Source organism: Streptomyces sp. NPDC104202 (genome assembly GCF_055584185.1).
The window spans coordinates 1-55,630 of record NZ_JBVJMN010000058.1; the positions used below are offsets into that span (position 1 = coordinate 1).

General features: G+C 73.7%; 52 protein-coding genes and 1 rRNA gene. 14 read left to right on the forward strand and 39 right to left on the reverse strand.

Translation table 11 applies throughout. From position 1 onward, the window contains the following. Positions 1-120: 120 nt before the first annotated feature. Positions 121-336 (reverse strand): I78 family peptidase inhibitor, encoded by a 216-nt coding sequence (locus ACZ60W_RS29330; protein WP_469758404.1) that lies wholly within the window; start codon positions 334-336, stop codon positions 121-123. A gap of 307 nt (positions 337-643) precedes the next feature. On the opposite strand from ACZ60W_RS29330, the gene ctaD reads away from it, so the two are divergent. Beyond that, positions 644-2,365 (forward strand): aa3-type cytochrome oxidase subunit I, encoded by a 1,722-nt coding sequence (gene ctaD / locus ACZ60W_RS29335; protein ID WP_469758405.1) that lies wholly within the window; start codon positions 644-646, stop codon positions 2,363-2,365. On the opposite strand, the gene ACZ60W_RS29340 is transcribed toward ctaD, so the two are convergent. The 4 genes from ACZ60W_RS29340 to ACZ60W_RS29355 all read right to left on the reverse strand — a co-directional run bounded on the left by ACZ60W_RS29340 (position 2,295) and on the right by ACZ60W_RS29355 (position 6,492). Further along, positions 2,295-3,281, reverse strand: a complete 987-nt coding sequence (locus ACZ60W_RS29340) for a helix-turn-helix transcriptional regulator (protein ID WP_469758406.1) — start codon at positions 3,279-3,281, stop codon at positions 2,295-2,297. The genes ctaD and ACZ60W_RS29340 overlap by 71 nt on opposite strands. Before the next feature lie 67 nt (positions 3,282-3,348). Then, positions 3,349-4,623 carry a glycosyltransferase gene (locus ACZ60W_RS29345; protein WP_469758407.1) on the reverse strand — a complete coding sequence of 425 codons (1,275 nt, stop codon included), beginning with the start codon at positions 4,621-4,623 and terminating at the stop codon, positions 3,349-3,351. Between the two features lie 71 nt (positions 4,624-4,694). Beyond that, entirely contained in the window at positions 4,695-5,987 is a 1,293-nt protein-coding gene (locus ACZ60W_RS29350) for an ABC transporter substrate-binding protein (RefSeq protein WP_469758408.1), read from the reverse strand. After that, positions 5,965-6,492 (reverse strand): MTB12 C-terminal domain-containing protein, encoded by a 528-nt coding sequence (locus tag ACZ60W_RS29355; protein WP_469758409.1) that lies wholly within the window; start codon positions 6,490-6,492, stop codon positions 5,965-5,967. The genes ACZ60W_RS29350 and ACZ60W_RS29355 overlap by 23 nt, the downstream gene beginning before the upstream one ends. 129 nt (positions 6,493-6,621) lie before the next feature. Here ACZ60W_RS29355 and ACZ60W_RS29360 point away from each other — a divergent pair, with 129 nt between their 5' ends. From ACZ60W_RS29360 to ACZ60W_RS29370, 3 genes are read left to right on the forward strand one after another with little or no spacing between them, the layout of a single operon-like run. Then, on the forward strand, positions 6,622-7,035 hold the full coding sequence (locus ACZ60W_RS29360) for a hypothetical protein (RefSeq protein WP_469758410.1): 414 nt from the start codon (positions 6,622-6,624) through the stop codon (positions 7,033-7,035). Beyond that, entirely contained in the window at positions 7,023-9,557 is a 2,535-nt protein-coding gene (locus ACZ60W_RS29365) for an ABC transporter permease subunit (RefSeq protein ID WP_469758411.1), read from the forward strand. Before ACZ60W_RS29360 ends, ACZ60W_RS29365 begins: the two co-directional genes overlap by 13 nt. Next, the gene (locus ACZ60W_RS29370) at positions 9,554-10,201 is read left to right on the forward strand and encodes an ABC transporter ATP-binding protein (RefSeq protein WP_469758412.1); all 648 of its coding nucleotides are present in this window, start codon (positions 9,554-9,556) and stop codon (positions 10,199-10,201) included. The genes ACZ60W_RS29365 and ACZ60W_RS29370 overlap by 4 nt, the downstream gene beginning before the upstream one ends. 26 nt (positions 10,202-10,227) lie before the next feature. On the opposite strand, the gene ACZ60W_RS29375 is transcribed toward ACZ60W_RS29370, so the two are convergent. Continuing rightward, positions 10,228-10,917, reverse strand: coding sequence for a LysM peptidoglycan-binding domain-containing protein (locus ACZ60W_RS29375; protein WP_469758413.1), 690 nt, complete (start codon positions 10,915-10,917; stop codon positions 10,228-10,230). A gap of 239 nt (positions 10,918-11,156) precedes the next feature. Here ACZ60W_RS29375 and ACZ60W_RS29380 point away from each other — a divergent pair, with 239 nt between their 5' ends. Next, complete coding sequence (locus ACZ60W_RS29380; protein WP_469758414.1) at positions 11,157-11,939, forward strand: hypothetical protein; 783 nt, start codon at positions 11,157-11,159, stop codon at positions 11,937-11,939. Positions 11,940-12,145: 206 nt separating this feature from the next. Continuing rightward, positions 12,146-12,421, forward strand: coding sequence for a hypothetical protein (locus tag ACZ60W_RS29385; protein ID WP_469758415.1), 276 nt, complete (start codon positions 12,146-12,148; stop codon positions 12,419-12,421). Positions 12,422-12,494: 73 nt separating this feature from the next. On the opposite strand, the gene der is transcribed toward ACZ60W_RS29385, so the two are convergent. From der to ACZ60W_RS29415, 6 genes are all read right to left on the reverse strand, one after another. Then, positions 12,495-13,943: a ribosome biogenesis GTPase Der gene (der, locus tag ACZ60W_RS29390; protein WP_469758416.1), complete on the reverse strand. Its 1,449-nt coding sequence runs from the start codon at positions 13,941-13,943 to the stop codon at positions 12,495-12,497. Between the two features lie 70 nt (positions 13,944-14,013). Next, the gene (locus ACZ60W_RS29395) at positions 14,014-14,601 is read right to left on the reverse strand and encodes a lysophospholipid acyltransferase family protein (protein WP_469758450.1); all 588 of its coding nucleotides are present in this window, start codon (positions 14,599-14,601) and stop codon (positions 14,014-14,016) included. A gap of 53 nt (positions 14,602-14,654) precedes the next feature. Further along, positions 14,655-15,374, reverse strand: a complete 720-nt coding sequence (cmk, locus tag ACZ60W_RS29400) for a (d)CMP kinase (protein ID WP_469758417.1) — start codon at positions 15,372-15,374, stop codon at positions 14,655-14,657. A 142-nt stretch (positions 15,375-15,516) separates the two neighbouring features. Continuing rightward, on the reverse strand, positions 15,517-16,605 hold the full coding sequence (locus ACZ60W_RS29405) for a prephenate dehydrogenase (protein ID WP_469758418.1): 1,089 nt from the start codon (positions 16,603-16,605) through the stop codon (positions 15,517-15,519). Continuing rightward, positions 16,602-16,964 (reverse strand): chorismate mutase, encoded by a 363-nt coding sequence (gene aroH, locus ACZ60W_RS29410; RefSeq protein ID WP_453799071.1) that lies wholly within the window; start codon positions 16,962-16,964, stop codon positions 16,602-16,604. Before aroH ends, ACZ60W_RS29405 begins: the two co-directional genes overlap by 4 nt. Positions 16,965-17,100: 136 nt before the next feature. Beyond that, a complete protein-coding gene (locus ACZ60W_RS29415) occupies positions 17,101-17,598 on the reverse strand; it encodes a YidB family protein (RefSeq protein WP_469758419.1) in 498 nt (165 codons plus the stop codon). Between the two features lie 74 nt (positions 17,599-17,672). Here ACZ60W_RS29415 and ACZ60W_RS29420 point away from each other — a divergent pair, with 74 nt between their 5' ends. Genes ACZ60W_RS29420 through ACZ60W_RS29430 form a run of 3 tightly spaced genes read left to right on the forward strand, consistent with a single transcriptional unit; the run spans position 17,673 to position 19,225 of the window. After that, a complete protein-coding gene (locus tag ACZ60W_RS29420; RefSeq protein ID WP_469758420.1) occupies positions 17,673-18,008 on the forward strand; it encodes a DUF952 domain-containing protein in 336 nt (111 codons plus the stop codon). 46 nt (positions 18,009-18,054) lie between these two features. Then, positions 18,055-18,525, forward strand: coding sequence for a Rieske (2Fe-2S) protein (locus ACZ60W_RS29425; RefSeq protein ID WP_469758421.1), 471 nt, complete (start codon positions 18,055-18,057; stop codon positions 18,523-18,525). Positions 18,526-18,535: 10 nt separating this feature from the next. Continuing rightward, complete coding sequence (locus ACZ60W_RS29430) at positions 18,536-19,225, forward strand: nucleotidyltransferase domain-containing protein (RefSeq protein WP_469758422.1); 690 nt, start codon at positions 18,536-18,538, stop codon at positions 19,223-19,225. Between the two features lie 84 nt (positions 19,226-19,309). Here ACZ60W_RS29430 and ACZ60W_RS29435 read toward each other — a convergent pair whose 3' ends face one another. The 14 genes from ACZ60W_RS29435 to ACZ60W_RS29500 form a co-directional block, all read right to left on the reverse strand. After that, complete coding sequence (locus ACZ60W_RS29435; RefSeq protein ID WP_469758423.1) at positions 19,310-20,059, reverse strand: nucleotidyltransferase domain-containing protein; 750 nt, start codon at positions 20,057-20,059, stop codon at positions 19,310-19,312. A gap of 3 nt (positions 20,060-20,062) precedes the next feature. Continuing rightward, positions 20,063-21,085: an ADP-ribosylglycohydrolase family protein gene (locus ACZ60W_RS29440; protein WP_469758424.1), complete on the reverse strand. Its 1,023-nt coding sequence runs from the start codon at positions 21,083-21,085 to the stop codon at positions 20,063-20,065. Further along, positions 21,082-21,837 carry an NUDIX hydrolase gene (locus tag ACZ60W_RS29445; protein WP_469758425.1) on the reverse strand — a complete coding sequence of 252 codons (756 nt, stop codon included), beginning with the start codon at positions 21,835-21,837 and terminating at the stop codon, positions 21,082-21,084. Before ACZ60W_RS29445 ends, ACZ60W_RS29440 begins: the two co-directional genes overlap by 4 nt. Next, positions 21,834-22,913, reverse strand: coding sequence for an AAA family ATPase (locus ACZ60W_RS29450; protein ID WP_469758426.1), 1,080 nt, complete (start codon positions 22,911-22,913; stop codon positions 21,834-21,836). The genes ACZ60W_RS29445 and ACZ60W_RS29450 overlap by 4 nt, the downstream gene beginning before the upstream one ends. Then, the gene (gene pnuC / locus ACZ60W_RS29455) at positions 22,910-23,560 is read right to left on the reverse strand and encodes a nicotinamide riboside transporter PnuC (RefSeq protein WP_469758427.1); all 651 of its coding nucleotides are present in this window, start codon (positions 23,558-23,560) and stop codon (positions 22,910-22,912) included. The genes ACZ60W_RS29450 and pnuC overlap by 4 nt, the downstream gene beginning before the upstream one ends. A gap of 136 nt (positions 23,561-23,696) precedes the next feature. After that, positions 23,697-25,019: a pseudouridine synthase gene (locus tag ACZ60W_RS29460; protein ID WP_469758428.1), complete on the reverse strand. Its 1,323-nt coding sequence runs from the start codon at positions 25,017-25,019 to the stop codon at positions 23,697-23,699. Further along, positions 25,019-25,621, reverse strand: a complete 603-nt coding sequence (gene scpB, locus ACZ60W_RS29465) for an SMC-Scp complex subunit ScpB (RefSeq protein ID WP_469758429.1) — start codon at positions 25,619-25,621, stop codon at positions 25,019-25,021. The genes ACZ60W_RS29460 and scpB overlap by 1 nt, the downstream gene beginning before the upstream one ends. After that, positions 25,618-26,808, reverse strand: coding sequence for a segregation and condensation protein A (locus ACZ60W_RS29470; RefSeq protein ID WP_469758430.1), 1,191 nt, complete (start codon positions 26,806-26,808; stop codon positions 25,618-25,620). The genes scpB and ACZ60W_RS29470 overlap by 4 nt, the downstream gene beginning before the upstream one ends. A 45-nt stretch (positions 26,809-26,853) precedes the next feature. Then, entirely contained in the window at positions 26,854-27,360 is a 507-nt protein-coding gene (locus ACZ60W_RS29475; protein ID WP_469758431.1) for a hypothetical protein, read from the reverse strand. Next, complete coding sequence (locus tag ACZ60W_RS29480) at positions 27,345-28,370, reverse strand: ParA family protein (protein ID WP_030212665.1); 1,026 nt, start codon at positions 28,368-28,370, stop codon at positions 27,345-27,347. Before ACZ60W_RS29480 ends, ACZ60W_RS29475 begins: the two co-directional genes overlap by 16 nt. A gap of 449 nt (positions 28,371-28,819) precedes the next feature. After that, on the reverse strand, positions 28,820-29,935 hold the full coding sequence (gene ald / locus ACZ60W_RS29485; RefSeq protein WP_469758432.1) for an alanine dehydrogenase: 1,116 nt from the start codon (positions 29,933-29,935) through the stop codon (positions 28,820-28,822). Positions 29,936-30,082: 147 nt separating this feature from the next. After that, positions 30,083-32,068: an AAA family ATPase gene (locus tag ACZ60W_RS29490; RefSeq protein WP_469758433.1), complete on the reverse strand. Its 1,986-nt coding sequence runs from the start codon at positions 32,066-32,068 to the stop codon at positions 30,083-30,085. A 262-nt stretch (positions 32,069-32,330) separates the two neighbouring features. Then, positions 32,331-32,957 (reverse strand): NUDIX domain-containing protein, encoded by a 627-nt coding sequence (locus ACZ60W_RS29495; protein WP_469758434.1) that lies wholly within the window; start codon positions 32,955-32,957, stop codon positions 32,331-32,333. A gap of 87 nt (positions 32,958-33,044) precedes the next feature. Then, entirely contained in the window at positions 33,045-34,703 is a 1,659-nt protein-coding gene (locus ACZ60W_RS29500) for a CTP synthase (RefSeq protein ID WP_469758451.1), read from the reverse strand. A gap of 545 nt (positions 34,704-35,248) precedes the next feature. Between ACZ60W_RS29500 and ACZ60W_RS29505 the strand changes: the two genes are divergently transcribed. After that, the gene (locus tag ACZ60W_RS29505) at positions 35,249-37,051 is read left to right on the forward strand and encodes a glycoside hydrolase family 15 protein (protein WP_469758435.1); all 1,803 of its coding nucleotides are present in this window, start codon (positions 35,249-35,251) and stop codon (positions 37,049-37,051) included. A gap of 101 nt (positions 37,052-37,152) precedes the next feature. Then, on the forward strand, positions 37,153-38,544 hold the full coding sequence (locus ACZ60W_RS29510; RefSeq protein WP_469758436.1) for an FAD-binding oxidoreductase: 1,392 nt from the start codon (positions 37,153-37,155) through the stop codon (positions 38,542-38,544). An 18-nt stretch (positions 38,545-38,562) separates the two neighbouring features. Here the strand turns inward: ACZ60W_RS29510 and ACZ60W_RS29515 are convergent, their stop codons facing one another. Both ACZ60W_RS29515 and ACZ60W_RS29520 read right to left on the reverse strand, forming a co-directional pair. Then, positions 38,563-40,206, reverse strand: coding sequence for a flavin monoamine oxidase family protein (locus ACZ60W_RS29515; protein ID WP_469758437.1), 1,644 nt, complete (start codon positions 40,204-40,206; stop codon positions 38,563-38,565). Positions 40,207-40,252: 46 nt separating this feature from the next. Beyond that, a complete protein-coding gene (locus ACZ60W_RS29520; RefSeq protein ID WP_469758438.1) occupies positions 40,253-41,767 on the reverse strand; it encodes an APC family permease in 1,515 nt (504 codons plus the stop codon). 161 nt (positions 41,768-41,928) lie between these two features. On the opposite strand from ACZ60W_RS29520, the gene ACZ60W_RS29525 reads away from it, so the two are divergent. Continuing rightward, entirely contained in the window at positions 41,929-43,557 is a 1,629-nt protein-coding gene (locus ACZ60W_RS29525; RefSeq protein WP_469758439.1) for a PucR family transcriptional regulator, read from the forward strand. Positions 43,558-43,608: 51 nt separating this feature from the next. Here ACZ60W_RS29525 and ACZ60W_RS29530 read toward each other — a convergent pair whose 3' ends face one another. The 6 genes from ACZ60W_RS29530 to ACZ60W_RS29555 form a co-directional block, all read right to left on the reverse strand. Then, the gene (locus tag ACZ60W_RS29530) at positions 43,609-44,688 is read right to left on the reverse strand and encodes a glycosyltransferase family 4 protein (RefSeq protein WP_469758440.1); all 1,080 of its coding nucleotides are present in this window, start codon (positions 44,686-44,688) and stop codon (positions 43,609-43,611) included. 112 nt (positions 44,689-44,800) lie between these two features. After that, positions 44,801-45,634, reverse strand: a complete 834-nt coding sequence (locus tag ACZ60W_RS29535) for a hypothetical protein (protein ID WP_469758441.1) — start codon at positions 45,632-45,634, stop codon at positions 44,801-44,803. After that, positions 45,631-47,373, reverse strand: coding sequence for a DNA repair protein RecN (gene recN / locus ACZ60W_RS29540; protein ID WP_469758442.1), 1,743 nt, complete (start codon positions 47,371-47,373; stop codon positions 45,631-45,633). Before recN ends, ACZ60W_RS29535 begins: the two co-directional genes overlap by 4 nt. 89 nt (positions 47,374-47,462) lie before the next feature. Then, entirely contained in the window at positions 47,463-48,386 is a 924-nt protein-coding gene (locus ACZ60W_RS29545) for an NAD kinase (protein ID WP_469758443.1), read from the reverse strand. Further along, the gene (locus ACZ60W_RS29550; protein ID WP_469758444.1) at positions 48,383-49,198 is read right to left on the reverse strand and encodes a TlyA family RNA methyltransferase; all 816 of its coding nucleotides are present in this window, start codon (positions 49,196-49,198) and stop codon (positions 48,383-48,385) included. Before ACZ60W_RS29550 ends, ACZ60W_RS29545 begins: the two co-directional genes overlap by 4 nt. A gap of 7 nt (positions 49,199-49,205) precedes the next feature. Continuing rightward, the gene (locus tag ACZ60W_RS29555) at positions 49,206-49,466 is read right to left on the reverse strand and encodes a hypothetical protein (RefSeq protein ID WP_469758445.1); all 261 of its coding nucleotides are present in this window, start codon (positions 49,464-49,466) and stop codon (positions 49,206-49,208) included. A gap of 42 nt (positions 49,467-49,508) precedes the next feature. On the opposite strand from ACZ60W_RS29555, the gene ACZ60W_RS29560 reads away from it, so the two are divergent. Beyond that, positions 49,509-49,856 carry an SCP2 sterol-binding domain-containing protein gene (locus ACZ60W_RS29560; protein WP_469758446.1) on the forward strand — a complete coding sequence of 116 codons (348 nt, stop codon included), beginning with the start codon at positions 49,509-49,511 and terminating at the stop codon, positions 49,854-49,856. Here ACZ60W_RS29560 and ACZ60W_RS29565 read toward each other — a convergent pair. Together ACZ60W_RS29565 and ACZ60W_RS29570 are read right to left on the reverse strand one after the other, a co-directional pair. Continuing rightward, positions 49,845-50,711 (reverse strand): ABC transporter ATP-binding protein, encoded by an 867-nt coding sequence (locus ACZ60W_RS29565; RefSeq protein ID WP_469758447.1) that lies wholly within the window; start codon positions 50,709-50,711, stop codon positions 49,845-49,847. The genes ACZ60W_RS29560 and ACZ60W_RS29565 overlap by 12 nt on opposite strands. A gap of 143 nt (positions 50,712-50,854) precedes the next feature. Then, the gene (locus ACZ60W_RS29570; RefSeq protein WP_469758448.1) at positions 50,855-51,940 is read right to left on the reverse strand and encodes an HAD hydrolase-like protein; all 1,086 of its coding nucleotides are present in this window, start codon (positions 51,938-51,940) and stop codon (positions 50,855-50,857) included. A gap of 81 nt (positions 51,941-52,021) precedes the next feature. On the opposite strand from ACZ60W_RS29570, the gene ACZ60W_RS29575 reads away from it, so the two are divergent. Next, entirely contained in the window at positions 52,022-53,317 is a 1,296-nt protein-coding gene (locus ACZ60W_RS29575) for a DUF1015 domain-containing protein (RefSeq protein WP_469758449.1), read from the forward strand. A gap of 68 nt (positions 53,318-53,385) precedes the next feature. Here the strand turns inward: ACZ60W_RS29575 and ACZ60W_RS29580 are convergent, their stop codons facing one another. The 3 genes from ACZ60W_RS29580 to rrf all read right to left on the reverse strand — a co-directional run. After that, positions 53,386-54,222, reverse strand: coding sequence for a tetratricopeptide repeat protein (locus ACZ60W_RS29580; protein WP_469758452.1), 837 nt, complete (start codon positions 54,220-54,222; stop codon positions 53,386-53,388). Next, complete coding sequence (locus ACZ60W_RS29585) at positions 54,162-55,334, reverse strand: hypothetical protein (RefSeq protein ID WP_469758453.1); 1,173 nt, start codon at positions 55,332-55,334, stop codon at positions 54,162-54,164. Before ACZ60W_RS29585 ends, ACZ60W_RS29580 begins: the two co-directional genes overlap by 61 nt. 202 nt (positions 55,335-55,536) lie before the next feature. Continuing rightward, positions 55,537-55,630, reverse strand: a 5S ribosomal RNA gene (gene rrf, locus ACZ60W_RS29590); the annotation flags it as partial.

Consider the following 55,630-nt stretch of genomic DNA (forward strand, 5'->3'; position numbering starts at 1 on the left):
CTTTTTGGAAGGCAAAAACCACAAAAAAACCAAAAAAAACACCCCCCCCCCCCCCCCCCCCCCCCCCCCCCCTCCCTCTTCTCTCCCCCCCCCCCCCCCCCCCCCCCCCCCCCCCCCGCGTCAGCCGAGCCAGCAGCGGGTGACGGAGCCGTCCTCGACCTCGAAGTTGATGCGCCCGGAGAGGTACTCCATGGTGATGATCGAGCCGGGCGGCAGGGACCTGACGACGCTCCAGCCACGCGCCCTGGCGAGCTGCTCGGCGCCATCGGCGTCGAGGCCCACATAGGACTCGGGAGCGTCGCGGGGCGGTTCGGGAGTGCGTGACGTGGGTGACATGAACCTCACGTTAGTCCCTCGGCGGTCACGCTTGTGTCACAAGTTCTCGACATATGTTTGACACGCCGACCGTCACTCGGAGGGACCGTTTCCGGCCGATTCCCCGGTAATTCCGAACGGCCTCCTGAATTTTTCGCGCACCCTCCGAAAGCCGTGGTCCGGGCCTCCCCTCATTCCCGATTCCACGTCGAGACCCGGAATTGCGCCGGCGACGCGCACGCGAGCCGCCCACGGTTCCCTTACAGAATGCTTACGCTGGCCGAACGCCCGGAGACGCGGAGCCGGGAGGCGCGAGGCGGAGGCAGTGATGGGGACCGAGACAGCGACCGCGACCGTCGAATCGCCTCGGCAACGGCACGGCCGCGTCCTGATCGACTGGCTCACCACCACCGACCACAAGAAGATCGGCCACCTCTACCTGGCCACCTCGTTCCTCTTCTTCCTCCTGGCCGGACTCCTCGCGATGCTGATGCGCGCCGAGCTCGCCCGCCCCGGACTCCAGCTCGTGACGAACCAGGAGTTCAACCAGGCGTTCACCCTGCACGGCACGATCATGCTGCTGCTCTTCGCCACCCCCACCTTCGCCGGCTTCGCCAACGAGCTGGTGCCGCTCCAGATCGGCGCGCCCGACGTCGCCTTCCCCCGGCTGAACATGTTCTCGTACTGGCTGTTCCTCTTCGGCGGCCTGATGGTGGTCGGCTCACTGCTCACCCCGTCCGGCCCGGCCGCCTTCGGCTGGACCGCCTACGCGCCGCTGAACGGCCTGGAGCGGTCCCCCGGCGTCGGCGCCGACCTGTGGATCATGGGCCTCGCGCTCTCCGGCTTCGGCACCATCCTGACCTCGGTCAACTTCCTCGCCACCATCGTGGGGATGCGCGCGCCGGGCATGACCATGTTCCGGATGCCGATCTTCACCTGGAACGTCCTCTTCACCGCGGTCCTGGTGATCGTCGCCTTCCCGGTCCTCGCGGCGGCGCTGCTCGTCCTGGAGTCGGACCGGCGGCTGGGCTCGGTGGTCTTCCAGCCGGAGAACGGCGGGGCCCTGCTGTGGCAGCACCTCTTCTGGTTCTTCGGCCACCCCGAGGTCTACATCATCGCGCTGCCGTTCTTCGGGATCATCAGCGAGATCATCCCGGTCTTCGCCCGCAAGCCGATCTTCGGCTACGCGACGCTGATCGCGGCCACCATGGCGATCACCGGACTCTCGGTGGTGGTGTGGGCGCACCACATGTTCGCGACCGGAGCGGTGCTGCTGCCCTTCTTCTCGCTGCTGTCGTTCCTCATCGCGGTGCCGACCGGGGTGAAGTTCTTCAACTGGACCGGGACGATGCTGCGGGGCTCGCTCTCCTTCGAGACCCCCATGCTGTGGTCCGTCGGCTTCCTGGTGTCCTTCCTCTTCGGCGGACTGACCGGGGTGATCCTGGCCTCGCCGCCGATGGACCTCGCCGTCACCGACTCGTACTTCGTGGTGGCCCACTTCCACTACACGGTCTTCGGGACCGTGGTCTTCGCGACCTTCGCCGGCTTCTCCTTCTGGTGGCCGAAGTTCACCGGCCGGATGCTCGACGAGCGGCTGGGGAAGATCCACTTCTGGACCCTCTTCGTCGGCTTCCACCTGACGTTCCTGGTCCAGCACTGGCTGGGCGCGGAGGGCATGCCCCGGCGGTACGCCGACTACCTGGCCGCGGACGGCTTCACCACCCTCAACACCCTGTCGACGATCGGCGCGTTCCTGCTCGGCGCCTCCACCCTGCCGTTCCTCTACAACGTGTGGCGGACCTGGCGCTACGGGGCGAAGGTCGACGTCGACGACCCGTGGGGGTTCGGACGCTCGCTGGAGTGGGCGACCTCCTGCCCGCCGCCCCGGCACAACTTCGACGCCGTGCCGCGGATCCGGTCCGAGGCACCCGCCTTCGACCTGCACCACCCGGAGTTCGAGGCGTACGCCCGCATGCGCGTCACGAGCCCCCCGCCGACCCGCCTCCCGTCCCGTCGAGGGCGTGGGACAAGCGGTCCCGCAGAGCCCTGATCCGGTCCGTCAGCGCGGCCGGCTCGACCACCTCGAACGGGAAGCCCATCAGGGACACGTGGATCACCATCACGTCGAGGCTGTGCGCCCCCGTCCGCAGCAGACAGGCGTCCTCGCCGTCCGCCTCCAGGGTGCCGTCCATCGGCCCGACCACCGCGGCGGCCTCGGCGAGCGGGACGAGCAGCCGGACCGTCGCCCCGGCCGCGTACGCCGCGCCGGACACGCCCCGGGAGACGTAGGCGGCGAGGTCCTCGGCCGGGGGCTCGCGGGGCGGGAAGCGGGGGCCGTGGGGCGGGGCCGGCTCGACGCGGTCGGCCCGGAACGTCCGCCAGTCCTCCCGGTCCAGGTCCCAGGCGACCAGGTACCAGCGCCGCTCGCTGCACACCAGGCGGTGCGGTTCGACGGTCCTGCGGGTGGCGGCGCCGCCGTGGTCGCGGTAGGCGAAGCGGAGCCGCTCGCCGTCCCGGCAGGCGTTGGCGAGCTCGGTCAGGACCGCCGGGTCGACCCGCTCCTTCGGGGTGCGCAGCATCGGCACGGTGAAGGCGTTGAGCGCCGAGATCCGCCGCCGCAGCCGGCCCGGCAGGACCTGCTCCAGCTTGGCCAGGGCGCGCACGGAGCTCTCGCCGATGCCCTCGACGCCCTGGCCGGCGGCGGCCCGCAGGCCGACGGCGACGGCCACGGCCTCCTCGTCGTCGAGGAGCAGCGGCGGCAGCTCGGCGCCGGCCCCGAGCTGGTACCCGCCGCCGGTGCCGGGGCTGGCGTGCACGGGGTAGCCGAGCTCCCGCAGCCGCTCGACGTCGCGCCGCACGGTGCGCGAGGTCACCCCGAGCCGTTCGGCGAGGTCGGGGCCGGACCACTCGCGGTGGGCCTGGAGCAGCGAGAGCAGGCGCAGCAGCCGCGCGGAGGTCTCCAACATGGCGCCGAGTCTGCCAGCAGCCCCACCCGGCCGGCTCGTGGACCGCCCGCCTCCCCCTGGCGGCCCGTCAGCGGAAGCGGCGGACGAGCCGGCCGGCCCTCGCCTTCTCGGCGTAGACCGCGTCGACGACCCGGCCCACCGTCCGGTGGAGCCGGGCCCGGGCCGCGGGATGGGTGCGCCGGGACGCGCCCCGGTCGACGAGTTCGGCCCAGAGGGCTTCGTGCCGGGCCGCGATCCGGCCGGGGTCGAAGCGCTCGGAGGCCGCCAGCGCCGCCCGCGCCGTCGTGGCCCGCAGCTCCTCGTCCTCGACGAGGCCCCGCAGGGCGCGGGCGAACGCGGCGACGTCGTCCACGGGGACGAGGCGTCCGTCGACGCCGTCCTCGATGATCTCGCGCGGGCCGTTCGGGCAGTCGGTGGAGACCACGGGCAGCCCGCAGCGCATCGCCTCCACGATCGTCATGCCGAAGGACTCGCGCTGGGAGGTGACCGCGGCGATCGAGCCCTTGGCCCACTCCGGTTCCATCGGGGTCACCGACCCCATGAGGAAGGCCTGTCCCCCGAGTCCCCGCTCCTCGATCCGCCGGGCCAGCGGGCGCCGGAGGTCCTGGACGGCGTCGCCGGAGCCGTAGATCCGCAGCTTCCAGTCCGGGTGGTCGGCGGCGACCTGGGCGAAGGCGTCGATGAGGACGTCGTACCGCTTCACCCGGGTCAGCCGGCCGGCCGCGACGACGGTCCGCGCGGCGGGGTCGGCGGGCGGCAGCGGGGAGGCGGGCACGCTGTTGGGCACGGACTCGACGCGTACGCCGGGCAGGTCCAGCCTCCGGTAGGCGCGGGCGTCGGCCTCGGTCACGGTCGTGACGGCGTCGAGGAGCGCGTACTCGTGGGCGATGTCGCGGCGCAGCCGGTAGCTGTGCCCGTCGAGTATCAGGTGTTCCTGGCCGACGAGCACCGGCCCGCGCCGGGCCTGCCGGGCGAGGTGCACGTTGAGCCCGGGACGGGTGGCGACGAGGACGTCGGCCTCGACGCCGCGCAGGTGCTCCCCGATCCGCGCGTCGGTCAGGGCGCTGTACTGCTTCCAGCGTCCGTCGCCGCGCGGGAAGACCTGCGCCGGGCGGTGGAAGTCGGGGTGGTCGCCGTCATATCCCGGGCTGTCCGCGCGCAGGTCGACGAGGTGACGCAGGGTCACCCCCGCGGGGAGGTCCAGGATCGGCCGGTCGCGGTGGCGGAAGACCGAGACGATCTCGACCTCGTGGCGTTCCGCCAGGTTCTCGGCGAGGGTGAACGTGGTCCGGATCGTCCCGCCGTAGTGATAGCCGTTGTGAAGCAGAAAGGAGATGCGCATCGCGCTGCCGGTTCCCCCCGGTTCGGACATGTGATCGGTCGATCGACTGTACTGCCGGGGCCGGACGGCGCTCACGGGCGGTAGCCGAGCTGGGGGACGACGGCGCAGTTCTCGGTCATCTCGCCCTGGGTCACCCAGCCCCGGCCGTTCTCCCAACGGGCCACGGAGAGACAGGTGTTCCGGGTCGCCGGAGGGGTCGCCAGGTGCTCGAAGCGGACCGGGAGCAGCAGCCCGCGCGCAGTGTACGGCTGCGGACGGTTGACGAAGTCCTCGACGCACGCGCGCGTGAGGCGCTCGCCGGCGGCGAGGCAGGAGCGGGCCGCGTCGGTGAACCACATGGCCGCCGCCCACCCCTCCAACTGCCACTGGGTGAGCGGCCGCTGCCCCATGGCCGCGCGGAACGCGCGGACGGCGGGGTCGCCGGTGTCCTGGTGGTTGCGGCTGGCGCCCGTCACCCAGAGGGAGTTCAGACAGCCGGAGGCGCGGGCGTAGTCGCGGGCGACGGACGAGGACCAGTTCTGCACGTTGGTGACCTTGGCTGCGACCCGCACGCCGAGGGACTCCATCGCCTCGCAGAGCCGCACGTTGCCGTGGGTGTCCATCGCGTCGAAGAGGAGGTCGACCTTGCGGTCGCGCAGATCGGCGGCGACCGCGCGGAAGTTGGGCAGCGCGAAGTCCACCTGCTCGTCGACGACCCGGTAGCCCTCGGCCCGCAGCCCGTCCGCGACCAGCCGGGCGTACGCGGCGGAGGCGGCCTGGTTGTAGGAGACGACGGCCGCGGTCCTGGCACCCAGCTCCTTCTCGAACCAGCGGTAGACCTCGGTGCCGCCGTAGAGCGTCCCGTTCCAGCCGGGCGTGCCGGTGCGCGGGGCGGAGCTGCCGTAGATGCCGTAGAGGTGGGGATAGGTGTCGTAGGCCGGGGTCAGGGGCTGCCCGCCGATGTCGGGGACACCGGCCCGGGAGACGAGCGGCGCGCCCGCGTAGTCCAGGGCGGTGGTGGCGACGAGCGCGAAGACCTTGCGCTCGTCGACCAGCCGGTGCACGCACGCGTTGTTGCCGACGCCGCTGCCGCCGTCGTCGCAGGTCTCGACCTCGACGTGGCGTCCGTCGAGCCCGCCGCCGCGGTTGAGCGCGTCGAAGTAGGCGCGGGCCCCGTCGCGCGGTCCGGTGAACGCCTGGCCGCCGACCGGGCTGGTGGCGCTCGTGATGATCCCGATCCTGAGCGGCTCACCGCCGGAGGGGGTGGCGGTGGGCCGCGTCTGGAAGGCGCGTTCCGGGAGCCGGCTGCCGCACCCGGCGAGCAGGGCGAGCAGCACGGCCAGGAACAGCGCCGCGGCCGCCTCAGCAGCCCGGAACGGTGACACCGCTCAGCTCGACGAGGCCGCACAGGGTCTTCACGGACACCTTCCAGGTGTCGTTCTGGAGGATCGACGTGCCCTGGGAGCCGGTCAGGGCCGGGGATCCGCCGACCATCAGGTCGTAGGTGACGTTCGCCTCGGTGGCCGAGGTGAAGTCGACGCCGGTGACCTTCGCCGAGGTCATGGCGGCGTTCTTGTCGGCGGCGAAGGCGGCCAGCACCGGCCGCAGCTGCTCGCCGTTCTCCAGGAGCCCCACCTTCTCGGCGGTCGGGGTCGCGGGCGCGAAGAACGCCGTCCAGTTCCTGGTGATCTCCGCCTTGGCGGCGACCGGATCGGCGGGCCCCGTGGAGCCGGGCGACTGCTCGGTGACCCCGGGCGACGGGCTCGTCGAGGTGCCGCCGGAGGAGTCGCCGTCGTCCGAGCAGCCCGCGAGAGCGGGTGCCAGGGCGAGGACGGCGACGGCCCCGAGGGCCACGAGGCGGGAGCGTCCGCCGGGTCGTTCGACAACCATCCGCCTCACCACCGCGTGTCATGCCCGCGTGAACGGGCTGATGTTTCCAGGGTGGGACGGATCGGGGCATAGTGCAAGGAAAGGAGGAAGCCGACGTTTCGGGCGTGGCATCGACGGCGAGGAGGTCCCGTGCCGACATCCCGGACCCTGCTCTGGAGCGGTCTCGCGGCCGCCGCCGCCGGCGCGGTGCTGTGCGTCCTCGGCTGGTACGGGATCTCCGGAGAGCGGTTCGCCGAGCGCCAGCTGCCCTATCTGGCCTCCTGCACGGTCCCGGGCGCGGCCCTGGTCGTGGCCGGCGCCGTGCTCACCGGAACGGCGGCGCTGCTCTCCGTACGCACGCCCGGTGCCGCGCCCCCCGGGCCGCCGGAACCCGAACGGGCGGAGCCTCTCCCGCCCGCCGACGACGGGCCGCCGCTGCGCGTCCCCGGCGGCACGCTCGCCCACCGCCCGGACTGCCCCCTGGTCGCGGGCAAGCCGGAGGCGACCGAGGCGGGCGCCGCCGGCCTCGACCCCTGTCCGGTGTGCGAGCCGTGGCCTCCCTGACGTACGAGCTGACGCTCGCCGGCCTCGCGGTCGGCAGCGCCGCCGCGCTCACCGGCATCGGCCTGATCGTCACCCACCGCGCGACCGGGGTCCTGAACCTCGCCCACGGCGCCGTGGCCATGATCTGCGCCTACGTCCTGCGGCAGCTGGTCGTCGAGTGGGGCTGGCCGCTGCCGCTCGGCGCCCTCGCCACGCTCCTGGTGGTCGCCCCGTGCCTCGGGCTCGTCCTGGAGCGCGGGATCTTCCGGCCCCTCGCGCTCCTCGGGCAGAACCCGGCGCGGACCCTGGTGGCCTCCATCGGCGTCTTCGTCCTGCTCGTCGGGGCAGCGGTGCTGCTGTGGGGCCCGGGGGCGCGGGACGACGCGCCGGTCCTCCTCGGCGACGACCCGTGGGCCCAGCTCGGGGCGGTGGTGGCCCTCGCCTGCCTGGTGGGGGCGGTGACCCGGTGGACCCGGTTCGGCCGCGAGCTGCGGGCGGTGGTGGACAACCGCCCGCTCGCCGTGACCTCGGGGATCGACGCGGACCGGGTCGCGGCGGCCGGATGGGCCTTCGGCTCGTTCACGGCCGGGCTCACCGGCGTGCTGCTCGCCCCCTACGTGCGCCTGGACCCGTACGGGATGCCGCTGCTCGTCCTGGAGGTGATCGCGGTAGCCGTGATCGCCCGGATGCGCTCGCTGCCGGTCGCGGTGGCGGCGGCCCTCGCCCTCGGGGTCGCCCAGGCCCAGCTCACCCGGCTCCACCCCGAGGGGTGGGCGGAACCGCTGGTGCAGGCCGTCGGGGCGAACCTGTTCGTGGTGGCGCTCCTGGTGGCGGCCCTCGTCCTGCCCGGCGTCGGCGGCAGGGGCCGGGACGCGCTGCCACCGCCCGCCCCGGCCCCGCGGGTGCCGGCCGGTCTCCGGGTCGTGGTGGGCGTCCTGCTGCTCCTCCCCCTCGGCTTCGCGGGCTCCGACCTGCACACGGCGGTCCAGGTGCCCGCGCTGGCGGTGATCCTGCTGTCCCTCGTCGTGGTGGCGGGCCGGGGCGGCCAGATCGCCCTCGGCCAGGCCGCGTACGCGGGCCTCGGCGCCCTCTTCACCGCCCTGCTCGCGACGGCCGGCGTACCGGCCCTGGCCGCCTTGGCGCTCGCGGTGCCCCTGGTGGCCGTGGCGGGCCTGCTGACGGGCGGACCGGCGATCCGGCGCCACGGCCTCGCCCTGGCGCTCGCGACCCTCGCGGTCGGGGTGGCCGTCAGCCGCTTCGTGCTCACCCAGCCCTACGCCACCGCCGGCCTGTCCCTCGACCGCCCGGCCGGCCTCTCCGACGACCGCGCCTTCTACGCCCTGGAACTGGTCGTCCTGGCCGGCTGCCTGACCCTGGTCGCCGCCCTGCGCAGGGGCCGCACGGGCCGCGCCCTCGCCGCGCTGCGCGACCACGAACCGGGCGCCGAGGCCGCGGGCGTCCCCGTCGGCGGCCTCAAGCTCCTCTCCTTCGTCCTGGGCGCCGCCCTCGCCGCCCTCGGCGGCGGCCTCCTCGGCCTGGGCCTGCGCGCCTTCGACCCGGAGGCGTACGACCCCGTCCGCGGCCTCCTCTGGTTCGCCGCCGTCCTCGCGCTCGGCGCCGACAGCCTCCTCACCCCGCTGGTCGCCGCCGCCCTCCTCGTCACCCTCGACGCCGGACCCCACGCCGGGGCCGCGGCGGCCCTCGTCGGCGTCCTCACCGCGTTCACCGGCCGGCTGCCGCCGCTCACCACCCTGCTGCCCCGGGCGGGCCCCCGGCGCCCCCCGCCCCGGACGCCGTGGGCCCCGGCGGCGTCCGCACGCCGGGTGCCGGGCCGGACCCGCCCGCGCGCCCCCACGGCGCCGGCCGAGCCCCCCGCGGCCCCGGCCGCGCCCCGTCTGTGCGCGCACGACCTCACCCTCACCTACCCCGGCGGGACCACCGCCCTGCGCCACGTCACGCTCGGTCTCGCCCCGGCCCGCGTCACCGCGCTCGTCGGCCCCAACGGCGCCGGCAAGAGCACGCTCTTCGACTGTCTCGCCGGGACCCTGCGCCCCCGGCGCGGCCAGGGCACGGTCACGCTCGACGGCACGGACATCACGGGGCGGCCGGCCCACGCCCGGACCCGGCTGGGCATCGCCCGCACCTTCCAGCGGCTCGCCGTCTTCCCGTCGCTCACCGTCGAGGAGAACGTGCGCCTCGGCGGGGAACAGGGCCACGGCGGACCGGACGCGGCCGCCGTCGAGGGCGCGCTGCGGCTGCTGGGACTGGCCGGAGCCGTGCGGCAGCGGCCCGCGGGGGAGCTGCCCACCGGGGCCCTGCGCCGGGTGGAGATGGCCCGCGCGCTCGCGGGCCGGCCGCACATCCTCCTCCTCGACGAACCCGCCGCCGGACTGGACGCCGACGAGACGGCCGCGCTCGCCCGGATCCTCGCCGCGCTCGCCGCGGACGGCCTGACGGTCCTGGTCGTCGAGCACGACCCGGACCTCGTCGCCGGGATCGCCCACACCGTGCACACCATGGAAGGGGGCCGGCTCCTGTCATGAGCGTCGAGATGGCGCTGTGCGCCGCCCGCGTCCGCTACGGCCCCCTGGAGGCCCTGCACGGCCTCGACCTGCCCGTCCCCACCGGGACGGTCACGGTGCTCCTGGGGCGCAACGGCGCGGGCCGGACGACGGCCCTGCGCGCCCTCGCCGGCACGGTCCGGCTCTCCTCCGGCCGGGTGCTGTGGCGGGGCGCCGACGTGACCCGGCTCCCGGCGTACGAGCGGGCCCGCCGCGGGCTCTGCCTCGTACCGGACCTGCGGGCGGTGTACGAGGGACTCACCGTCGCCGAGAACCTCGCGCTCCTCGCCCCCGGCCCCGCCGGCCCGGACCCGTACCCCGAGCTCCGGCCCCTGCTGCCCCGGACCGCCGGCACCCTCTCGGGCGGGGAGCGCCGGATGCTGGCGCTGACCCGCGCCCTGCGGGCACGCGCGCGCGTGGTGCTGGTCGACGAGCCGTCGCTCGGCCTGGCGCCGCCGGTCGCGGCCCGGACCTACCGGCTGCTCGGGGAGCTCGCCGTACGGGACGGGGCGGCCGTGGTCCTGGCCGAGCAGCGGGTACCGGACGCGCTGCCGCCCGGCACGCTCGTGCACGAGCTGCGGCGCGGCTCCCGCGCGGCGAGCGGGGAGCCGGCCGAGTTCACCTGAGGGGCTCCGGCGGAGCGCCCGCGGGGTCAGAGCGGGGCGATCCGCAGCATGGTGCCGACGACGATCCGGTTCGGGTCGGCCCCGATGACGTCCCGGTTCGCCTGGTACAGCGCCTGCCAGCCGCCCTTGACCGCGAACCGCCGGGCGATCGAGCCGAGCGTGTCCCCGGGCTGGACGGTGTGGACCCGCCCGCTCAGGCCGTAGCGCTTGGAGCAGACGGGCCACGCGCCCCAGCCCTGGGTGCGCAGCACCTCCTCCGCGACGGTGATCTGCTGCTGCCGGGTCGCCAGGTCGGCCCGCGGCGCGAACCGCAGGCCGCCGTGCTCGACCCAGGTCGGCTGCCAGAACTGCAGCCCGCCGTAGAAGCCGTTGCCGGTGTTGGTGTTCCAGCGCCCGCTGGACTCGCACGCGGCGACGCACCCCCACGGCCACTGGTCGGCGGCGCAGGCGTAGGCGGGCACGGAGGCCGCCCCGCGGAGCGCCTCCGAGACCTCCCGGAGCGCGGCGGTGGCCTCGGAGACCGCGTCGGGCACGTCCCGGACCGCGGCCTGTCCGTCCCGTGCCGCGTCGGGCACGTCCCTGACGACCGCGTCGGACCGGCTCCCGACCGCGTCGGACGCGTCCCCTGCCCGGGCGGGCGCCGGGGCCAGGGTCAGGAGCGCGGCCGCGGACGCCGCCACGAGGGAACCGGCAGTCCAAAATCGGATCTTCGACATCGACGCAGGCTAGGCAGGGGCGGACGCCGCCGAACCGTGCCGCGCGGAACACCGTGCACACCCCACCCGGTCGGAGTCACCGGCCCCGGCGCGCCCCGCCGGCCGGACCGCCGCACGCGCCTCTGGCAAGTTGCCCCGCTTCCACGCGTGACCCCGGCCGAGCCTGACCCGTTGAACTCGTCATGAGACGCCCGGCAACGGGCCGGCGTCCCCCCGTACCGAGTCCCAGGGAGCCCCCCGTGCCGCGCATGCTCGACGTCAGCGAGGACGTACGCGCCGAGATCGGCGACGAAGAAGCGGACCGGCTGGTCGCCGGCGACAACGCCCCGGGCAGCTACGACTGCACCTCCTGCCGCACGCCGGGCGACTCCGACCAGGAGCGCACCAGCACGGTCCTGTTCGTCGGCGACGAGACCGCGGTCCTCGCCTTCGCCCACGCCAGCTGCATCCCGTCGCAGGTCGTCCGGGTCGCCGAGGAGCAGCTCCAGGGCGCCGTCGCCTCCATCACGGCCTCGGACACCGCCGACGCGCTCAGCGCCGCCCACCCCGAGCAGGCCGTGCTCGGCGTCACCAGCGGTCTCGTCCTGATCGAGGGCGAGCTGCACCCGGCGCTGGTCGTGGAACCGACCGCGCCGGTCGCCCGTCCGGGATCGGACGGCCTCGTCGACGAGTTCCTGCCGCTCCTGGCCGACCAGGGCTTCCAGCAGGTGATGAGCCTCGACGAGCGGCCCGCGGTGCTGCCGGGCTGGTCCGTCCTGGTCGCGATGGGCCAGCTGCACTCCGTGCTCCAGCCGGGCCCCGGCGGCGCCGGACAGGCCGCCTGGTGGCAGGCGCACCAGCCGCTCCAGGTCACCGACGGCTGGCGCGCGGCGGCCAACAAGTCGCACATGGTGCTGGTCTTCGCCGCCCCGGTCGGCTCGATCGGCCAGCAGCCGCGCGAGGACCTGCTCCGGGACGCCCTGGAGAAGGCCGCGGCGAACGGCCGGCTGGTCGCCGCCGCGATGCCGCTGGCCGGCACCTGATGGAGGACGGCCGGCCGGCCATAGGGCGGGCGCGGGTCCCGGGAAAGCCGAAGGACCCGGCGTCCGCCGGCGGCCCGACCGTACCCCGCCCCCGGCGGGCTCCTCTTTCGGAGAGCCGCCCGCATCCGACGGGCGGCAGGGTCGTTGGCACGTACGTGCACGCATACGACCCCTTCCTCCAGCCGTATCCGAGTCAGATCCCGGCCATGCGCCCCGCGCAGGACGTGACGGCGGGCGGTTCGCCCACGCCGATCTACGACGCCCTGTACTCGGAGTTCCGCAGGTCGTTCCGCACGCTGCCGGGTGACCGCAGCGGCGAGGAGGAGCTGACCTTCCGGGCCTTCGGCACGGCCGCGGGCGGATACGGACACGGGCAGGGGCACCGGCACGCGGCGCATCCGACGGCCTGGTCGGCGCAGCTTCCGCAGCCCTATCCGCCGGCGCAGGCGGCGCTGCCACCCGGCCCCCGCAGGGGGCTGTAGGGGCCGGGACGGGGGAACGGCCGAGGGCCGGGGCGACGAAGCCCCGGCCCTCGGCCGTTCCCGCGCGCGGGAGCTACTTCTTGCGGCTGCGCTTCTCGCGGACGCGCACCGAGATGTGGATCGGGGTGCCCTCGAAACCGAACTCCTCGCGCAGACGGCGCTCGATGAAGCGGCGGTAGCCCGCCTCCAGGAAGCCCGAGGCGAAGAGCACGAAGCGCGGCGGCTTGGTGCCGGCCTGCGTGCCGAAGAGGATGCGGGGCTGCTTGCCGCCGCGGACCGGGTGCGGGTGGGCGGCGACGATCTCGCCGAGGAAGGCGTTCAGCCGGCCCGTGGGGACGCGGGTCTCCCAGCCGGCGAGGGCGGTCTCGATCGCCGGGACCAGCTTCTCCATGTGGCGGCCGGTCTTGGCGGAGACGTTGACGCGGGGCGCCCAGGCGACCTGCTGCATCTCGGTCTCGATCTCGCGCTCGAGGTAGTAGCGGCGCTCCTCGTCGAGCTCGTCCCACTTGTTGTAGGCCATGACGATCGCGCGGCCCGACTCGACCGCCGTCGTGATGATCCGCTGGTCCTGGACCGAGATGTTGTCGGTGGTGTCGATGAGGATGACGGCCACCTCCGCCTTCTCGATGGCCGCGGCGGTCCGCAGCGAGGCGTAGTAGTCCGCGCCCGCCTGGAGGTGGACCTTCTTGCGGATGCCGGCGGTGTCGACGAACTTCCACGTCACGCCGCCGAGCTCGATCAGCTCGTCGACCGGGTCGCGGGTGGTGCCGGCCAGCTCGTTGACGACGACGCGGTCCTCGCCGGCCACCTTGTTCAGGAGGGAGGACTTGCCGACGTTCGGGCGGCCGATGAGGGCGATGCGGCGCGGGCCGCCGACGGCGGCGCCGAAGCGCTGCTCCGGGGCCTCCGGCAGCTTGCGCAGGACCTCGTCGAGGAGGTCGCCGGTGCCGCGGCCGTGCAGGGAGGAGACGGGGAACGGCTCGCCGAGGCCCAGGGACCACAGCATCGCGGCGTCGGCCTCGCCGGACTGGCCGTCGACCTTGTTCGCGGCCAGCACGACCGGCTTGCCGGCGCGGCGGAGCAGCCGGACGACGGCCTCGTCGGTGTCGGTGGCGCCGACGGTGGCGTCCACGACGAAGAGGCACGCGTCGGCGGCCTCGATCGCGTACTCGGCCTGGGCGGCGACGGAGGCGTCGATGCCGAGGACGTCCTGCTCCCAGCCGCCGGTGTCGACGACCTTGAAGCGGCGGCCGGCCCACTCGGCCTCGTACGTGACGCGGTCACGGGTGACGCCCGGCTTGTCCTCGACGACGGCCTCGCGGCGGCCGATGATGCGGTTCACCAGGGTCGACTTGCCGACGTTCGGGCGGCCGACGACGGCGAGGACGGGGAGCGGGCCGTGCCCGGCCTCCTCGATCGCGCCCTCGACCTCGTCGACGTCGAAGCCCTCTTCCGCGGCGAGCTCCATGAACTCCGCGTACTCGGCGTCGCCAAGTGCCCCGTGGTCGTGCTGGTCGTTCATGAAGTCCGTTCCTTGATCATTCGTGGTCGGTGGGTACCCCGGCGGCGGGGCCCACTACTGAAAGTCTCGCTCAGCGCCCGGTGAGGCGCCTGGCGTTTTCCAGGTGCGCGGTGAGCCGCCCCTGGATCCGTACGGTGGCCTCGTCCAGCGCCTTGCGCGTGCGCCGGCCGGAGCCGTCGCCCGCCTCGAAGGCGTCACCGAAGACGACGTCGACCCGGCCGCGCAGCGGAGGCAGCGCCTTGACCAGCCGTCCCCGGCGGTCGGTGCTTCCCAGGACCGCGACCGGGACGATCGGCGCCCCGCTGCGGACCGCGAAGTAGGCGAGGCCCGCGCGCAGCGAGGCGAAGTCTCCCTCTCCCCGCGTGCCCTCGGGGAAGATCCCGAGGACGCCGCCCTGCTCCAGGACGCCCAGGGCGTTGCCTATCGCGGTGCGGTCCGTGCTGTGGCGGTCCACCTTCAGCTGCCCGATGCCCTCCAGGAAGCTGCCGAGCGGACCGACGAACGCCTCCTTCTTGATCAGGAAGTGCACGGGGCGCGGGGCGGTGCCCATCAGCATGGGGCCGTCGATGTTGTGCGCGTGGTTGACGGCGAGGATGACGGGGCCGGAGGCCGGCACCCGCCAGGCGCCCAGGACGCGCGGCCTCCAGAAGCCGTACATCAGCCCGATGCCGATACGGCGGCCGACGGCGGCGCCCTTGCCGGAGGGCAGGGTCACTTCGCGGCCGCCCTCTTCTCGTCCACCAGGGTGACCACGCACTCGATGACCTGGTCGAGGGTCAGGTCGGAGGTGTCCACCTCGACGGCGTCCCCGGCCTTGGCCAGCGGAGAGGTCTTGCGGCTGGAGTCGGCCGCGTCCCGCTTGATCAGGGCCTCCCTCGTCGCCTGCACGTCGACGCCCTTGAGCTCGCCGGAGCGGCGCGCGGCACGGGCCTCGGGCGAGGCCGTGAGGAAGATCTTCAGGTCCGCGTCCGGCAGCACCGTGGTCCCGATGTCCCGGCCCTCGACGACGATGCCCTGCTCGGCGCTCCGCGCGATGGTCCGCTGCAGCTCCGTGATGAGCGTCCGCACCTCGGGGACGGCGCTCACGGCGCTCACCTTCGAGGTGACCTCCTCGGTGCGGATCGCCACGGCGGCGTCCGCGCCGTCGACCGTGATCGTCGGCCGCGACGGGTCCGTGCCGGAGACGATCACCGGCTTCCCGGCGGCGTTCGCCACCGCCTCCGCGTCCTGCACGTCCACGCCGTTGCTGATCATCCACCACGTGATCGCCCGGTACTGCGCACCGGTGTCCAGGTAGCTCAGCCCCAGCTTGGCGGCGACCGCCTTCGAAGTGCTCGACTTGCCCGTGCCGGAGGGCCCGTCGATGGCGACGATCACGGATTCCACGGTGGGAACACCTTCCTGGGGGTGAGTGGCGGTGCCCTGCGGCATGCGGGCACCCCCACAAGGTTACCGAGTCCCCGACCCCCCTCGCCCCCGCCCCGTCCTCCCCCGAGGCCGGGCGACCGTCCCGCCCCGCGAGCGCCGGGCCGGGCCCACCCGCCGTGCGGGACCGATGCCGTCGCGGGAGGGGTCAGGAGGTGCGGAGGGACCAGCCTCGTTCCTGGAGGGCGGTGGAGAGGAGCGGCGCCGCGGACGGCTCGACCATGAGCTGGACGAGACCGGCCTGCTGCCCCGTCGCGTGCTCGATGCGGACGTCCTCGATGTTGACCCCCGCACGGCCGGCGTCGGCGAAGATGCGGGCCAGCTCGCCGGGCTGGTCGCTGATGAGGACGGCGACGGTCTCGTAGACGGTGGGGGCGGCGCCGTGCTTGCCGGGGACGCGGGCGCGCCCGGCGTTCCCGCGGCGCAGGACGTCCTCGACGCCCGCAGCGCCGTCGCGGCGCTTGTCCTCGTCGGAGGACTGGAGGGAGCGGAGGGCGCGGACCGTCTCGTCGAGGTCGGCGGCGACGCCGGAGAGGACGTCGGCGACGGGGCCGGGGTTGGCAGAGAGGATGTCGATCCACATGCGGGGGTCCGAGGCGGCGATGCGGGTGACGTCGCGGATGCCCTGCCCGCAGAGGCGTACGGCGGACTCGTCGGCCTCCTGGAGTCGGGCGGCGACCATGGAGGAGACGAGCTGGGGCGTGTGGGAGACGAGGGCGACGGCCCGGTCGTGGGCGTCGGCGTCCATGACGACGGGGACGGCGCGGCAGAGCGCGACCAGTTCCAGGGCGAGGTTGAGGACCTCGGTGTCGGTGTCGCGGGAGGGGGTGAGGACCCAGGGCCGGCCCTCGAAGAGGTCGGGGGTGGCGGCGAGCGGGCCGGACCGCTCCTTGCCGGCCATGGGGTGGGTGCCGATGTACGCGGTGAGGTCGAGGCCGCGGCCTTCGAGTTCGCGCTGGGGTCCGCCCTTGACGCTCGCCACGTCGAGGTAGCCGCGGGCGAGCCCGGCGGTCATGGCGTCGGCGAGGGTGGCGGCGACGTGCGCCGGGGGGACGGCGACGATGGCGAGGTCGACGGGGCCTTCGGGGGCCTCGTCGGTGCCGGCGCCGAGGGCGGCGGCCGTGCTGGCGCGCGCCGGGTCGTGGTCGCGGAGGTGGACGGTGACGCCGCGGCCCGCGAGGGCGATCGCGGCGGAGGTGCCGATCAGTCCGGTTCCGATGACGAGCGCTGTTCTCACTGGGCGATGTCCTTGCGCAGGGCGGCCGCGGCGCCGAGGTAGACGTGCGCGATCCGGGACTTGGGCAGTTCGGTCTCGACGTGGGCGAGGAGCCGGACGACCCTCGGCATCGCCCCCTCGATGTCGAGCTCCTGTGCGCAGATCAGGGGGACGTCGACGATCCCGACGTGCCGGGCCGCGGCGGCGGGGAAGTCGCTGTGCAGATCGGGCGTGGCCGTGAACCAGATGCTGATGAGGTCGTCGTGGGTGAGCCCGTTGCGGGTGAGGACGGCGGTCAGCAGCTCCTCGACCCGCTCGCGCATGTGTCCGGCTTCGTCCACGTCGAGCTGGACGGCTCCTCGGACCGCTCGTACCGCCACGTCGTGCTCCTTCGCCTGCGTCAAGTGCTCCGATCAGCCTAGTCAGCGGTGGGGGCGGCGCGTCGCGGCGCCCGCTCTCCGAGACGTACGGGCCGGAGTGCGGGCGCCGGGGCCGTTCGGGGCCGACGTCGCCGGGTCAGAGCTGCTGCCGCCGGATGATGTCCTCCAGGGAGCCGCTCTGGGGCAGCGAGCCGTCGGGGGTGAGCTTGTCGACGGCCTGGGGCAGCGACTGGGCGATCTCGTCGGCGGCCTGCTGCGGGCTGACTCCGGCTTCCTCCGCGACCTTGCGGAGGGTCTCGTCGGGGAGGGCCTCGGCGATCTGGGCGCCGCTGACGGGCTGGTTGTCGCCGGTGCCGACCCAGGACTGGGCCTGGTCGACGAGGCCGGACCTGGTCAGCATGTCGAGGAGGCCGCCGAGCGGGTTCGCGCCGTCGCCGCCCGCGGCGCCGCCCTTGCCGCCCGCGAGGGCGCCGATCAGGGAGCCGAGGATGCCGCCGGCGCCGCTGCCGCCGCCCTGTGCGCCGCCTCCGAGGAGACTGCCGAGGAGACTGCCGAGGTCGTTTCCCGCCATGGTCCTGCCTTTCGTCCGGTTCGGAACACGCTCAATGTCACCCGAACCGGGGCGTACCGCCACTCGGCGTACATCCGGCGAGGCGGGGCACAGCGGGCGGGGCGGGGAAGCCGGGCGGGGCGGGGTACAAAGGGCGGATGCTGCTGCACGTCGTACCGCTGGCCGACTGGTCCGCCTCCCCCGATGCCCCGTACGCCCCGCCGTCGCTCGCCGCCGAGGGGTTCGTCCACTGCTCGGCGGACGAGGCGACGGCCCTGGCGATCGCCGACGCCCACTACCGGGACGTGCCCGGTCCGCTCCTGGTGCTGGTGATCGACGAGGCGCTGCTCGGCGGCGAGGTCCGCTGGGAGGGATCGGGGGACGTCCTCTTCCCGCACGTGTACGGCCCGGTGGAGCGGGCCGCGGTGACGGCGGTGCGGGAGGTGCGGCGGGACCCGGACGGCCGTGCGAGGGAGCTGGTCCCCCGGGCGTAGGCGTGTTGCGGTGGTCCGGCGGCGGCCCGGCGCCAAGCTGGGCCGTATGACTTCACGCGCCACGAACCGCCGTACCGTCCTTCTCGCGGCCGCGGCCCTGACGACGGCGGGCTGCGGCTCGGACGACGGGAACGACGGGGGCGCGCAGACGTCCTCCGCCCCGGCCGCGCCCTCGTCCGCGGGGGCCGGCGAGACCACGGGGTCGGCGCCCGCGTCCCCGGGGTCGAGTGTCGAGGCGCTGGCCACGACGTCGGAGATCCCGGTGGGCGGCGGCAAGGTCTTCGACGAGAGGAAGGTCGTCGTCACCCAGCCGACGGCCGGCGAGTTCAAGGCGTTCTCCGCGGTCTGCACGCATCAGGGCTGTCTGGTGAACAAGGTCGCGGACGGCACCATCGACTGCCCCTGCCACGGCTCGAAGTTCCGGGTCGCCGACGGCTCGGTGGCGGCGGGACCGGCTCCCCGCCCCCTGCCGGCCGAGCGGATCACCGTCTCCGGGGGGTCGATCACCCTCGCGTAGCCTGACCGGCATGACTCCGGACGAGCTGGTGCGCGACCACACGATCTACTCCTGCGTGATGGGTTCGCGCGCCTTCGGGCTCGCGACGGAGGACAGCGACACGGACGTCCGGGGCGTCTACCTCGCCCCGACGCCGCTGTTCTGGCACTTCGAGAAGCCCCCGGCCCATGTGGAGGGGCCGGCCGAGGAGCAGTTCAGCTGGGAGCTGGAGCGGTTCTGCGAACTCGCCCTGCGCAACAACCCGAACGTCCTGGAGTGCCTCCACTCCCCCGTCGTCGAGCACGTCGACGACCTCGGCCGGGAGCTCCTCTCGCTCCGCGCCGCCTTCCTCTCCCGGCGGGCCCACCAGACCTTCGTCCGGTACGCGGGCGGCCAGCGCCGCAAGCTCGACGCCGACGTCCGCCAGTACGGCCACCCGCGCTGGAAGCACGCCATGCACCTGCTCCGGCTGCTCACCAGCTGCCGCGACCTGCTGCGCACCGGCGAGCTCCGCATCGACGTCGGCGAGGACCGCGACCGCCTCCTCTCGGTGAAGCGCGGCGAGGTCCCCTGGTCGGAGGTCGAGTCCTGGATGAACCGTCTCCAGGACGAGGCCGACCGCGCCCACGACACCACGCCGCTCCCCGACGCCCCCGACGCCGCCCGCGTCCAGGACTTCCTGATCCGCGCGCGCCGGGCGTCGGCCGCGGATCTCTTCTAGGGGGTGTCGTCACCATCCCCTCTGCCCTGCGGCGTCTGGTGCGTGCCAGGCGTCGCGGGGCAGAGGGGATGGTGACGACAGGCCCTAGGCCCGCGCCCTGACGACCAGGTCGTGGAGCGCGTCGTGGGCGCCCGTCGCGGCCTCGGGCAGCCGGGACGCGGCCTGGGCCTCGTCGAGGACGGCGTGCAGGGCCTCCGTCTCGGCGCGCACCTCCTCCTCGGGGACGTCGGCGGGCCCGTGCTCGGCGTCGGCCTTCGCCGCGACGAGGCCGTGCAGCCGGGCCGGCGCCTCGGGCACCTCGTCGACGAGGGTCGGCAGATGGGCCTGGACCTCCCCCGAGCGCATCAGATGGATGCCGGTGAGCAGCGCCCGGTAGGTGTAGAGCAGCGGCTTGAGCTCGCCGCCGCTCCGGAAGAGCCGCCACTGCGTCCCCGCGAACCCCCGGTAGTGGTGGGCGTGGTGGCGGGTGAGCACCCCGGGCACGAGCGAGACCAGCTCCGCGTGGGTCTCCGTGGTGTGGGCCACGAGCGGGGAGGTGAGCTGTTCCAGGACGTAGCCGTTGCGCCGCAGCATCAGCCGGGCGAACTTCCGCAGGTCGTGGGTGACCAGGTCCATCTCGACGCCGTCGCGGTCCCACATCCGGGAGCGCGTCTCCTCGGGCTCGCGCAGTCCGATCAGCGCCTCCGCCGGCAGCAGGTGCGCCCCCCGCAGGTCCACGTCCGAGTCGCGGGAGGGGAAGCCGTAGAGGTGCGCGCCGGAGACCGTCGCGAAGAGCAGCGGGTCGGGCTGTTCGGCGACGACGGCCGAGAGATCCGGGTCCAGGGTGAGCGTCATGGGTCAAGCGTCCCAGAGGGCGCCGAAGGTCAGCAGGTCGCTCCGGTACTCGACCCGCTCCGCCCACTCCTTCGGCCAGGCGTCCGCACCGAGGTGCGCGCCGGCGAAGGCGCCCGCGAGGGCGGCGATCGAGTCCGAGTCGCCCCGGGTGCAGGCGGCGCGGCGCAGGGCGGTGAGGGGCTCCTCGGGGAAGAGCAGGAAGCAGAGCAGCCCGGTCGCGAGGGCCTCCTCGGCGATCCAGCCGTCACCGGTGTACGTGCAGGGGTCGAGCTCCGGGTCGGCCGTGCGCTGGACGGCGTCGAGGCGCTCCAGGACCGCCAGGCACTCGTCCCAGCCGCGCTCGACGAAGTGGAGGGCGGTGGGGTCCTGGGAGCGGGTCCAGAGGTCGCCCAGCCAGTGCTCGTGGTAGCGCGAGCGGTTCTCGTACGCGTACGAGCGGAGCTGCCCGACCAGTCCGGTCGGGTCGACGCCCTGGGCGAGCAGGTACACGGCGCGGGCGGTGAGGTCGGAGGCGGCGAGCGCGGTGGGGTGACCGTGGGTCAGGGCCGACTGGAGCTGCGCGGCGCCGGCCCGCTGCTCCTCGCTCAGCCCGGGGACGAGCCCGATGGGGGTGACCCGCATGTTGGCGCCGCAGCCCTTGGAGCCGATCCGGCTGGCGTCCTGCCAGAGGCGGTCGCCGTCGAGGAGCGCGCAGGCCGTCAGACAGGTGTTGCCGGGGGCCCGGTTGTTCTCCGGGTCGTGGTACCAGGCGACGAACTCGTCGCGGACGGGCCCGGCGAGCGCGTGCGGGGAGAGCACCTCCCGGTCCATGGCGGTGCGGATGCCGCGGGCGAAGGCGAGGGCCATCTGGGTGTCGTCGGTGACGCGGCCGCTGTCGGGAAGCGCCAGCTGCCGCCAGGGGCCGAACCAGCTGATGATGAGCGGGACGTCGCTGAACTCCGTGGGTCTGCCCAGCGCGTCGCCGAGCGCCAGCCCGATCAGGGAGCCGGTCGCGGCCTGCCTGGTCGCGGTGCGTGCGAGGTTCACGTGGATCGTCCTTCCGGTCGCAGGAGGGGCGGGTGGAGGGTGGTGGCGTCGCCCGCCCGGTAGAGGGCGGCCGGTTTCCCCCGTCCGCCGGTGAGGCGCGGCGGTCCTTCCACGGCCTGGACGAAGCCGGGCGTGGCGAGGACCTTGCGCCGGAAGTTGGGGCGGTCGAGTTCGACGCCCCAGACCGTCTCGTAGACCTGCCGGAGCTCGCCGAGGGTGAACTCCGGCGGGCAGAAGGCGGTGGCGAGGCAGGTGTACTCCAGCTTGGCGCCGACCCGTTCGTGGGCGTCGGCGAGGATGTGGTCGTGGTCGAAGGCGAGGGTGCCGTGGGTCCCGTAGGGCACCCACCGGGCCTGCGCCGCGTCGCCGCCGCCGCGCGGTTCCGGGGGGTCCGGGACGAGGGCGGTGAAGGCGACCGAGACGACCCGCATCCTCGGATCGCGGTCCGGGTCGCTGTAGGTGCGGAGCTGTTCGAGGTGGAGGCCGGCGACCGTGGTGTCGGAGAGGCCGGTCTCCTCGGCGAGTTCGCGGCGCGCGGCCGTCTCGGCGGACTCGCGGGGCAGGACGAAGCCGCCCGGCAGGGCCCAGGAGCCGCTGTACGGCGAGGCGCCGCGCTCGACGAGCAGGACGTGGAGGCGCTCCTCGCGGAGGGTGAGGACGGCGAGGTCGACGGTGACGGCGAAGGGCTCGAAGGCGCGCGGGTCGTACCCCTCGGGGCTCTCGGGGCTCTCGGGGCTCTCGGGGCGGGTCATCGGCGCTCCGGCAGGGGGTCGGCGAGGCGGCTGCCCTCGGCGAGGAGGCCGTCGACGGCGGCGACCGCCGCCGCGAGGCGCTCCTCGTGCGGGCCGGTGAGGACGGCGGTGCGGCGGCCGGTGTGGGCGAGCTGGGTGAGGAAGCGGGCGGTCATCCAGGGCCGCAGGTGCTCCCCGTCGCGCAGTCCGTCGTCCTCGAAGTCGACGCCCCGGTGGTCGGTGAGCAGCCAGAGGTGCTGCCGGCCGCGGGCGGCGATCTCGCCGGTGCCGGGGCTGGCGGTGCCCATGTACCGCTCGTGCCAGATGGTGGTGGCGAAGGCGTCGGTGTCGCAGAAGAGGACGGGCGAGCCGTCCCGGGCGGCCTCCTCCTCCAGTTCGGCCTGGCGCTGGGCGATGACGGGGAAGTCGGAGGAGCGGAAGGTGACGTCCGGCCAGGTGGCACCGGGGTGTTCGGCACGGAGTTCGGCGAGTTTGAGTGCGCTGTACTCCCGCCCGTACTCCGGTACGTACCGTGTGCGGGCCCAGACGCCGCCGCGGCCGCGGTAGTGCTCGGCGAGCGCGAGGGCCATGGTGGTGGTGCCGGTGGACTCGGCGCCGAGGACGACGATCCGACGGGTGAGCGCGGCCCGGACGGGCGGCTCCAGGAAGTCCCAGCAGCCGGCGGGGTCGGCGCGGACGGCGGTGCCGGAGACGGGGAAGCGGGTGCGCTCCTCGTCGACGAGGACGGACTCGGCGCCGAAGCGGCGGCCGAGTTCCTCCCCGTACGGCTCGGAGGTGAAGACGGCGTCGACGCGTTCGGGCACGGCGGCGCGGAAGACGGCCATGTGGGCGGCCCAGACGTCGGGGTCGTGGAGGTCGACGGGGGTGTCGTCGACGGCGCCGACGACGAGGACGTCGGGGTGGATCTCGCGCATCCAGGCGACCCGGTCCTCCAGCGGGATGGTCTCCACGGAGGCGGCGCAGACGAGCACGGTGAGGCGCTCGCAGCGGTCGCGGGCGGTGCGGACGAGGTGGTGGTGGCCGGCGTGCGGCGGGTAGAACTTGCCGAGGACGAGGCCGTGGCCGTAGCGCTTCACGCGGTCTCCCCCACCAGTCGCCGGGAGCCGGTCAGGTCCCTGCTCCAGCCGCGCAGGCCGAGGACGCAGAGGGTCATGAAGCCGACGTACAGCAGGGACGTCAGGTACAGCTCCTTGTAGGCGTAGAGCGGTACGTAGACGACGTCGGCCGCGATCCAGAGCCACCAGGACTCGACCAGCTTGCGGCACTGGCCGTAGGTCGCCGCCAGGGAGAGCACGGTCGTGAGGGCGTCCCAGAAGGGGACGGTCGAGTCGGTGACGCGGTCGAGCAGGAGGGTGAGGGCGAGGGTCCCCACCACCCCCGCCGCGGTCAGCCACGTCCACTCGGTGCGCGTGGTGCGGCGCACCGGGAGGTCGTCGGAGCCTGGTCCACCCCCGTGGGTCCAGGTCCACCAGCCGTACACGGCGAGGGTGATGAAGACGATCTGGAGGCCGGCGTCGGCGTAGAGGCCGGCCTGGCCGAAGAGCAGGACGAAGAAGAGGTTGTTGGCGATGCCGATCGGCCAGTTGGCGACGTGCTGGCGGGCGACGAGCCAGACGCACAGCGCGCCGCTGCCGAAGCCCAGGACCTCGGTCCAGCTGACCGGGGTGTCCAGGACGGTCAGCAGCGGCCGCTGCAGGGGTTCGAGGATGTTCGCGAGGCTCACGCCCGCCTCCTTAAGAGTCATATTGACTATAAAGGGCGGCGGACCCCGGCCACAAGCCCGATTCCGGGGCGGGACGCGGAGAAGCCCGCGACCGCCGGGCGGTCACGGGCTTCCTCGCGGAACGGGGCCGGGGGCCTTACATGCCGACTTCCTTCATCAGCATGCCGACCTCGGTGTTGGTGAGGCGGCGCAGCCAGCCCGACTTCTGGTCGCCCAGGGCGATCGGGCCGAAGGCGGTGCGGACCAGCTTCTCGACCGGGAAGCCGGCCTCGGCCAGCATCCGGCGCACGATGTGCTTGCGGCCCTCGTGCAGCGTGACCTCGACCAGGTAGTTCTTGCCGGTCTGCTCCACCACGCGGAAGTGGTCGGCGCGGGCGTAGCCGTCCTCCAGCTGGATGCCGTCCTTGAGCCGCTTGCCGACCTCGCGGGGCAGCGGGCCGGTGATGGCGGCCAGGTAGGTCTTCTTCACGCCGTACTTCGGGTGCGTGAGGCGGTGGGCCAGCTCGCCGTGGTTGGTGAGCAGGATGATGCCCTCGGTCTCCGTGTCGAGACGGCCGACGTGGAACAGCCGGGTCTCGCGGTTGGTGACGTAGTCGCCGAGGCACTGGCGGCCGTCCGGGTCCTCCATGGTGGAGACGACGCCGGCCGGCTTGTTCAGCGCGAAGAACAGGTGGGACTGGGTGGCGACGGTCAGGCCGTCCACCTTGATCTCGTCCTTCTCCGGGTCGACGCGCTTGCCCTGCTCCAGCACGATCTCGCCGTTGACCTCGACGCGGGCCTGCTCGATGAGCTCCTCGCAGGCGCGCCGCGAACCCATGCCGGCCCGCGCGAGGACCTTCTGCAGACGCTCGCCCTCCTGCTCGGCACCGGGGAAGGTCTTCGGGGTCTTGATCTCCGGCCGGCCCTCGTACCGCTCGCGGTTGCGCTGCTCGATCCGGGCGTCCAGCTCGCGCGAGCGCGCCGGGGCCTGCCGCTGGCCGTGCGGGCCGCGGCGGGGGGTGCCGCCCTGGGGGGCCTTGGGGCCGCCCTTGGCGCCGCCTCGGGCCGCGGAGCCGCGGCCCTTCTTCGGGGCCTCGGAGGGGCCGCTCACGTCGTAGGTGCGCTCCTCGGGGCGGGGCCGACGCGGGTTGCTCTGGCGCTGGTCGTCACGGCCACCGCCGCCGCCCCGGTAACCGCCGCCGCCACCGGAGCCACCGGAGCCGCCCGACCCGCCGCGGTAGCCACCGCTGCCGCCCGAGCCGCCGGAGCCGCCGCGGTAGCCACCGCCACCGCCGCCACCGGATCCGCCGCGGTAGCCACCGCCGCCGGAGCCGCTGCCGCCGGAGCCCCGGTAGCCGCCGCCCCCGCCGGAGCCGCTGCCACCACGGCCGCCGCCGCTGCTGCCGCCGCGGCCGCCGCTGTTGCCACCACGGCTCCCGCCGTTGTTTCCGCTGCTGTTCCTGCCGCTGCTGCTTCGCATCAAACTTCCGTCTTGTCGTCGTCCTCACGATCCGGTGCATCCGGATCGAACGTCGGAACCCCTTCCAGCGAGTCCGGCTCGACCGCCTCCGCCTCGGGGAGGAAGGGCGCGAGCTCGGGGAGCTCGTCCAGGCCGCGCAGGCCCATCCGCTCCAGGAAGTAGTTCGTCGTCCTGTACAGGATCGCACCTGTTTCGGGTTCCGCGCCCGCCTCCTCCACGAGACCCCGCTGGAGAAGGGTCCGCATCACGCCGTCGCAGTTGACCCCGCGGACCGCGGAGACCCGGGAACGGCTGACCGGCTGGCGGTACGCGACGACCGCCAGGGTCTCCAGGGCCGCCTGGGTGAGCCGGGCCTGCTGCCCGTCCAGCACGAAGGCCTCGACGGCGGCGGCGTGGGCGGGGCGGGAGTAGTAGCGCCAGCCGCCGGCGACCCGCCGCAGCTCGAAGCCGCGGCCCTGGACGGTGTACTCGTCGGCCAGCTCGTGCAGGGCGTCGGCGACCTCGCGCGGGGCGCGGTCCAGGACCTTGGCCAGGTGGGCCTCGGTGGCGGGCTCGTCGACGACCATGAGGACGGCTTCGAGGGCGGGCTTGAGGTCGCTCACGCGGTGGCCTCCTGGTCGAATTCGTCGGTCACGGCCCCGGACGGGTCCGTCTCGCCGCCCGTCCAGGAGACCGTGAGGTCGCCGAGGGCGGTCTCCTGCTCCAGGGCGACGGCCTTCTCCCGGTAGAGCTCCAGGAGCGCGAGGAAGCGGGCGACGACGGTGAGGGTGTCGCCGGCGTCCTCGATCAGCTCGCGGAACACCGCCGTGCCGCGCTCGCGCAGCAGCGCCACGACGACGGCGGCCTGCTCGCGGACGCTGACCAGCGGGGCGTGGATGTGGTCCACGTACACCTGTGGCTCGGCCTTGGGCGCCATCGCCTTGACCGCCAGCTTCGCGAACCCCTCCGCCCCGATCGAGATGACCACCTCGGGCAGCAGCTCGGCGTGGTGCGGTTCGAGCCCGACGGTACGGGGGTGGCGGCGGCCCTCGGTCTCCCACCGCTCCTCGAAGATCGCCGCGATGCGCTTGTACGCCCGGTACTGGAGCAGCCGGGCGAACAGCAGGTCGCGGGCCTCCAGGAGCGCCAGGTCGGCCTCGTCCTCCACCTCGGCGGCGGGCAGCAGCCGGGCCGCCTTGAGGTCGAGCAGGGTGGCGGCCACCACGAGGAACTCGGTGGTCTGGTCGAGGTCACCGTCGGGACCCAGGGCGCGCAGGTGCGCCATGAACTCGTCGGTCACCTGCGACAGCGCCACCTCGGTGACGTCCAGCTTGTGCTTGGTGATCAGCTGGAGGAGCAGGTCGAACGGCCCCTCGAAGTTCGCCAGCCGCACGGTGAACCGCCCGTCCCCGGCCCCGGGCACTCCGTCACCGCCGGCGCCGCCCTCGGCTTCCTCGGCGGGATCGGCTTCCTCGACGAGATCGGCAGGCTCGGCGGGAACGACGGGCCGGACGGGCAGATCTCCCTCGGCAGGCCCCCGGCTCACAGGCTCCGGAGCGTCGGCCGGCACGGCCTCCCCGGGCGCGAGCTCCACGGCCTCCCCGGGCGCGGGCTCCACGGCCTCCGCCGATGCGGGCTCCGCGGGCTTCGGCCGGGACTCCGCCACGGGTGGCGCCGAGGGAGGCTCCTCCGCCTGCGCCTCACCCGCCACGGGCTCCGCCGGCGCGGGTGCGGGGTCCGGCTCGCCCGGGCCGCGGCCCAGGAGGCGGCGGCGCGGTGGGCGGGACGTTTCGTCAGGGGTGTGGTGCATGGGGGTCCAGGGGGAACGGGAGGCGCGGGAGCCCGCAGGCTACCGTCAGCGGCCGCGCAGGCGGCGCACGAGGATGCTCGCGTCGCCGCGGGACTCCAGGTCCGCCAGGACGACCGCGACGGCCTCCCGGACGATCCTGCCCCGGTCGACGGCGAGACCGTGCTCGCCGCGGAGCACCAGCCGGGCGTGCTCCAGGTCCATCAGCTCCTCGGCGGAGACGTAGACCGTGATCTTCTCGTCGTGGCGCTCGCGGCCGCTGGGCCGCCGGTTCGGGGTACGGCCGCCGCGCCGCCGGGGCGCGGCCGCCGGGGCGGGGACCGCCGCGGCCGGCGCGGCCTTGGGGGCGCCGGCCTCGGGCTCCGCCGTCCGGACGCGCGGTTCCGACGCCTCGGAGTCGGCCGCCGTGTGCTCCGGGGAGCCCTCGGCGGCCGCCGGGTCGCTCTCGCCCGCCGGTGCCGGGACGGCCCGGCGGGGTGAGGACGACTGGAGCGCCGTCCCCCCGGTCGTACGGAAGAGTTCGTCGGCGCCGGGCAGACTCACTCGGCGTGACACCGGGCGAGCACCTCCCTGGCGAGCTGGCGGTAGGCGGCGGCGCCCACGGAGTTGGACGCGTAGGTGGTGATGGGCTCGCCGGCGACCGTGGTCTCGGGGAAGCGCACGGTCCGCCCGATGACCGTGTGGTACACGTGGTCGTCGAAGGCCTCGACCACGCGCGCGAGGACCTCGCGGCTGTGCACGGTCCGCGAGTCGTACATCGTGGCGAGGATGCCGTCGAGCTCCAGCTCGGGGTTGAGCCGCTCCTGGACCTTCTCGATGGTCTCCGTCAGCAGCGCCACGCCGCGCAGGGCGAAGAACTCGCATTCCAGCGGCACGATGACCTTGTGAGCCGCCGTCAGGGCGTTCACGGTCAGCAGGCCGAGCGAGGGCTGACAGTCGATCACGATGTAGTCGTAGTCGTTCATCAGCGGCTTGAGGGCGCGCTGGAGCGTGGACTCGCGCGCGACCTCGCTGACCAGCTGGACTTCGGCGGCCGAGAGGTCGATGTTGCTCGGCAGCAGGTCCATGTTGGGCACGGCGGTCTTGAGGAGGACCTCGTCCGCCGACATGCCCCGCTCCATGAGCAGGTTGTAGACGGTGAGGTCGAGCTCCATCGGGTTCACGCCGAGACCGACCGACAGGGCACCCTGCGGGTCGAAGTCGACGAGCAGCACCCGTCGTCCGTACTCCGCGAGCGCGGCGCCCAGGTTGATGGTCGACGTGGTCTTGCCGACGCCGCCCTTCTGGTTGCACATCGCGATGATCTTCGCGGGTCCGTGGTCGGTCAGGGGGCCCGGGATCGGGAAGTACGGCAGGGGCCGTCCGGTGGGGCCGATCCGCTCGCGGCGCTGGCGGGCAGCGTCGGGTGCGAGGGTGGCCGCGTACTCCGGGTCGGGCTCGTACTCGGCGTCGGGGTCGTAGAAGTGCCCCTCGGGCACCTCGTCGTAGGCGGCGAAGTGGGTGGACTCTCGGCCCATCTCGTTGCCGGCCGTGGCGTTCACGTGTAGGCCGTCCATCGTCTTCATCGTGTGGGCTGTCGTCATGGGCTGGTGCGTCGCGAAGGTCCGCACCGCGACGGAGCCGATCGGAGCACCTGGCGCACCGCTCCCGGGAGTAATTGTCGACTCATTCACAAGTCGTCTTACCTCCTTGGATGTCACCAGGAACATTTATCGATAGGTCAGCGTGGCACCATGCCGACGGTTGGCGACTCTATGGCGTGTCACCACTCCGCAGCAACACAATCCGCCGGACCCGGCCCGATGTGTCGGCAACCGAACACCTCTCTGTCAAGGGTGCGCAGCCATGCATCCACACGTTTCAGGGGTGTGCGAAACGGTTAAAGGGTTACGTTCGAGGCGAGTTGCCCGAACGTTTCGGCGTGGCCGGAGACACAGCCGGCCGGACCTTGTCGAACAAGGTCCGGCCGGGGGTGCGGCATTGACGGCACGCGTTGACGGCGGTGCCTCGGGGGTCAGCCCAGGAGGCTGCTCAGCTCGACGTGCTCGAGGCCGTGCGCCTCCGCGACCTCCTTGTAAACCACCTTGCCGTCATGGGTGTTGAGGCCCAGGGCGAGGGCGGCGTCGCGGCGCAGCGCCTCGGCCCAGCCGTTGTTCGCCAGCGACACGATGTAGGGCAGCGTGGCGTTGGTGAGGGCGTAGGTGGAGGTGTTCGGGACCGCGCCCGGCATGTTGGCGACGCAGTAGAAGACCGAGTTGTGGACCTGGAAGGTCGGCTCGGCGTGGGTCGTCGGGTGCGAGTCCTCGAAGCAGCCGCCCTGGTCGATCGCAATGTCGACAAGGACACTTCCGGGCTTCATCTTGGCGACGAGCTCGTTGGTGACCAGCTTCGGGGCCTTGGCGCCCGGGATGAGGACGGCGCCGATGACGAGGTCGGCCTCGACGACGGCCTTCTCCAGCTCGTAGGCGTTGGAGACGATCGTCTGCACGCGGGTGCCGAAGATCTTGTCGGCCTCGCGGAGCTTGTTGATGTCACGGTCGAGCAGGGTCACGTGGAAGCCCATGCCGACGGCGATCTGGGTGGCGTTCCAGCCGGAGACGCCACCGCCGATGACGACGGCCTTGCCGGCGTGGGTGCCGGGGACGCCGCCGGGGAGCACGCCGCGGCCGCCGGCCGAGCGCATCAGGTGGTAGGCGCCGACCTGCGGGGCCAGGCGGCCCGCGACCTCGGACATCGGGGCGAGCAGCGGGAGCGCGCGGTTCGCGGTCTCGACCGTCTCGTAGGCGATGGCGGTGGTGCCGGACTCCAGGAGCGCGTCCGTGCACTCGCGGGAGGCGGCGAGGTGCAGGTAGGTGAAGAGCGTCTGGTCCTTGCGGAGACGGTGGTACTCCTCCGCGATCGGCTCCTTGACCTTGAGCAGCAGGTCGGCGATGGCCCAGACCTCGTCGGCGGTGGGGAGGATCTCGGCGCCGGCGGCGACGTACTCCTCGTCCGTGATCGAGGAGCCGACACCGGCGTTCTGCTCGACGAAGACCTGGTGGCCGTGGCGGACGAGCTCGTGGACACCGGCGGGGGTGATGGCCACGCGGAACTCGTTGTTCTTGACCTCGCGGGGGATGCCGACCTTCATCGTCGATCACGGTCCTTGAATCAGGGGGGATACATGGGGCACTGCGATACATACCCGGATGCACTACGGCGCACCGGGGCAGACCACGTTCGAACGCGGCGCACCCAGTCTAATGAAGGAGTTCCCGGTGTCTAGCCTTTCAAAGTACTAATCTTTCTCGAACCCACTGCGGATTTCGTAGGCCACAGGTTCCGTTTCCAGCAGTCTCTCCGCTGCGGCCCGGTGCAGACCCGCGGCGGCCGGGTCGCCCAGCCGGTCGAGGGTGTCCGCCAGCCGGAGCTGGAGCGCCGCCTGGAGCCGGGTGTCCTGCGCCCGGCGCGCCCACTCCACCGCCTCCTCGCAGGTCCGCAGCGACTCCTCGGGCCTCCCCGCGTACTCCTGGACCCGGGCCGCCTCGCTCAACGCCCTTGCGTGGCCCGGGAGATCGGCGAGCCGCCGGTAGCCGGCCGCGGCGGCCCGCCAGTTCCGCAGCGCCTCGCCGTACCGGCCCGCGTAGGTCTGCACGGCGCCGAGGCGGGCGTACAGCCGGGCCTGGTCCGCCCGCTCGTCCCGGGCGAGGCGCTGCGCGAGCGCCCGCCCGTACCAGTCGCCGGCCCGGTGCCAGTCCCCCAGCTCCTGGTAGGCCCCACCTACGGATTCCATCGCCCGGCCGGTCGCATACGGATCATTTGCTTTGCGTCCGGCCTCCAAAGCCGACCGATATCGCAGCAGCGCGTCCTCGGTGCGACCGGTGCGGGCGTCGAGGTCGGCCAGGTTCAGGAGCGCCGCGGCACGCTCCCGGTGCAGACCGCGGCGCTCGGCCACGTCCAGCACCAGACGGTGCAGCCCGTACAGCTCGGGCGCCGCCGCCTCCGCGCCCCGGTGCGCCGCGAACGCCCTCACCAACGAGGCGACCAGCCGGCGGGCCAGCGTGTCGAGCTCGCCGTCCGCGACGGCGAGGCGGGCGGCGGCCAGCAGGACCGGCTGCCGCGAGTCCAGCCACGCGGCGCCGGCCGCCGCGTTCGGGAAGCGCAGGGCTCTCGGGAGCCCCGCCAGCTTCCGGCGGGCGGGCGAGCCCTCGGGTTCGGTGACCGCACGGCAGGACTGGAGGAGCCGTACGGTCCGCTCCAGCATCCGGGCCCGCGCGAGCTGCACCTCGGCGGGCCGGTCGCGCTCCTCCAGCTGGGCGCGAAGCAGGGGGACGAGATGGCCGGGCACCTCGTACTGTCCGTCCTCGCCCGCCTCGACCAGCCCCACGGCGGCGAAGTCGGCGAGCGTGGTCGTGGCCGCGGAGACCGAGCAGCCGGCCAGCGCGGAGGCCGTGTGGGCGTCCGCACGGCCCAGCGGGGCCAGCGACAGGAATCGCAGTATCCGCGCCGCGGGCCCGTCGAGGCCCTCGTGCGCGAGCCGGAACGCACGCGCCAGCGGATCACCGCTCAGCGCGCGCAGCCGCTTGGCGAGGTCGGCGACCGACGCCTTCGGGCGGTGCGACAGCCAGCCCCCGGCCAGCACCACCGCGCCGGGCAGCCCGCCGCACTCCTCCACCAGCGTCTCGGCGGCCTGCGGATCGACGGTGACCCGGACGGAGCCGGTGTACGCCGTGAGCAGCTCGATCGCCGACTTCGGGTCGAGCCCGCCCAGCGTGCACGGCCGCACGTCCGGGATCCCGGTCAGCGGCCCCCGCGAGACGCCCACCACCAGGGCGTCCGGGTTGTCGGGGATCAGCGGGTCGGCCTGGTCGGCGTCCACGGCGTCGTCCAGGATCAGGACGGCCCTCCGCTCGCCGAGCGCACCCCTCACCAGTTCGGTCAGCTCGTCCTCGGCCGCACCCGGCGGCTCCTCCACCCCCAGCGCCGCCAGCAGCTCCTGCGCCGCCCGGCCGGTGGGCACCGGGTCGCCGCCCGGCTCCGTCAGTCTCGCCCGGAAGACGCCGTCGGGGTACCGCTCCGCCAGCCCCGCCGCCAGCTCCTCCGCCAGCGCGGTCCGCCCCGAGCCGGGCTTCCCCGCGATCAGCAGCACCCTCGCCCTCGGCGCCTTACGGCCCGTCAGCGTGTCCAGGCCGGTCCGCTCGATGTCGGCGCGCAGGGCCTTCAACTCCCGCTGTCGGCCGAAGAACTGGCGGCTGCCCGTCGCCGCCACCGCCTGATCCGTCACGGGCCACGCTCCCGTCCACCTGCGCACGAGCCTCTCCCGCGGGGTGCTCCGCACGGGCGTTCCCGAGCGTAGTTCAGCCCACCCGCCCACCCCCGCGGAGCACGCCCCACACATCCCCCGATCAGATCAACCGATCGTCACACCACCCCACCCCCGCGGCCGGGCCGACGCCGGCGCGGCCGGAGCGCGGCCGCCCGGCCGACGGGCGCTGCACCGGCCCATACCGCGGGCGGACGCGGGAAACTCCCGGACGCGGGAAGCCCTAGGAGGCGAAGGGGCGGGCCGGCCACGGCGCGTCGGCCGGGCGGAGGCCGGAGAGCCCGTCCCCCGCGCGCGCCGCGGCCACCGCGAGGACGCCCATGACGAGGAAGCTGTTGTGGAGGTCGCCGGCGAGGACGCCCCGCAGGAGGTCGGCGAGGGGGACGCGGGCGATCTCCATGTCGGCCTCCTCGTCGGAGACCTCGTAGCGCTCGCCCTCCGCCTCGGCGAGATCGCGGGCGAGGAAGACGCGGACGGCCTCGTCGGTGCCGCCGGGCGAGGAGTAGACGTCGGTGAGGACGCGCCAGTCGCCGGCCTTGACGTGCGCCTCTTCGTACAGCTCGCGCTGGGCGGCGTGGAGGGGGTTCTCGCCGGGCACGTCCAGGAGGCCGGCGGGGATCTCCCACAGCTTCTGGCGCACGGGGTGGCGGTACTGCTTGAGCAGCAGGACGCGGTCCTGCTCGTCCAGGGCGAGGACGGCGACCGATCCGGGGTGGACCTGGTAGTCGCGGCGGGCGACCGTGCCGTCGGGCATGACGACGTCGTCCGTGCGGACGCTGGTCTTCTTGCCCTGGAAGGGGGTCGTCGTCGCGGCGACCCGCCACTCCGCCGGGGTGTCCTGCAGCTCCATCTGGTCCTCCCACATACGAAAGCCGGGGTACCGGTCCGTGAGGACCCGTACCCCGGCAACGTTAACGCCGTCGGCCGACGCCGTTGATCACTTCGCGGGCTTGCCCGTCTTGCGCTCGACCGCCGCCTTGACCAGGCCCGCGAAGAGCGGGTGCGGGCGGGTCGGGCGCGAGCGGAGCTCGGGGTGCGCCTGGGTGGCGACGAGGTAGGGGTGGACGTCGCGCGGGTACTCGACGTACTCGACGAGCTTGTTGTCCGGGGAGGTGCCGGAGAAGACCAGGCCGGCCTTCTTCTCCAGCTCCGCGCGGTAGGCGTTGTTCACCTCGTAGCGGTGGCGGTGGCGCTCGTCGACGTACGGCTGGTCGTCGTAGACCTCGCGGACGATCGAGCCCTCGGCGAGCTTCGCCGGGTAGAGGCCCAGGCGCATCGTTCCGCCCAGGTCGCCGGCGCCCTCGACGTACGCCAGCTGCTCCTCCATCGTGGAGACGACGGGGTGCGCGGTGGCCGGGTCGAACTCGGTGGAGTTGGCGTCCGGGATGTCCGCGAGGTTCCGGGCGGCCTCGATGACGATGCACTGGAGGCCGAGGCAGATGCCGAGGAGCGGCACCTTGTTCTCGCGGGCGTACTGGATGGCGCCGATCTTGCCGTTCACGCCGCGGTCGCCGAAGCCGCCGGGGATGAGGATCGCGTCGGCGTCGCCGAGGTTCTTCTGGGCGCCGGCGGCGGTCTTGCAGTCGTCGGAGGTGACCCACTTGACCTTGACGCGGGCCTTGTTGGCGAAGCCGCCGGCGCGCATGGCCTCGGTGATGGAGAGGTAGGCGTCGGGCAGGTCGATGTACTTGCCGACGAGCGCGACCGTGACCTCGTGCTCCGGGTTGTGGACGCGGTCGAGCAGGTCGTCCCAGGTGGACCAGTCAACGTCGCGGAAGGGCAGGTCGAGCTTGCGGACGACGTAGGCGTCCAGGCCCTCGGTGTGCAGCACCTTCGGGATGTCGTAGATCGACTTGGCGTCGATGGCGGCGACCACCGCGGCCTCGTCGACGTCGCACATCAGCGAGATCTTGCGCTTGATGGCGGTCGGGACCTCGCGGTCGGCGCGCAGCACGATCGCGTCGGGCTGGATGCCGATGTTGCGCAGGGCGGCGACGGAGTGCTGGGTCGGCTTGGTCTTCAGCTCGCCGGAGGGGCCGATGTAGGGCAGCAGCGAGATGTGCACGACGAAGACGTTGTCGCGGCCGACCTCGTGGCGGACCTGGCGGACGGTCTCCAGGAACGGCAGGGACTCGATGTCGCCGACCGTGCCGCCGACCTCGGTGATGACGACGTCGACGTCGTCGGTCGCCATGCGGCGGATCCTGGACTTGATCTCGTTGGTGATGTGCGGGATGACCTGGACGGTGTCGCCGAGGTACTCGCCCCGCCGCTCCTTGGCGATGACCTGGGAGTAGACCTGGCCGGTGGTGACGTTGGCCGAGCCGTCGAGGTCGACGTCGAGGAAGCGCTCGTAGTGGCCGATGTCCAGGTCGGTCTCGGCGCCGTCGTTGGTGACGAACACCTCGCCGTGCTGGAAGGGGTTCATCGTGCCGGGGTCGACGTTCAGGTACGGGTCGAGCTTCTGCATCGTGACCCGCAGGCCACGGGCCTTGAGGAGCGCACCCAGGCTGGAGGCGGTCAGGCCCTTGCCGAGGGAGGAGGCGACACCCCCGGTGACGAAGATGTGCTTGGTCGTCGTGGTGTTGGGCGGCATCGCCAAGAGGGGGCTCCCGTGGTCGCGTTTGGAGGTGCGTACCGGCGTCCCCTCCGGAAGAATCGGGGGGTGCCGTCGCTGCGGTTTCGGGGTCCTCGGCTGTCGCCGTTTCCCACCGGTCCACGGGGTACCAGGGTATCAGCGACATCGGGAGACCGCTTCCGGCCACACGCGGCAGTCGGGTGCTCACGCACGGCGACGCGGGCGGCCGGGCGGGCCGCGGTCCGCGGGCGGGGCGACCCGCCCACCAGGGGAAAGAGGCGTCTACCGGGCCGGGCCAGGAGGGGAGGGGGTTCGTTCACCCGATCGGAGCAACGTCGTTACCGGTGTGATCACCGTGTCACTAGGGTGCGACGTATCCTGCTCGGAACAGCCCGCCGAGCCGGCCGGCCAGGGCACCACCCCGCCTGTCACCCGGACCAAGAGCTCGTCGATGATCCCTTGACCGCTGACGAAGACGGACCGCCCGGCCGGGACCACCGCGCCGGAACGTCCTTGCAAGCGCCCCGCGGGGCGGACATGGCCGTTCGACTGGAGTGAAGCACGTGGCCGGGCGCATCGAGGATTACGCACTCATCGGAGACATGCAGACCGCTGCCCTGGTCTGCCGGGACGGCAGTGTCGACTGGCTCTGCCTCCCACGCTTCGACTCCCACGCGGTCTTCGCCGGACTGCTCGGCACGGAGGAACACGGATTCTGGCGGGTGGGACCCGTCGGCCCCGCGGACGCCGAGCCGGCCCCCGCCGACCGCCGCCGCTACCGGGGCGACTCGCTGATCCTGGAGTCGGAGTGGGACACGCCGCGCGGCACCGTCCGGGTCACCGACTTCATGCCGCCGCGCGACGGCGCCCCGCAGCTCATCCGCATCGTCGAGGGCGTCTCGGGCCGGGTCCGGATGCGCTCCTCGCTGCGCATGCGGTTCAGCTACGGACGGATCGTCCCCTGGGTGCACAAGGTCGGCGACCGCACGGTCGCCGTCGCCGGTCCCGACTCGGTCTGGCTGGACACCGACGCGGAGACCCACGGCAAGGACCTGACGACCTACTCCGACTTCACGGTCACGCCCGGCGACCGGATCACCCTGACGCTGTCCTGGCAGCCCTCCCACAAGGAGCCGCCGGCGCTGCCGGACCCGGAGGGCTCGCTGGAGGCGACCGCCGAGTTCTGGCGCGAGTGGGTCGACCACTGCACGTACCACGGCCCCTACCGGGAGGCGGTGGTCCGCTCGCTGATCACGCTGAAGGCGCTGACCTACGCGCCGACCGGCGGGATCGTGGCCGCGCCGACCACCTCGCTGCCCGAGGAGATCGGCGGCGTGCGGAACTGGGACTACCGCTACACCTGGCTGCGGGACGCGGCGATCACCCTCTCCTCGATGCTGCGCACCGGCTACCGCGAGGAGGCCCGCGCCTGGCGGGACTGGCTGCTCCGCGCCGTCGCGGGCGACCCGGAGAACCTGCAGATCATGTACGGCATCGCCGGCGAGCGCGAGCTCGGCGAGGCGGAGCTCGACTGGCTGCCGGGGTACGAGAACTCCGGCCCGGTCCGGGTCGGCAACGGCGCCGCCAACCAGCTGCAGCTGGACGTCTACGGCGAGGTCACCGAGGCCCTCCACCTCGCCCACATGACCGGGCTCTCCCGGAACGACTACGCCTCCCTCCTCCAGATCAAGCTGATCAACTACCTGGAGAAGCACTGGGACCAGCCCGACGAGGGCATCTGGGAGGTGCGCGGCCCGCGCCGCCACTTCGTGCACTCCAAGGTCATGGCCTGGGTGGCGGTCGACCGCACGATCAAGCTCATCGAGTCGGGGGACGCCGACGGCCCGCTGGAGCGCTGGCAGGCGCTGCGCGACGAGATCCACCACGACGTCTGCGAGAAGGGCTACGACAGGGAGCGGAACACCTTCACGCAGTCCTACGGCTCCAAGGAGCTGGACGCCTCGCTGCTGCTGATCCCGCAGATGGGCTTCCTGCCGCCGGACGACAAGCGGGTCATCGGCACGATCGAGGCGATCCAGCGGGAGCTGTCCACGGAGGACGGCTTCGTGCTGCGCTACCCGACGGCCGGCGAGGAGGCCGGGGTCGACGGCCTGGAGGGCGACGAGGGCGCGTTCCTCGCCTGCTCGTTCTGGCTGGCGGACGACCTGGCGATGATCGGCCGGGTCGACGAGGCCCGCACGCTCTTCGAGAAGCTCCTCTCGCTCCGCAACGACCTCGGGCTGCTCGCCGAGGAGTGGGACCCGCGGCTCCAGCGCCAGGTGGGCAACTTCCCGCAGGCGTTCAGCCACGTCCCGCTGATCGACACCGCGCTGCGGCTGACGGCGAGCGGGGCGTACGGCGGCTGAGCCCGCCCCCCGCGGGGGCGCCGCCCGGACCCCCGCGCGGGGGGCGGCGCCCGGACCTACGATGAGAGGGTCCCGTCCCCCCGTACGAAAGGGGGGCTCCCATGGCTCCCCAGACCACCGTCCCGGACGCCGCGCTGGCCGGACTGCGCGAGGATCTCGCCGGTGAGGTGTACGTACCCGGCGATCCCGGCTACGACGAGGCCCGGGTGGTGTTCAACGCGATGATCGACCGGCGTCCGGCCGTGATCGCGCAGTGCGCGACGCAGGAGGACGTCTCCAACGCGGTGCTCTTCGGCCGCGGGGCCGGACTGCCGATCGCGGTCCGCGGCGGCGGGCACAGCGTCGCCGGCTCGGCGCTCAACGACGGCGGTCTCGTCGTCGACCTGCGCCGGATGCACACCGTGGTCGCCGACCCCGAGAACATGACCGTCCGCGTCTCGGGCGGGGCGACCATGTCCCATCTGGACCACGCGTGCCAGCCGTTCCGCATGGCGGTGACCGGCGGGCGGGCGTCCACGACCGGCGTCGGCGGCTTCACGCTCGGCGGCGGATCGGGCTGGCTGGAGCGGAAGTTCGGGCTGGCCTGCGACAACCTGCTGGCCGCCGAGCTGATCACCGCCGAGGGCAAGCACGTCCACGCGGACGCCGAGGAGAACCCCGACCTGTTCTGGGCGCTGCACGGCGGCGGCGGCAACTTCGGCGTGGTGACCTCCCTGACGCTGCGGACGCACCCGCTGCCGGAGTTCGGCTTCGTGCTGCTGCTGTTCCCCGCCGCCGCGGGCCCCGAGGTGCTCCACGCCTACCGGGACCTGCTCGCCGACGCGCCGGACGAGGTCGGCGGCGGCGCGATCTACCTCAACGCCCCGCCCGAGGAGTTCATCCCCGGCGAGCTCCAGGGCACCCTGCTCGCCGGAGCCCTGGTGACCTACGCCGGCACGGCGGAGGCGGCCCGCGCCTTCGCCGCGCCCCTGTACGCGCTGAAGCCGGCGGTGGAGCTCCTCATGGACATTCCGTACGTCGACTTCCAGTGCATGCTCGACGACCCGCCGGGGATGCGGAACTACTGGTCCGCCGAGTACCTGTCGGACTTCCCCGACGAGGCCCTGCGCGCCTTCTGCGCCCGCTCCGACGAGATGATCGTGCCCTCCGGGATGCAGCACGTCCTCTTCCCCATGGGCGGCCAGGTCGCCCGCGGCCCCGCCGACTACCCCCTCCCCTGGCGCTCGGCGCGCTGGGCCGTGCACCCCTTCGGCGTGTGGGCGGACCCCGCCGACGACGACCGGGCGATCCGGTGGGTCCGGGACGTCCGGGCCGACGCCCGGCCGTGGTCGACCGGAGCCGTGTACCTCAACTTCATCGGCTCCGAAGGCGACCAGCGCGTCGTCGAGGGCTTCGGCGCCGACAACTACGCCCGCCTCACCCGCGTCAAGACCGCCTTCGACCCCGACAACGTCTTCCGCTTCAACCACAACATCACCCCGGCCGCGGCCTGAACCCGCCCGCGGGCACGGTCACCTCAGGGCGGCGATCACCTCCTGGGCGGCCCGCTCGCCCTCGGTGGCGCCGCCTTCCATGAACCCCTGGAAGTCGTACGAGCAGTGCTCACCGCCGATGTGGACGTTGCCCTGCGCGGTCCCCTCGTACTTCGCGTACCGGTGGAGGTAGCCGACGGGCCAGCAGGAGTACGCACCGAGGGTGTACGGGTTCTTGTGCCAGGCGGAGAGCTGGGCGCGGCCGGTGTACGCCCGCGAGGTGCCGGGGAAGAAGGCGTCGATGCCGGCCAGGTAGCGGGTGACCAGGTTCCGCACGTACGGGTCGGACTCGGTGGAGAAGGGGCCCGCCGGGTTCAGGTTCCGGGCCAGGCTTCCGCCGCCGTACTGGATGAGGATGCCGCCCGTTCCGCCCTGGACCTTGGTGGTGTCCCAGGTCTGCTGGACCTCGGTGTCGGTGAAGCAGTCGCCCGCGGAGACCCCGGGCCAGGGGCCGGCGCCGCGCCAGGGACGGGTGCCGAACTGCATGTTGAGCTTGGTGCAGTGGCCCATCCGGGCGTCCCGCAGCAGGTTCCGCATGCGCGGGTCGAACCCGGCCTGGGAGAGGTCCAGTTGCTGGAGGATCGGCAGCGGGACGCACAGGACGGTGTGGTCCGCGGTGACGGTCCGGGTGACGCCCGCCTCGGTGAAGGTCAGCGTCTGGGTGCCGTCGGCGTCGGCGCGTACGGCGGTCAGGGACCAGCCTGCGCGCAGGGTGCCGGGGGCGAGGGCTCCCGCGACGGCGTTCGGCAGCCGGTCGTTGCCGCCGACGATGTGGTAGCGCTCGTTGGACAGGCCCCAGACGTTGAAGTTGCCCGGGTTGGTCTGGTAGCCCATGAGCAGGACCAGGGCGAGTGAGGACTGCTCGGTGGTGTCGGCGCCGTACTCGACGTTGTAGGCGACGTCGATGAACCGGCCGAGCCGCGAGGAGTGCCCGCCGGGGACCCGGCTCTCGATCCACTCGTACACCGACATGTCGTCGAGCGCGGTGCCGGTGGGGGTGGTCCGGTTCCAGGTGACCTCGCCGGCCTCGGACAGGTCGCGGCGCAGCGCCTGGTAGACCGCCTTGAAGTCCTCGTCGGCCTGGCTGCGGGGGTAGTAGGCGCCGCCGAACCAGAGGACCTCCTCGGCTCCGTTGGGTCCGCCGCCGAGGAAGTCCTCGGTGGGGAGGTCGAAGCGGCGGCAGAGTTCCAGGATCTTCTTGTGGCTGGTGTCGATCAGCTCACCGCCGATCTCGGAGGTCTGGCCGTACGCCCAGTGGGCCCGCTGGGTCCACATGCGGCCGCCGACCCTGGACGGGTTCGCCTCGTAGAGCACCGGGCTCAGGCCGGCGTCCTGGAGGGTGAGGGCGGCGGTGAGGCCGGAGATCCCGGCGCCGACGACCGCGATCCTGGCGTTGCTCGCGACCGGCGGGGTCGTGGTGGCGGCCGCGGCGGGGGCGGCGGTGGCCGCCGTGCCCGCGCCGACCGCGATCCCGGCGGCGGCCGCGTACTTGAGGAGGGAGCGGCGGCCGAGGGCGTCGGCCCGCATGCCGCGGAGCTCGTCGACGGGCAGACCGAGCCGGTGGGCGTCGGCGTGCTCGGCGGCGAGGTGCTTCAGGAGGTGCATCGGGTTGGTGCGTGCCATGGGGCGCTCCTGGAGAAGAGGGGACGGTACCCGGGACGGGGTGGGGTCAGCTCTGGGGCACGGGGGCGGGCGCGGGGGACGCGTCGGCGGGGCGCTCGGCGGCGTCCTCCAGGACGATCCGGCCGATGACCTCGTACCGCTCGGGCCGCTTGGCCTTGAGGAAGAAGCCGAGGCCGAGGCCGCCGAAGAAGACCAGGCCGACGATCCAGGGGATCGCCCCGAAGAAGAGGGAGTCCGCCGCGAGCCCGGCCGCGGTCTCCATGTTCATGATCAGCAGGACGACGACGGCGATCATGCCGATGCCGCCGAGGAGCGGCGCGGTGAACGTCCTGAACCAGTGCCGGTCCTCGGGGTGGTGCGTGCGGAAGTAGCCGATGACGGCGAAGGAGCAGAGGGTCTGGACGATGAGGATCGCCATGGTGCCGAGGATGGCGAGCAGGGTGTACAGGTGGATGTAGGGGTCCTGGCCGGTCAGCCAGAAGGCGGCGACGAGGGCCACGGCGATCGCGCTCTGCACGTATGAGGCGATGTACGGCGAGCCGTGGCGGGCGTGGGTGCGGCCGAGCGCCGGGTGGAGGAAGCCCTCGCGGCCGATGGCGTAGAGGTAGCGCGAGGCGCACTGGTGGAACGCCATCCCGCAGGCGAAGGAGCCGGTGAGCAGCAGCCACTGGAACGCGTCGACCGCCCAGGCCCCGATGAAGGTCTCGGTGGGGGCGAAGAACAGGTCGAGCGGGTTGGCGGAGGCGGACAGCCTCACCGAGCCGCTCAGCCCGTTCCCGGCGATCGTCATCCACGAGACGTAGATGTAGAAGAGGCCGACGCCGATGACGGAGATCAGGGTGGCGCGCGGGATCACCCGCTTCGGGTCGCGGGACTCCTCGCCGTACATCGCGGTCGACTCGAAGCCCACCCACGACCAGAAGGCGAAGAAGAGGCCGAGGCCGGCGGAGGTGCCGGTGAAGGCGTTCCGGGGGTCGACCGGCTCGACGGGGATGCCGTCGGGGCCGCCGCCGGCGATCAGGACCGCGGTGGCGACCGCGAAGAGGACCGCGATCTCGGCGACGAGCATCACCCCCAGCGCCTTGGCGGTCAGGTTGATGTCGAAGTGGGACAGGACGGCGGTGACGGCCAGCATCGCGGCCGCGTACAGGACCCAGGGGAGGTCGACGCCGAACTGGTCGGAGACCGTCGTCTTGGCGAAGTAGGAGAAGACACCGACGATCGACGCCTCGAAGACGACGTACGCCAGGACCGCGAGCATGCCGGAGGCCATGCCGGCGATCCGGCCAAGCCCGTGCGAGATGTAGCCGTAGAAGGCTCCTGCGGCGGTGATCCGCTTGGCCATGGCGACGTAGCCGACCGAGAAGACGGTCAGCACGAGCGTCGCGAAGAGGTACCCGGCGGGCGCGCCGGTGCCGTTGCCGAAGCCGACGGCGATGGGGAGGTTTCCGGTCATCGCGGTGATCGGGGCCGCGGTGGCCACGGCCATGAAGACGACGCCGACCAGACCGACCGAGTTCGCCTTGAGCCGGTGGACCTCTGGGGTGGGGTTCTCTGCCATGGCGCGAGAGCATCCTCGCGTGTGACACAGGCCACAATCGACATGGGGTCGCGCAATTCCCTTCACCGCACGACGAGTTGTCGCCCCCTTGTACGAAGTGTCCGGTGCCGTGACCGTGGGGTGATGTCGCCGGAACACGGACGCGGGTAGCGTCCCGGCCCATGGACAATCAGGGCGGGATCACCGTGCAGCGGGCGCTCGAACTCCCGGGACTGCGCGGCGGGCTCCCGGAGGTCGTCGCGGGCGCCGACCGGCTGCACCGCACCGTGCGCTGGGTGCACGCGGGCGAGGTGCCGAACATCGCGTCGCTGCTCAAGGGCGGGGAGCTGCTGCTCACCACCGGCCTCGGGCTCGGCACCCGGCCCGCCGAGCAGCGGGCCTTCGTGCGGCGGCTGGCCGACCGGGGCATCGCGGCCCTCGTGGTGGAGCTCGGCCCGCGCTTCGCCCGGCTGCCCGCGACGATAGTGGAGACCGCCAGGACCGCCGGGCTCCCCCTCGTCCAGCTGCACCGCGAGGTGCCCTTCGTCGCCGTCACGGAGGAGATCCACACCGAGATCGTCAACGGCCACTACGCGCTCCTGCGCCAGGCCGAGGAGGTCCACCGTCAGTGCACGGAGGCCCTGCTCGGCGGCGGCGGGGTCCCGCAGGTCCTCCGCATCCTCTCCGACTTCGCCGCCAACCCCGTCTTCCTGGAGACCGCCGACGGCCAGCTGCTGTACGCGGCGGGCGCCGAGTCCGCCCCCGCCGACCCGCTCCAGGTCTGGGACGGCCTCCGCGGCCAGCGGGCGGCGCGCGAGTCCGGCCCGCCCACCGGCACGGTCCTCGTCGACGTGCCCGGCGGCGGCCCCGGCTCGGCGTCGGTACGCGCCCGCCTCGTCCTCCTGGCGGTGTCCGGCGCCCTCTCCCCCGTCCACCGGATGGCCGCCGAACGGGCCGCCGGCCTCCTCGCGGTCGTCCTCATGCAGGCCCGCCAGGAGGAGGAACTGGCCGCCCGCGGCCGCGGCGACTTCCTCACCGACCTCGCGGAGGGCCGGATCACCGCCGAGGCCGCGCCCGCCCAGGCCCGCGTCCTCGGCTTCAGGCCCGGCGACGGGCCGCTCCTGCCGGTCGTCATGCGCCTCGCCTCCGAGCTCTCCCCGTCCGGCAACTGGGCCCTCCTCGCCCGGGCCGTCCTCGAGGAGCTCTCCTCCGTCGGCGTCCCCGTCCTCCTCGGCGTCCGCCCCGTGGAGGGCCGCGTCCCCCTCCTCCTCGGCCTGCGCTCCGAGACGGAACGCACCGCCGTCGCCGACCGCGTCGCCGCGGCGCTGCGCGCGGGAGTCGAACGCGCCGGCCTCGAACGCGCCGGGGTCCACCCGCCGGTCGTGGTCGTCGGCGTCGCCGGCAGCTGGGCCGCGGCCTCGGCGGGCCTCCGCCACGCCGCCGAGACGGCCACCGCCGCCCAGGGCCTCTCGGATCTCCCCTGGTACGACGCGCGGCGTCTCGACATCGACCTCCTCCTGTGGCGCCTCCACTTCCACGGCGACACCGTGCTCCCCGCCTTCGTCGACCGCGCCATCGGGCCCCTCCGCGACCACGACCGCACCTCCCGGCCGCCGCTCCTCCCCACCCTGGAGACCTACCTCGCCCACGCGGGCCGCAAGGCGGAGACCGCCCGCGAGCTCCACCTGAACCGCCAGACGCTCTACAACCGTCTCGCCCGCATCTCCGAACTCCTCGGGACGGACCTCGACGACCCCCAGACCGTCCTCGCCCTCTCCCTCGCCCTCCGGGCCCGCCGCCACACCCCCTGACCCACCCCCGTCGACCGGGCCGGGCCCACCTCGTCGTGCCCCCCGAAGTCCCTACCGCCCCGCCAGCTCGTCGTACACGCTCAGGACGTGCGCCACGGTGTCGTCCTCCGTGGGCCACGTCCCCGCCTGGACGCGCCCCGCCGCGCCGAGGTCCATGCGGCGTTCGACGTCGTCGAGGAGGAGGCGCACGGTGTGGGCGAGGGCGGTGGAGTCGCCGTAGGGGACGAGTTCGGCGGCGTCGCCGACGAGTTCGGGGACGCCGCCGACGGCGGTGGCGACGAGGGGGACGCCGAGGCGGAGGGCTTCCTGGGCGAGGAGGGAGCGGGCCTCCCAGCGGGAGGGGAGGACGGCGATGTCGGCGGCGGCGAGCAGCTCGGCGACGTCCTCGCGCCGGCCGATGAGCCGAACGGGGAGGTCCTCGTCGGCGATGCGCCGCTGGAGGACGGCGCGTTCGCGGCCTTCCCCGGCGATGACGAGGAGCGGCTGCGGGTCGAGGTCGCGCCAGACGCGCGCGGCGTCGAGGAGGGTGCGGTAGCCGCGGCCGCGTTCGAGCGCGCCGACGGCCATGAGGAGCGGGCGGTCGACGGCGCCGAGTTCGGCGCGGGCCTTGCCGTCGTGGAGGCAGACGGGTCCGCGGGCGGCGGGCACGGTGACGGGGGCGAGCCGGGCGTCCCGGGCTCCGCACCGGCGGGCCCGGTCGACGAGTTCGGAGGAGGTGGCGAGGACGACGGTGGCGGCGCGGACGGTCCTGCGCTCCAGGAGCCGCTGGACGCCGCCGCGCGCACCGTCGAGGTGGCTGCGGCTGTGCCAGGTGGTGACCAGGGGCGCCCTGCCGTCTCCGGTGAGGGCGAGGGCGGCCCGTACGGAGGCCTGGAGGCCGTGCGCGTGGACGATGTCGGCGCCGATGGCGGCGTTGCGGACGGCGGTGACGGCGGCGGGGTCGCCGAAGCGCGGCAGGGGCACGAAGTGCGCGCCGGCGCCGATGTAGTCGTAGACGCGGTCGAGTTCGGCCGGGGCGCACACGGTCACGCGCACGCCCCTCGCCACCAGCCCCGAGGCGAGTGATCGGACGTGAGCGCTGCTGCCCGCGCTGCCGCCGCCCACCACCTGGACCGTACGGAGCTGTGTCACGCGCCCAAGGATGCCAGTCCGTGCCCCCGACCGTACGCACGTTCCGGCAGCGAAGTGGCGTCGTTCCCGTGTGCGGAACGCGTCCGGCGTACGGACCCTCCCGCGGATTCACTCACATGGGTGAGCGTGCGGAGGTGCCGTCCGCGCCCCCGTCGCGCGACGGCGCTCGTCCCGCGTCCCACGAGGGGCCGCGTTCCGCCGGAGGGCGCTCCCGCGGCAGGAGTCGGCCGTCGCGGCTCTCCGCCCACACGGCCGCGGCCACGAGTCCGGCGGCGTGCGCGGCGAGCCCGAGCCGCCCGTTCCCGGCGGCGATCGCCCCGCCGACGGCGGCGCCGAGCGCGTGCGCTCCGGTGTCGCCGAGCATGGTCCGCTCGCCGAGGTCCTCGCCGAGGAGCGCCGTCGCGGCCCCCATCGGCGCGGCGGCGGGCGCTCCGCGCAGCAGGCCGGGGGCGCCGAGTCCGAGGACGGTGAGGCCCGCGTACCCCGGGCGGACGTCCACGAGGTTGACCAGGTGCGCGGTGCCGGCGATGACGACGCCGGCGAGGAGCCTGTCGGCGGGCCGTTCCTTGAGGAGGGCGCCGGCGACGAGCGAGGCGGCGCCGATCCCGGCGAGCTTGACGGTCCCGCTGGTCACCTCGCCGTCGCGGAGCGCCGCCAGGTGGGCCCGGAACCCGCGCCGCCGGTCGCCGCGCAGGTCGTCGTACCGCCCGCAGGCGGCCGCCGCGACGACGGCGAGGGCGACGCCCGGGGCGGTCGGCAGGACGGCGACGGCGGTGCCGAGGGCGGCGGCGGGGCCGGCGTGGAGGGTGACCGGCCGGCCCGCGTGGTTGGTGCGCCGCCAGGCGTGCGGGCCGCCGGGCGTGCGGCGCGTCAGCAGGCCGTACGCGAGGCGGGTGGCGCCGAGGGCGGCGGCGAAGGTGCCGGCCCGCCCCGGGCGCCGGTTCACGCGTCCGCCCTGGCCGTCGCCAGCAGTTCCTCGGCGTGCGCCCGGGCCGTCTCCGAGTCCTCCTGGCCGGCGAGCATCCGGGACAGCTCGCGCACCCGCTCCTCGCCCTCCAGGACGGTGACGCCGGAGCGGGTCACGGAGCCGTCGTTGGTCTTCTCGACGAGCAGCTGCCGGTCGGCGAAGGCGGCGACCTGCGGCAGGTGGGTGACGACCACGACCTGCGCCGTCCGGGCGAGCTTCGCGAGGCGGCGGCCGATCTCCACGGCCGCCTTGCCGCCGACGCCCGCGTCGACCTCGTCGAAGAGGTACGTCGGGACCGGGTCGACCCCGGCGAAGACGACCTCGACGGCGAGCATCACCCGGGAGAGCTCACCGCCGGACGCGCCCTTGGCGATGGGCCGCGGCGGGGCGCCGGGGTGCGGGGCGAGCAGCAGCTCGACCTCGTCGGCGCCGGACGGGCCGTAGGCGACGCGACGTCCGCCGACCTCGACGCCCTCCGGGTCCTCGGTCTGGCCGATGGCGAAGGACACGCGCGCGTGGGGCATGGCGAGCGAGGCGAGCTCCGCGGTGACGGCGTCGGCGAACCGGTCGGCCGCCTCGGTGCGGGCGTCGGTGAGCCGCTGGGCGAGCACCGACAGCTCGTCGCGCAGCCGGTCGCGCTCGGCGGTCAGCTCCCCGATGCGGTCGTCGTCGCCGTCGAGCTCGCCGAGCCGCGCCGCGCTCTCCTCCGACCAGGCCAGGACGGCGGCGATGTCCTCGCCGTACTTGCGGGTGAGCTGGGTGAGCGCCGCGCGCCGCTCCTCGACGGCCGCGAGCCGCAGCGGGTCGGCGTCCAGGTCGTCGGCGTACCCGGCGAGTTCGGTGGCCACGTCGCCGAGCAGGATGGAGATCTCCCCCATCCGGTCGGAGAGCGCCGCGAGGGCCGCGTCGTGCGACCGTACGGCCTCCAGGGCCCGGCCGGCGCCGGCGACCAGGGTGGTCGCGTCGACGGACTCGGGGTCCTCGGGGTTGCCGGCGAGCGCGCCGTGCGCGAGGGACGCGGCGGAGGCGAGGGCCTCGGCGTGTCCGAGCCGCTCGGCCTCGGCGGCGAGCTCGACGTCCTCGCCGGGCAGCGGGGCGACGGCCTCGATCTCGCCGAGCCCGAAGCGCAGCAGATCGGCCTCCTGGGCGCGTTCCCGGGCCCGGGTGGTGATCTCCTCCAGCTCTCCGGTGACGGCCCTCAGCCGCCGGTACGCGTCGCCGTAGGCGCCGAGCGGTCCGGAGACGGCCTCGCCGGCGTACCGGTCGAGCGCGCCGCGCTGCCGGGCCGGCTTGAGCAGGCCCTGCTGGTCGGTCTGGCCGTGGACGGCGACGAGCTCGTCGGCGAGCTCGGCGAGCAGCCCGACGGGCACGGAGCGGCCGCCGAGGTGGGCCCGTGAGCGTCCCTCGGCCGAGACCGTACGGCTGACCAGCAGCACGCCCTCGTCGAGTTCGGCACCGGCCTCCTCGGCCCGTACGGCGGCGGGCGCGCCCGCGGGCACGCTGATCCGCCCCTCGACGACGGCCGACGCCGCGCCGATCCTCACCAGGGCCGGGTCCGCACGCCCACCGAGCAGCAGCCCCAGGCTGGTCACGACCATGGTCTTGCCCGCACCGGTCTCACCGGTCACCGCGGTGAAGCCGGGCGACAGCTCGACCACCGCGTCGTCGATGACCCCGAGCGACCGTATCCGCATCTCCTCCAGCACGCCCCAGACCATACGAGGTTTCCCCGGTCCGACGCGACATCGCCCCCGCGCGTAACCCTCCGGCGCGCCGATCGTTCGGGGCGGCCGGAGGGAGCGGGCGATCAGTGCGGGGCGCCCCGCCACCCCGACACCGGCAGGGCGAACTTGGCGACCAGCCGGTCCGTGAAGGAGGCGTGGTGCAGCCGGGCCAGCCGCACGGGAACGGCGCCGCGGCGCACCTCGACGCGGGCTCCGGCGGGAAGTTCCACGGTCCGCCGCCCGTCGCACCACAGCACCCCGTGGGGCGTGTGCGGCTCGACCTCGACCGCGAGCACCGACTGCGGGGTGGTGATCAGCGGCTTGGCGAACAGGGCGTGGGCCCCGATCGGGACCATGAGCAGCGCCTCGACCTCGGGCCAGACCACGGGCCCGCCGGCCGAGAAGGCGTACGCGGTGGATCCCGTCGGTGTCGCGCAGATCACCCCGTCGCAGCCGAAGCCGGTGACCGGGCGCCCGTCGATCGCGAGGACGACCTCCAGCATCCGTTCCGGGGAGACCTTCTGGACGGCCGCCTCGTTGAGCGCCCAGTCGCGGTGCAGGACGTCGCCGTTCTCGTAGACGACGACGTCGAGGGTCATCCGCTCCTCGACCTCGTACGCCTTCGTCACGACGCGGTCCACGACCTTGTCGAGGTCGTCGCGCTCGGCCTCCGCGAGGAAGCCGACCCGCCCCAGGTTGACGCCGAGCATGGGCACGCCCGACGCGCGGGAGAACTCGGCGCCGCGCAGCAGGGTGCCGTCACCGCCGAGGACGACGAGGAGTTCACAGCCGTCGAGCGCGTCGGAGCAGGCTTCCGGCACCTTCTCGACGGACGGCGGCAGGGGCAGGTCCGAGGCCTCGGCCTCCAGGACGCGGACGCCGATGCCGCAGCGCAGCAGCCCCAGGACGACCAGTTCGGCGCTGCGCACGGCGGCCGGCCGGCCGGTGTGCGCGAGCAGGAAGACGGTACGTGGTGCGGTATCTGGTGCTGCTGCCGTTGAGCTCAACGAGGTCCCTCCGCCACGGCGCGGTCGACATCCGCCGGATCCAGCGCGGGCGCGCCTGCCCGCAGCCACAGAAAGTACTCGACGTTGCCGGAGGGGCCGGGCAGCGGGCTGGCGGTGACGCCCAGGACGCCGAGGCCGAGTTCGGCGGCGCGCCGTGCCACGTTCTTCACGGCGTCGGCCCGGAGTTCGGTGCTCCGGACGACCCCGCCGGTGCCGAGTCGCTCCTTTCCCACCTCGAACTGCGGCTTCACCATCAGGACGAGGTCGGCGTCGGGGGCCGTGCAGGCCGCGAGGGCGGGCAGGACGAGGCCGAGCGGGATGAAGGAGAGGTCGCCGACGACGAGGTCGACCGGGACGCCGTCGATGGCGTCGAGCGTCAGCTCGCGCACGTTCGTGCGGTCCTTCACGGTGACGCGCTCGTCGCTCTGCAGCGACCAGGCGAGCTGCCCGTAGCCGACGTCGACCGCGACGACGTGGGCGGCGCCCGCGCGCAGCAGGACGTCGGTGAAGCCGCCGGTGGAGGCTCCGGCGTCCAGCGCCCGCCGGCCCTCGATCCGCAGCCCCCGCGGGACGAACGCGGCGAAGGCGCCGGCGAGCTTGTGGCCGCCGCGCGAGACGTAGTCGGGGTCGGAGTCGTCCTGGACGACGACGATGGCCGCGGCGGTCTCCACCTGGGTGGCGGGCTTGGTGGCGACGGTCTTGCCGACGGTCACCCGGCCCGCGGCGATCAGCTGGCTGGCGTGCTCGCGCGAGCGCGCGAGCTTGCGCCGGACCAGCTCGGCGTCGAGACGGCGGCGTGCCACTCCTGCCACGTTCGGTTCAGCTCCTGTTGTCGTGCGGACGGGGGGTGGGGTGCGCGTCCAGCGAGGTCAGCTCCGCGCGCAGCCCACGGTGTACATCCTCGTACACCTCCAGGTGTCCGTCCGCCGGGAGGTGGTCCACCGCGGCGAGACGCTCCAGGTGCGCGTCGACGGGGCCGTGCCCGGTGAGCTCCCTGGCGACTCCGAGCGGGGCGGGCCCGGCGGGGGCGTACGGCTCCCCGGCTTCCTGTTCGGCGGGGTCCGGCATCTGCTCGCTCATGCCCCGACGCTACCGCGAAGGGCTGGGGTACCGTCGACGGCGATGGCGACGATCACGGAGTGCCGCGGCGCACTGGACAGACTTTCGGACAATCTGGCGCGGGCCGACGGCGACGTGCGGGGTGCGGCCGCCTTCGACCGCACCCTGAGCTGCCACGTCACGGACCTCGACACGACCTTCACGGGCCGTCTCGCCGACGGCCGGATCGAGGTCCTGGACACGGTGGCGGGACCGCCGCGGTCCAAGGCCCAGATCCGGCTCGCGATGGCGGGCGACGACCTGGTGGCGATGGTGGGCGGCGAGCTGAACTTCGCCAAGGCGTGGGCCTCGGGCCGGGTCAGGCTGGAGGCGGGCTTCCGCGACCTGATCCGGCTCCGCTCACTTCTGTAGGGCGGGCTCCTGGGCCGCGGGCTCCTGCGCCTGCGGTCCCACGGTCCGCCGGGCGCGGGCCTTCCGCCCGGCTGGGACGACCAGCGGCGTGCCCGTCTCCGGGTCGTCGATGACCTGGCAGCGCAGCCCGAAGACCCGCTCGACCAGCTCGGCGGTGACGACCTCGGCCGGCGGGCCCTGGGCGACGATCTCGCCGCCGCGGACGGCGATCAGGTGGGTGGCGTACCTGGCGGCGTGGTTGAGGTCGTGCAGGACGGCGACGAGCGTCCTGCCCTGGGTCTCGTGCAGCTCGGCGCAGAGGTCGAGGACGTCGATCTGGTGCTGGATGTCGAGGTACGTGGTCGGCTCGTCGAGCAGCAGCAGCGGCGTCTGCTGGGCGAGCGCCATCGCGATCCACACGCGCTGGCGCTGCCCGCCGGACAGCTCGTCGACGTACCGGTCGGCCAGTTCGGCGACGCCGGTCGCCTCCATGGACTCGCGGGTGATCCGCTCGTCCTCCGGCGACCACTGCCGCAGCAGCCCCTGGTGCGGGTAGCGGCCGCGCGCCACCAGGTCGGAGACGGTGATGCCGTCGGGCGCCACGGACGACTGCGGCAGCAGGCCGAGGGTCTTGGCGACCTTCTTGGCGGGCAGGGCGTGGATGGACTGGCCGTCGAGCAGGACCCGCCCGGTACTGGGCTTCAGCATCCGCGAGAGGGCGCGCAGCAGCGTGGACTTGCCACACGCGTTCGGTCCGACGATGACGGTGAAGGAGTTGTCAGGGATCTCGACGGACAGATCGCGGGCGATGACCCGCTGCTCGTACGCGAGGGTGACCGATTCCACGCTCAGCCGCTGCCCCTGCCGACCGTCCATGCCCGTACTCCTGATGTCCGCCAAGTCAAGAAAGAGTTAGGTTAGCCTATCCAACTTTCTCCGGACCGGGCCGGGTCGGCCCGGTGGCAGGGTCCGGCCCGCCGACCGGTCGGCGGGCCCGAGCCCCGCCCTCACCGGCTCCCTCACACCCCCAGCAGCGCCAGGGCCTTCCCCGCGTCCGGCACGCCGACGCCGGCGTCCGCCGCCGTCCACGCCGCCCCGCACAGGGCCCGCACGCCGTCCATCACGTCCGCCTCGCCCGCGGGCACTCCGGCCGCTCCGCCCTCCAGAACCAGCTCACCGGCGCGCACCGACGCCCGCCAGTCCCCGCACACGAACCCGCCGTCCCCGTCCGCGACCACGTCCGGCTGCCCCACGAGCAGCCCCCGCAGGTCCGCCGCCACGTACGTCGGCCGGTGCTCCGGCACCGCCGCCAGCAGCTGCGCCACGTCCGTCACTCCGGTCAGGACGAGCAGCGAGTCCACACCGCCGTTGAACGCGCCCTCGATGTCCGTGTCCAGCCGGTCCCCCACCACCAGGGGCCGCTCCGCGCCCGTGCGCAGCACCGTCTCCCGGTGCATCGGCGGCAGCGGCTTGCCCGCGACCTTCGGCTCCGCGCGGCCTCCCGCGGCGATCCGCACGACCTCCACCGCCGCGCCGTTGCCCGGCCCGATGCCCCGCGCCCCGGGAATCGTCAGATCGGTGTTCGAGGCGTACCACGGGACGCCCCGCTGCACCGCGTAGGCCGCCTCGGCGAACCGCCGCCACGGCAGCTCGGGACCGCCGTACCCCTGCACGACCGCCACCGGCTCGTCGTCCGCCGACTCCACCGGCACCAGGCCGCGCTCGCGCAGCGCCACCCGCAGCCCCTCCCCGCCGACGACGAGGACCCGGGACCCCGGCGGCACGTCGTCCGCGATCAGCCGGGCGACCGCCTGCGCCGAGGTGACGACGTCCCCGGGCGCCGCGGGCACCCCCAGCTCCGTGAGGTGTCCTGCGACCTCCTCGGGTGTCCGCAGCGCGTTGTTCGTGACGTACGCCAGGTGCATGCCGCCGGTCCGCGCCACACCGAGCGCCTCGACGGCGTGCGGCACGGCCTCACCGCCCGCGTACACCACGCCGTCCAGGTCGAGGAGGGCCGTGTCGTACGCCTCGCTCAACGGCACCGCGCTGCCGCCCGGACGATTCCCGCCGCCGTCCCGCCGTCCCTGGCCGCTCCGCACACTCACCGCTCGCTCCTCGCCTCACCGGGTGCCGTTCCCCCGCTCCCCCGATCATCGCTCATGGCGGCGCCCACATACGATGACGAGATGAACACCTCAGGTCACGCGGCCACCGACGTCCGCGACGACACCGCAGGGCTGCGCCTGGCCCCGTTCCGGGGACTCCGGTACGTCCCCGAACGGGTCGGCAGCCTCGCCGCCGTGACGTCCCCTCCCTACGACGTCGTCGTACGACCTGACGGTCTGCTCCATCTGGAGTCGGCCGACCCCCACAACATCGTCCGGCTGATCCTCCCGCAGGCCATCACCGCCGGCACCCGCCACCGCAAGGCCGCCGTCACCCTCGACCGCTGGCTCGCCGACGGCGTCCTCGCCCCGGACCCGGAGCCCGCGCTCTACGTGTACGAGCAGCAGGGCGACGGCATCCTCCAGCGCGGCGTCATCGGCGCCCTGGAGCTCTCCACCCCCGACGCCGGCGTCGTCCTCCCCCACGAGGACGTCATGCCCCACGTCGTCGAGGACCGCGCGGCCCTCATGCGCACCACCGCCGCCAACCTGGAGCCGCTGCTCCTCACCTACGTCGGCACGGACGAGGGCGGGGCCGACGCGGTCATCGCCCGCACCGTCCTGCGCGAGCCACTGCTCTCCACGACCACCGAGGACGGCTTCCACCACCGCCTCTGGTCCGTCACGGACCCCGCCGACCTGGCCACCGTCGCCGGAGACCTCGCCGGCCACCAGGCGCTCATCGCCGACGGCCACCACCGCTGGGCGACCTATCTGCGCCTGCGCGAGGAGCACGCCGCCCCGGGGCCCTGGAACTACGGCCTGGTCCTCCTCATCGACACCGCCCGCTACCCGCTCCGGGTCCGCGCCATCCACCGCCTCCTGAACCGCCTGCCCGTCGCCGACGCCCTCGCGGCCCTCGGCGACTCCTTCCGGGTCCGCCGCATCGAGCGTCCCCTCCCGGTGGCGCTGGAGGCCCTGGCGACGGCCGCCGCCGAGGGCAACGCCTTCCTCCTCGCCGGCGACGGCGCCTTCCACCTCGTCGACGCGCCCGACCAGGCCCTCCTGGACCGGACGATCCGCACCGACCGCCCCGACGCCTGGCGCACCCTCGACGCGACCGTCCTGCACTCCACCCTCCTGGAGAACGTCTGGCACATCCCGGACGCCCCCGAGGACATCGCCTACATCCACGACACCGAGGCGGCCGTCGCCCAGGCCGAGCGCCGCGGCGGCACGGCCGTCCTCATGCACCCCGTCCGCGAGGACGTCGTCCGCGATCTCGCCCGCCAGGGCGTCACGATGCCCCGCAAGTCGACCTCCTTCGGCCCGAAGCCGGCCACCGGCCTCGTCCTGCGCAGCCTCGCCCTGGACTGACCGGGCTCCCGCGAACGCAGAAGGGCGGCACCCCCACGGGGTGCCGCCCTTCTCATCGTTCGACCGGATCAGCCCTTGTCGGCCGCGCGCTCGTCCTCGTCGGACTCGTCGGACTCGTCGTCCTCGTCGTCCTCGTCCTCGTCCTCGTCGAGCTCGACGTCCTCGACACCGACCTCGGCGTCGACGGACTTCACGGGCTCGTCGGACGCGTCGAGGTCGTCGGACTCGTCGAAGGCGTCGACGAACTCGACACCGTCCATCTCGGCCAGACGGTCCGACGCGTCCGTGGCGCCGTCCTTGTCGGCCTCCAGGGCCTTGGCGAACCACTCGCGCGCCTCGCCCTCACGACCGGCGGCGAGCAGCGCGTCGGCGTACGCGTACCGCAGGCGCGCGGTCCACGGGTGCACGGCGTGGGAGGCCAGCTCGGGGCTCTGCAGGGTCACGATGGCCGCGTCGAGCTGCCCCATGTCCCGGCGCGCGCCGGCGGCGACGAGCCGCATCTCGACCTGACCGGCCTTGTCCAGCTTCAGCACCTCGGGCTCGCCGGCCATCGCAAGCGCCCGCTCGGGCCGGCCGAGGCCGCGCTCGCAGTCGGCCATGACGGGCCACAGCTCCACGCCGCCGCTCATCCGGCGCGCGGCACGGAACTCCGCCAGCGCCTCGGAGTACTTCTGCGTCGCGTACGCGGCGAAGCCGGCCGCCTCACGCACGGCCGCCACACGCGACGCGAGCCGCAGGGCCACCCTGGAGTACCCGTACGCCTGCTCCGGGTCCTCGTCGATGAGCTGCGCCACCATGACGAGGTTGCGCGAGACCTCCTCGGCGAGACCCTTCGGCAGGCTCATCAGCTCCTGCCGCACGTCCGGGTCGATCTCCTCGCCCGTGACCTCCGGCGGGATCGGCAGCCGCTTGATCGGCGCCCTGTCACTCCGCTCCCGGTCGAAGTCCCGGCCGCCCCGGTCGTCCCGGCGCCCGTAACCACCCCGGTCGTCGCGCCCGCGGTACCCACCACGACTGTCGCCACCGCGCTCGTCGCGACGGAAGCCACCGCCACGGTTGTCGCCGCCACGGTCGTCACGGCGGAAGCCGCCGCGGTTGTCGCCGCCACGGTCGTCGCGGCGGAAGCCGCCGCGGTTGTCGTCACGACGGTCGTCACGCTGGTACGAGGGACGCTCGTCGCGACGGAACGACGGACGGTCCCCACCACGGCTGTCGCCACCGCGGTCATCGCGACGGAAGCCACCGCCGCGGTTGTCGCCGCCACGGTCGTCGCGGCGGAAGCCGCCGCGGTTGTCGTCACGACGGTCATCACGCTGGTACGAGGGACGCTCGTCGCGACGGAACGACGGACGGTCCCCACCACGGCTGTCGCCACCGCGGTCATCGCGACGGAAGCCACCACCGCGGTTGTCCCCACCACGGTCGTCACGGCGGAAGCCACCGCCACGGTTGTCCCCACCACGGTCGTCACGGCGGAAGCCACCGCCACGGTTGTCCCCACCACGGTCGTCACGGCGGAAGCCACCACCGCGGTTGTCGTCACGCGAGAAGCTCGGACGGTCCCCACCACGGTTGTCGTCACGGCGGAAACCGCCACCGCGGTTGTCGCCGCCACGGTCGTCGCGGCGGAAGCCGCCGCGATTGTCGTCACGACGGTCATCACGCTGGTACGAGGGACGCTCGTCGCGACGGAACGACGGACGGTCCCCACCACGGTTGTCGCCACCACGGTCGTCACGGCGCCCGTAGCCACCGCCGCGGTTGTCCCCGCCACGGTCGTCGCGACGGAAACCACCGCCACGGTTATCGTCACGCGAGAAGCTCGGACGGTCCCCACCACGGTTGTCGTCACGGCGGAAACCGCCACCGCGGTTGTCGCCGCCGCGGTCGTCGCGGCGCCCGTAGCCACCGCCGCGGTTGTCGCCGCCACGGTCGTCACGACGTCCGTAGCCGCCGCGGTTGTCCCCACCACGGTTGTCGTCCCGGCGCGGCCCGCGGAAGCCGCCCCGGTCGCCACCGGCACCGTCCCTGCGACGCGGCTCGCGCTCCGGACGGTCGTCGGGAGAGTTGGTGGGCATGGTCGTGACTCCTCTGTCTTCGGGTACTGCAGTCATTCTCGCGCAGCCGGCACTCGGCCGCGCATCGGAAAAAAGTCGAGCAAAAAACAAAAGGACCCCTGGTCCCAGCGTGAACGCTGGGACCAGGGGTCCTGAAGAATTGTTCGGCGGCGTCCTACTCTCCCACAGGGTCCCCCCTGCAGTACCATCGGCGCTGAAAGGCTTAGCTTCCGGGTTCGGAATGTAACCGGGCGTT

What these genes read in the sequence shown, in the direction of transcription:
- ACZ60W_RS29330 (WP_469758404.1), bottom strand. Translation starts at nt 336, where the DNA reads ATGTCACCCACGTCACGCACTCCCGAACCGCCCCGCGACGCTCCCGAG.
- ctaD (WP_469758405.1), top strand. Translation starts at nt 644, where the DNA reads ATGGGGACCGAGACAGCGACCGCGACCGTCGAATCGCCTCGGCAACGG.
- ACZ60W_RS29340 (WP_469758406.1), bottom strand. Translation starts at nt 3,281, where the DNA reads ATGTTGGAGACCTCCGCGCGGCTGCTGCGCCTGCTCTCGCTGCTCCAG.
- ACZ60W_RS29345 (WP_469758407.1), bottom strand. Translation starts at nt 4,623, where the DNA reads ATGCGCATCTCCTTTCTGCTTCACAACGGCTATCACTACGGCGGGACG.
- ACZ60W_RS29355 (WP_469758409.1), bottom strand. Translation starts at nt 6,492, where the DNA reads ATGGTTGTCGAACGACCCGGCGGACGCTCCCGCCTCGTGGCCCTCGGG.
- ACZ60W_RS29370 (WP_469758412.1), top strand. Translation starts at nt 9,554, where the DNA reads ATGAGCGTCGAGATGGCGCTGTGCGCCGCCCGCGTCCGCTACGGCCCC.
- ACZ60W_RS29375 (WP_469758413.1), bottom strand. Translation starts at nt 10,917, where the DNA reads ATGTCGAAGATCCGATTTTGGACTGCCGGTTCCCTCGTGGCGGCGTCC.
- ACZ60W_RS29385 (WP_469758415.1), top strand. Translation starts at nt 12,146, where the DNA reads ATGCGCCCCGCGCAGGACGTGACGGCGGGCGGTTCGCCCACGCCGATC.
- der (WP_469758416.1), bottom strand. Translation starts at nt 13,943, where the DNA reads ATGAACGACCAGCACGACCACGGGGCACTTGGCGACGCCGAGTACGCG.
- ACZ60W_RS29395 (WP_469758450.1), bottom strand. Translation starts at nt 14,601, where the DNA reads ATGTACGGCTTCTGGAGGCCGCGCGTCCTGGGCGCCTGGCGGGTGCCG.
- cmk (WP_469758417.1), bottom strand. Translation starts at nt 15,374, where the DNA reads ATGCCGCAGGGCACCGCCACTCACCCCCAGGAAGGTGTTCCCACCGTG.
- ACZ60W_RS29420 (WP_469758420.1), top strand. Translation starts at nt 17,673, where the DNA reads ATGCTGCTGCACGTCGTACCGCTGGCCGACTGGTCCGCCTCCCCCGAT.
- ACZ60W_RS29425 (WP_469758421.1), top strand. Translation starts at nt 18,055, where the DNA reads ATGACTTCACGCGCCACGAACCGCCGTACCGTCCTTCTCGCGGCCGCG.
- ACZ60W_RS29430 (WP_469758422.1), top strand. Translation starts at nt 18,536, where the DNA reads ATGACTCCGGACGAGCTGGTGCGCGACCACACGATCTACTCCTGCGTG.
- ACZ60W_RS29435 (WP_469758423.1), bottom strand. Translation starts at nt 20,059, where the DNA reads ATGACGCTCACCCTGGACCCGGATCTCTCGGCCGTCGTCGCCGAACAG.
- ACZ60W_RS29445 (WP_469758425.1), bottom strand. Translation starts at nt 21,837, where the DNA reads ATGACCCGCCCCGAGAGCCCCGAGAGCCCCGAGAGCCCCGAGGGGTAC.
- ACZ60W_RS29460 (WP_469758428.1), bottom strand. Translation starts at nt 25,019, where the DNA reads ATGCGAAGCAGCAGCGGCAGGAACAGCAGCGGAAACAACGGCGGGAGC.
- ACZ60W_RS29470 (WP_469758430.1), bottom strand. Translation starts at nt 26,808, where the DNA reads ATGCACCACACCCCTGACGAAACGTCCCGCCCACCGCGCCGCCGCCTC.
- ACZ60W_RS29480 (WP_030212665.1), bottom strand. Translation starts at nt 28,370, where the DNA reads ATGAAGACGATGGACGGCCTACACGTGAACGCCACGGCCGGCAACGAG.
- ald (WP_469758432.1), bottom strand. Translation starts at nt 29,935, where the DNA reads ATGAAGGTCGGCATCCCCCGCGAGGTCAAGAACAACGAGTTCCGCGTG.
- ACZ60W_RS29495 (WP_469758434.1), bottom strand. Translation starts at nt 32,957, where the DNA reads ATGGAGCTGCAGGACACCCCGGCGGAGTGGCGGGTCGCCGCGACGACG.
- ACZ60W_RS29500 (WP_469758451.1), bottom strand. Translation starts at nt 34,703, where the DNA reads ATGCCGCCCAACACCACGACGACCAAGCACATCTTCGTCACCGGGGGT.
- ACZ60W_RS29510 (WP_469758436.1), top strand. Translation starts at nt 37,153, where the DNA reads ATGGCTCCCCAGACCACCGTCCCGGACGCCGCGCTGGCCGGACTGCGC.
- ACZ60W_RS29515 (WP_469758437.1), bottom strand. Translation starts at nt 40,206, where the DNA reads ATGGCACGCACCAACCCGATGCACCTCCTGAAGCACCTCGCCGCCGAG.
- ACZ60W_RS29520 (WP_469758438.1), bottom strand. Translation starts at nt 41,767, where the DNA reads ATGGCAGAGAACCCCACCCCAGAGGTCCACCGGCTCAAGGCGAACTCG.
- ACZ60W_RS29525 (WP_469758439.1), top strand. Translation starts at nt 41,929, where the DNA reads ATGGACAATCAGGGCGGGATCACCGTGCAGCGGGCGCTCGAACTCCCG.
- recN (WP_469758442.1), bottom strand. Translation starts at nt 47,373, where the DNA reads ATGGTCTGGGGCGTGCTGGAGGAGATGCGGATACGGTCGCTCGGGGTC.
- ACZ60W_RS29555 (WP_469758445.1), bottom strand. Translation starts at nt 49,466, where the DNA reads ATGAGCGAGCAGATGCCGGACCCCGCCGAACAGGAAGCCGGGGAGCCG.
- ACZ60W_RS29560 (WP_469758446.1), top strand. Translation starts at nt 49,509, where the DNA reads ATGGCGACGATCACGGAGTGCCGCGGCGCACTGGACAGACTTTCGGAC.
- ACZ60W_RS29565 (WP_469758447.1), bottom strand. Translation starts at nt 50,711, where the DNA reads ATGGACGGTCGGCAGGGGCAGCGGCTGAGCGTGGAATCGGTCACCCTC.
- ACZ60W_RS29575 (WP_469758449.1), top strand. Translation starts at nt 52,022, where the DNA reads ATGAACACCTCAGGTCACGCGGCCACCGACGTCCGCGACGACACCGCA.